49 protein-coding genes, 1 other RNA gene and 2 pseudogenes (1 of these 52 running past the window's edge) are annotated in these 57,006 nt (G+C 70.1%); 27 read left to right on the top strand and 25 right to left on the bottom strand.

Features of this window, described 5'->3' with window-relative positions:
* Nucleotides 1-182 carry the 5' portion of a TetR family transcriptional regulator gene (locus J2Z30_RS03235; protein ID WP_044576156.1) on the bottom strand. It extends 433 nt beyond the left edge of the window, so only the first 182 of its 615 coding nucleotides appear in the window; the start codon lies at nt 180-182; its stop codon lies off the left edge, out of view.
* A gap of 393 nt (nt 183-575) precedes the next feature.
* Here J2Z30_RS03235 and J2Z30_RS03230 point away from each other — a divergent pair, with 393 nt between their 5' ends.
* The 3 genes from J2Z30_RS03230 to J2Z30_RS03220 all read left to right on the top strand — a co-directional run bounded on the left by J2Z30_RS03230 (nt 576) and on the right by J2Z30_RS03220 (nt 3,847).
* Complete coding sequence (locus J2Z30_RS03230; protein ID WP_044576159.1) at nt 576-1,916, top strand: glycosyltransferase family 4 protein; 1,341 nt, start codon at nt 576-578, stop codon at nt 1,914-1,916.
* Nucleotides 1,917-2,015: 99 nt separating this feature from the next.
* Nucleotides 2,016-2,750 (top strand): class I SAM-dependent methyltransferase, encoded by a 735-nt coding sequence (locus J2Z30_RS03225; protein ID WP_044576161.1) that lies wholly within the window; start codon nt 2,016-2,018, stop codon nt 2,748-2,750.
* Nucleotides 2,747-3,847, top strand: coding sequence for a glycoside hydrolase family 15 protein (locus J2Z30_RS03220; protein ID WP_044576164.1), 1,101 nt, complete (start codon nt 2,747-2,749; stop codon nt 3,845-3,847). The genes J2Z30_RS03225 and J2Z30_RS03220 overlap by 4 nt, the downstream gene beginning before the upstream one ends.
* Before the next feature lie 292 nt (nt 3,848-4,139).
* On the opposite strand, the gene J2Z30_RS03215 is transcribed toward J2Z30_RS03220, so the two are convergent.
* The 5 genes from J2Z30_RS03215 to J2Z30_RS03195 all read right to left on the bottom strand — a co-directional run bounded on the left by J2Z30_RS03215 (nt 4,140) and on the right by J2Z30_RS03195 (nt 9,159).
* Nucleotides 4,140-4,433 carry a hypothetical protein gene (locus tag J2Z30_RS03215; RefSeq protein WP_043237004.1) on the bottom strand — a complete coding sequence of 98 codons (294 nt, stop codon included), beginning with the start codon at nt 4,431-4,433 and terminating at the stop codon, nt 4,140-4,142.
* Between the two features lie 101 nt (nt 4,434-4,534).
* Complete coding sequence (locus J2Z30_RS03210; RefSeq protein ID WP_044576170.1) at nt 4,535-5,545, bottom strand: LLM class F420-dependent oxidoreductase; 1,011 nt, start codon at nt 5,543-5,545, stop codon at nt 4,535-4,537.
* Nucleotides 5,546-5,732: 187 nt separating this feature from the next.
* Nucleotides 5,733-6,572 carry a DUF5336 domain-containing protein gene (locus tag J2Z30_RS03205; RefSeq protein WP_078956919.1) on the bottom strand — a complete coding sequence of 280 codons (840 nt, stop codon included), beginning with the start codon at nt 6,570-6,572 and terminating at the stop codon, nt 5,733-5,735.
* A 162-nt stretch (nt 6,573-6,734) separates the two neighbouring features.
* Nucleotides 6,735-7,679 (bottom strand): N-acetylmuramoyl-L-alanine amidase, encoded by a 945-nt coding sequence (locus J2Z30_RS03200; RefSeq protein ID WP_044576173.1) that lies wholly within the window; start codon nt 7,677-7,679, stop codon nt 6,735-6,737.
* Nucleotides 7,680-8,484: 805 nt separating this feature from the next.
* Nucleotides 8,485-9,159 carry a class I SAM-dependent methyltransferase gene (locus J2Z30_RS03195; RefSeq protein WP_044582014.1) on the bottom strand — a complete coding sequence of 225 codons (675 nt, stop codon included), beginning with the start codon at nt 9,157-9,159 and terminating at the stop codon, nt 8,485-8,487.
* Between the two features lie 344 nt (nt 9,160-9,503).
* Between J2Z30_RS03195 and J2Z30_RS03190 the strand changes: the two genes are divergently transcribed.
* Together J2Z30_RS03190 and J2Z30_RS03185 are read left to right on the top strand one after the other, a co-directional pair.
* On the top strand, nt 9,504-10,913 hold the full coding sequence (locus J2Z30_RS03190) for an aspartate aminotransferase family protein (protein ID WP_044576175.1): 1,410 nt from the start codon (nt 9,504-9,506) through the stop codon (nt 10,911-10,913).
* The gene (locus J2Z30_RS03185; RefSeq protein WP_044576178.1) at nt 10,913-11,977 is read left to right on the top strand and encodes a 3-hydroxyacyl-CoA dehydrogenase NAD-binding domain-containing protein; all 1,065 of its coding nucleotides are present in this window, start codon (nt 10,913-10,915) and stop codon (nt 11,975-11,977) included. Before J2Z30_RS03190 ends, J2Z30_RS03185 begins: the two co-directional genes overlap by 1 nt.
* Here J2Z30_RS03185 and J2Z30_RS03180 read toward each other — a convergent pair.
* Nucleotides 11,929-12,978, bottom strand: coding sequence for a hypothetical protein (locus J2Z30_RS03180; protein WP_044576181.1), 1,050 nt, complete (start codon nt 12,976-12,978; stop codon nt 11,929-11,931). The two genes, J2Z30_RS03185 and J2Z30_RS03180, sit on opposite strands and share 49 nt — an antisense overlap.
* Before the next feature lie 251 nt (nt 12,979-13,229).
* On the opposite strand from J2Z30_RS03180, the gene J2Z30_RS03175 reads away from it, so the two are divergent.
* Nucleotides 13,230-14,690, top strand: coding sequence for an MFS transporter (locus tag J2Z30_RS03175; RefSeq protein ID WP_044576184.1), 1,461 nt, complete (start codon nt 13,230-13,232; stop codon nt 14,688-14,690).
* Nucleotides 14,691-14,791: 101 nt separating this feature from the next.
* Here J2Z30_RS03175 and J2Z30_RS03170 read toward each other — a convergent pair whose 3' ends face one another.
* Complete coding sequence (locus J2Z30_RS03170) at nt 14,792-15,397, bottom strand: response regulator transcription factor (protein WP_044582015.1); 606 nt, start codon at nt 15,395-15,397, stop codon at nt 14,792-14,794.
* Between the two features lie 68 nt (nt 15,398-15,465).
* Nucleotides 15,466-16,773 (bottom strand): sensor histidine kinase, encoded by a 1,308-nt coding sequence (locus tag J2Z30_RS03165; RefSeq protein WP_209468530.1) that lies wholly within the window; start codon nt 16,771-16,773, stop codon nt 15,466-15,468.
* Between the two features lie 317 nt (nt 16,774-17,090).
* Between J2Z30_RS03165 and chsH3 the strand changes: the two genes are divergently transcribed.
* The 3 genes from chsH3 (at nt 17,091) to J2Z30_RS03150 (ending at nt 20,100) form a co-directional block, all read left to right on the top strand.
* A complete protein-coding gene (gene chsH3, locus J2Z30_RS03160; protein ID WP_044576191.1) occupies nt 17,091-17,945 on the top strand; it encodes an enoyl-CoA hydratase ChsH3 in 855 nt (284 codons plus the stop codon).
* A gap of 131 nt (nt 17,946-18,076) precedes the next feature.
* Nucleotides 18,077-19,162, top strand: coding sequence for a Zn-dependent alcohol dehydrogenase (locus J2Z30_RS03155; protein ID WP_044576194.1), 1,086 nt, complete (start codon nt 18,077-18,079; stop codon nt 19,160-19,162).
* A complete protein-coding gene (locus J2Z30_RS03150; RefSeq protein WP_044576197.1) occupies nt 19,147-20,100 on the top strand; it encodes a 3-oxoacyl-ACP reductase in 954 nt (317 codons plus the stop codon). The genes J2Z30_RS03155 and J2Z30_RS03150 overlap by 16 nt, the downstream gene beginning before the upstream one ends.
* A gap of 196 nt (nt 20,101-20,296) precedes the next feature.
* Here the strand turns inward: J2Z30_RS03150 and J2Z30_RS03145 are convergent, their stop codons facing one another.
* Nucleotides 20,297-20,458 carry a hypothetical protein gene (locus J2Z30_RS03145; RefSeq protein ID WP_209468529.1) on the bottom strand — a complete coding sequence of 54 codons (162 nt, stop codon included), beginning with the start codon at nt 20,456-20,458 and terminating at the stop codon, nt 20,297-20,299.
* Nucleotides 20,459-21,659: 1,201 nt separating this feature from the next.
* Nucleotides 21,660-22,865: pseudogene (locus J2Z30_RS03140) on the bottom strand (hypothetical protein); the annotation flags it as partial.
* A 227-nt stretch (nt 22,866-23,092) separates the two neighbouring features.
* Between J2Z30_RS03140 and J2Z30_RS03135 the strand changes: the two are divergent.
* The 6 genes from J2Z30_RS03135 (at nt 23,093) to J2Z30_RS03110 (ending at nt 27,777) form a co-directional block, all read left to right on the top strand.
* The gene (locus J2Z30_RS03135) at nt 23,093-24,127 is read left to right on the top strand and encodes an ABC transporter substrate-binding protein (protein ID WP_044576203.1); all 1,035 of its coding nucleotides are present in this window, start codon (nt 23,093-23,095) and stop codon (nt 24,125-24,127) included.
* Nucleotides 24,128-24,217: 90 nt separating this feature from the next.
* Nucleotides 24,218-25,066, top strand: coding sequence for a Nif3-like dinuclear metal center hexameric protein (locus tag J2Z30_RS03130; RefSeq protein WP_044576205.1), 849 nt, complete (start codon nt 24,218-24,220; stop codon nt 25,064-25,066).
* A gap of 39 nt (nt 25,067-25,105) precedes the next feature.
* Nucleotides 25,106-25,849 (top strand): zinc ribbon domain-containing protein, encoded by a 744-nt coding sequence (locus J2Z30_RS03125; RefSeq protein ID WP_078956921.1) that lies wholly within the window; start codon nt 25,106-25,108, stop codon nt 25,847-25,849.
* Nucleotides 25,850-25,853: 4 nt separating this feature from the next.
* Nucleotides 25,854-27,029 (top strand): bifunctional RNase H/acid phosphatase, encoded by a 1,176-nt coding sequence (locus tag J2Z30_RS03120; RefSeq protein ID WP_044576212.1) that lies wholly within the window; start codon nt 25,854-25,856, stop codon nt 27,027-27,029.
* 56 nt (nt 27,030-27,085) lie between these two features.
* Nucleotides 27,086-27,382, top strand: a complete 297-nt coding sequence (locus J2Z30_RS03115; RefSeq protein ID WP_044576216.1) for a hypothetical protein — start codon at nt 27,086-27,088, stop codon at nt 27,380-27,382.
* Nucleotides 27,364-27,777, top strand: a complete 414-nt coding sequence (locus J2Z30_RS03110) for a DNA-binding protein (protein ID WP_044576219.1) — start codon at nt 27,364-27,366, stop codon at nt 27,775-27,777. The genes J2Z30_RS03115 and J2Z30_RS03110 overlap by 19 nt, the downstream gene beginning before the upstream one ends.
* Nucleotides 27,778-27,827: 50 nt before the next feature.
* Here the strand turns inward: J2Z30_RS03110 and J2Z30_RS03105 are convergent, their stop codons facing one another.
* The 4 genes from J2Z30_RS03105 to yaaA form a co-directional block, all read right to left on the bottom strand.
* Nucleotides 27,828-28,259: a hypothetical protein gene (locus J2Z30_RS03105; RefSeq protein WP_209468528.1), complete on the bottom strand. Its 432-nt coding sequence runs from the start codon at nt 28,257-28,259 to the stop codon at nt 27,828-27,830.
* Nucleotides 28,260-28,499: 240 nt separating this feature from the next.
* Nucleotides 28,500-29,771 (bottom strand): DNA sulfur modification protein DndB, encoded by a 1,272-nt coding sequence (locus J2Z30_RS03100; RefSeq protein ID WP_044576226.1) that lies wholly within the window; start codon nt 29,769-29,771, stop codon nt 28,500-28,502.
* A 175-nt stretch (nt 29,772-29,946) separates the two neighbouring features.
* Nucleotides 29,947-30,606, bottom strand: a complete 660-nt coding sequence (gene eda / locus J2Z30_RS03095; RefSeq protein WP_044582016.1) for a bifunctional 4-hydroxy-2-oxoglutarate aldolase/2-dehydro-3-deoxy-phosphogluconate aldolase — start codon at nt 30,604-30,606, stop codon at nt 29,947-29,949.
* Between the two features lie 151 nt (nt 30,607-30,757).
* A complete protein-coding gene (gene yaaA, locus J2Z30_RS03090; protein WP_044576229.1) occupies nt 30,758-31,561 on the bottom strand; it encodes a peroxide stress protein YaaA in 804 nt (267 codons plus the stop codon).
* A 371-nt stretch (nt 31,562-31,932) separates the two neighbouring features.
* Here yaaA and rnpB point away from each other — a divergent pair.
* The 4 genes from rnpB (at nt 31,933) to gltX (ending at nt 37,018) form a co-directional block, all read left to right on the top strand.
* An RNA gene (rnpB, locus tag J2Z30_RS03085) (RNase P RNA component class A) lies at nt 31,933-32,338 on the top strand.
* A 578-nt stretch (nt 32,339-32,916) separates the two neighbouring features.
* Nucleotides 32,917-33,747 carry an NYN domain-containing protein gene (locus J2Z30_RS03080; protein WP_044576232.1) on the top strand — a complete coding sequence of 277 codons (831 nt, stop codon included), beginning with the start codon at nt 32,917-32,919 and terminating at the stop codon, nt 33,745-33,747.
* Nucleotides 33,748-34,033: 286 nt separating this feature from the next.
* On the top strand, nt 34,034-34,558 hold the full coding sequence (locus tag J2Z30_RS03075) for an ATP-binding protein (RefSeq protein WP_078956923.1): 525 nt from the start codon (nt 34,034-34,036) through the stop codon (nt 34,556-34,558).
* Nucleotides 34,559-35,650: 1,092 nt separating this feature from the next.
* Nucleotides 35,651-37,018: a glutamate--tRNA ligase gene (gene gltX / locus J2Z30_RS03070; protein ID WP_044576235.1), complete on the top strand. Its 1,368-nt coding sequence runs from the start codon at nt 35,651-35,653 to the stop codon at nt 37,016-37,018.
* An 11-nt stretch (nt 37,019-37,029) separates the two neighbouring features.
* On the opposite strand, the gene J2Z30_RS03065 is transcribed toward gltX, so the two are convergent.
* Genes J2Z30_RS03065 through J2Z30_RS03030 form a run of 8 tightly spaced genes read right to left on the bottom strand, consistent with a single transcriptional unit; the run spans nt 37,030 to nt 45,317 of the window.
* The gene (locus J2Z30_RS03065) at nt 37,030-38,022 is read right to left on the bottom strand and encodes a glycosyltransferase (protein WP_044576238.1); all 993 of its coding nucleotides are present in this window, start codon (nt 38,020-38,022) and stop codon (nt 37,030-37,032) included.
* Nucleotides 38,019-38,630 (bottom strand): HD domain-containing protein, encoded by a 612-nt coding sequence (locus J2Z30_RS03060; RefSeq protein WP_044576241.1) that lies wholly within the window; start codon nt 38,628-38,630, stop codon nt 38,019-38,021. Before J2Z30_RS03060 ends, J2Z30_RS03065 begins: the two co-directional genes overlap by 4 nt.
* Nucleotides 38,627-40,354 (bottom strand): carbamoyltransferase C-terminal domain-containing protein, encoded by a 1,728-nt coding sequence (locus J2Z30_RS03055; protein ID WP_044576244.1) that lies wholly within the window; start codon nt 40,352-40,354, stop codon nt 38,627-38,629. Before J2Z30_RS03055 ends, J2Z30_RS03060 begins: the two co-directional genes overlap by 4 nt.
* 23 nt (nt 40,355-40,377) lie before the next feature.
* The gene (locus J2Z30_RS03050; RefSeq protein ID WP_044576247.1) at nt 40,378-41,190 is read right to left on the bottom strand and encodes a radical SAM protein; all 813 of its coding nucleotides are present in this window, start codon (nt 41,188-41,190) and stop codon (nt 40,378-40,380) included.
* Nucleotides 41,191-41,205: 15 nt separating this feature from the next.
* Nucleotides 41,206-42,300 carry a hypothetical protein gene (locus J2Z30_RS03045; RefSeq protein ID WP_044576248.1) on the bottom strand — a complete coding sequence of 365 codons (1,095 nt, stop codon included), beginning with the start codon at nt 42,298-42,300 and terminating at the stop codon, nt 41,206-41,208.
* Nucleotides 42,297-43,418: a radical SAM protein gene (locus J2Z30_RS03040; protein ID WP_044576251.1), complete on the bottom strand. Its 1,122-nt coding sequence runs from the start codon at nt 43,416-43,418 to the stop codon at nt 42,297-42,299. Before J2Z30_RS03040 ends, J2Z30_RS03045 begins: the two co-directional genes overlap by 4 nt.
* Nucleotides 43,405-44,397 carry a D-2-hydroxyacid dehydrogenase gene (locus J2Z30_RS03035; RefSeq protein WP_044576252.1) on the bottom strand — a complete coding sequence of 331 codons (993 nt, stop codon included), beginning with the start codon at nt 44,395-44,397 and terminating at the stop codon, nt 43,405-43,407. The genes J2Z30_RS03040 and J2Z30_RS03035 overlap by 14 nt, the downstream gene beginning before the upstream one ends.
* On the bottom strand, nt 44,394-45,317 hold the full coding sequence (locus tag J2Z30_RS03030) for a glycosyltransferase family 4 protein (protein ID WP_245387442.1): 924 nt from the start codon (nt 45,315-45,317) through the stop codon (nt 44,394-44,396). The genes J2Z30_RS03035 and J2Z30_RS03030 overlap by 4 nt, the downstream gene beginning before the upstream one ends.
* 935 nt (nt 45,318-46,252) lie before the next feature.
* On the opposite strand from J2Z30_RS03030, the gene J2Z30_RS03025 reads away from it, so the two are divergent.
* Together J2Z30_RS03025 and J2Z30_RS03020 are read left to right on the top strand one after the other, a co-directional pair.
* Nucleotides 46,253-47,713, top strand: coding sequence for an NsdA family TPR-like regulatory protein (locus tag J2Z30_RS03025; RefSeq protein WP_044576255.1), 1,461 nt, complete (start codon nt 46,253-46,255; stop codon nt 47,711-47,713).
* Nucleotides 47,710-48,660, top strand: a complete 951-nt coding sequence (locus tag J2Z30_RS03020; RefSeq protein ID WP_044576258.1) for an FAD-dependent oxidoreductase — start codon at nt 47,710-47,712, stop codon at nt 48,658-48,660. The genes J2Z30_RS03025 and J2Z30_RS03020 overlap by 4 nt, the downstream gene beginning before the upstream one ends.
* Before the next feature lie 125 nt (nt 48,661-48,785).
* Here J2Z30_RS03020 and J2Z30_RS03015 read toward each other — a convergent pair whose 3' ends face one another.
* The gene (locus tag J2Z30_RS03015) at nt 48,786-49,430 is read right to left on the bottom strand and encodes a toll/interleukin-1 receptor domain-containing protein (protein WP_209468527.1); all 645 of its coding nucleotides are present in this window, start codon (nt 49,428-49,430) and stop codon (nt 48,786-48,788) included.
* A gap of 197 nt (nt 49,431-49,627) precedes the next feature.
* Nucleotides 49,628-49,743, bottom strand: a pseudogene (locus tag J2Z30_RS49295) (IS5/IS1182 family transposase); the annotation flags it as partial.
* A 132-nt stretch (nt 49,744-49,875) separates the two neighbouring features.
* Between J2Z30_RS49295 and J2Z30_RS03010 the strand changes: the two are divergent.
* From J2Z30_RS03010 to J2Z30_RS02985, 6 genes are all read left to right on the top strand, one after another.
* Nucleotides 49,876-50,538: a DUF6886 family protein gene (locus J2Z30_RS03010; protein ID WP_209468526.1), complete on the top strand. Its 663-nt coding sequence runs from the start codon at nt 49,876-49,878 to the stop codon at nt 50,536-50,538.
* Nucleotides 50,539-50,876: 338 nt separating this feature from the next.
* Nucleotides 50,877-52,115, top strand: a complete 1,239-nt coding sequence (locus tag J2Z30_RS03005; RefSeq protein WP_044576264.1) for a helix-turn-helix domain-containing protein — start codon at nt 50,877-50,879, stop codon at nt 52,113-52,115.
* 109 nt (nt 52,116-52,224) lie between these two features.
* Entirely contained in the window at nt 52,225-52,665 is a 441-nt protein-coding gene (locus tag J2Z30_RS03000; RefSeq protein ID WP_044576267.1) for a hypothetical protein, read from the top strand.
* Nucleotides 52,666-52,939: 274 nt separating this feature from the next.
* A complete protein-coding gene (locus J2Z30_RS02995; protein WP_044576269.1) occupies nt 52,940-53,944 on the top strand; it encodes a hypothetical protein in 1,005 nt (334 codons plus the stop codon).
* Between the two features lie 71 nt (nt 53,945-54,015).
* Entirely contained in the window at nt 54,016-55,548 is a 1,533-nt protein-coding gene (locus J2Z30_RS02990; RefSeq protein ID WP_044576271.1) for an amino acid permease, read from the top strand.
* Between the two features lie 38 nt (nt 55,549-55,586).
* On the top strand, nt 55,587-56,978 hold the full coding sequence (locus J2Z30_RS02985) for a glutamine synthetase family protein (protein WP_044582020.1): 1,392 nt from the start codon (nt 55,587-55,589) through the stop codon (nt 56,976-56,978).
* The last annotated feature ends 28 nt before the right edge of the window (nt 56,979-57,006 follow it).

The following is a 57,006-nucleotide window of genomic DNA, read 5'->3' as shown; positions in this document are numbered from 1 at the left end:
GAGGGGAAGTAGCGGTAGAGGGTGCCGAGCGCCACTCCGGAGTTCTCCGCGACCTCGCGCATCTGGACCGCGTCGAAGCCGCCTCGGCTGGCCAGCCGGGCGCTGGCGTGCAGGATGCGCCGGCGGCGCGCCTCCTGCCGCTCGGTCAGCTGCAGGGCGGCCGGCTTGACTTCTGCGGTCATTTGTCCCACTTCGAATGTGTTGCGTCTGCGGGTCGGCGACAAGCGGACATCGTGCATGATGACAGGACCGTCCTGGGCCTGCGAGTCACTGGAACTCGTTCTAGGCTAGCGCGGGTCCTCCCCGAAGCGCCCGGGTCCGCGCAGTTGAGGCAGGTTGCTGTTGAGCGGCGCTCGCGGTCGCGTCGGCGGGGGCCGCACCCGGCGCACACCCCCGTCGCCAACTTCTCCCGAACGTCCCGGCTACCGAGTGGTAGGGATCACCTGCCCCGGCCCTGGAGAGGTCACCCGGGGCAGGTATCTTCGTGACTCCTCAGGGGATGCGTTAGTGAAACTTGTTCTAGATAAACGGAAGCGGATACGCTCCCGCTGAACTGCACCAAGGAGGGGGCGCGAGTGACCGCAGAGGCCGCGCAGGAGACCGGGGCCGACCCGCTTCGAGCAGCACCCCCCACCGCCACCGATGAACGGCCACTGCGCATCGCGCTGCTCAGCTACAAGGGGAATCCGTTCTGCGGGGGCCAGGGCGTCTATGTGCGCCATCTCTCCCGCGAACTCGCCCGGCTCGGCCACACCGTCGAGGTCATCGGCGCCCAGCCGTACCCGGTGCTCGACACCGACGAGGGCGTCACCCTCACCGAACTCCCCAGCCTGGACCTCTACCGCCAGCCCGACCCGTTCCGCACCCCCCGGCGGGATGAGTACCGGGACTGGATCGACGCCCTGGAGGTCTCCACCATGTGGACCGGCGGCTTTCCCGAGCCGCTCACCTTCAGCCTGCGCGCCCGCCGTCATCTCGCCGCGCGCCCCGGCCGGTTCGACGTCGTCCACGACAACCAGACCCTGGGCTACGGGCTGCTGGGCCTGGAGAAGCTCGGCTTCCCGCTGGTGACCACCATCCACCACCCGATCACCGTCGACCGCCGGCTGGAGCTGGACGCCGCCGACGGCTGGAAGCGCCGGTTCTCCGTGCGCCGCTGGTACGGCTTCACCCGGATGCAGAAGCGGGTGGCCCGGCGGCTGCCCTCGGTGCTCACCGTCTCCGGCTCCTCCCGCCGGGAGATCGCGGAGGACCTCGGGGTGCGGCCGGACCGGATCCATGTGGTGCACATCGGCGCGGACACCGGCCTGTTCTCGCCCGACCCCGCCGTCCCGGAGACCCCCGGCCGCATCGTCACCACCTCCAGCGCGGACGTACCGCTCAAGGGCCTGGTGTATCTGATCGAGGCGCTCGCCAAGGTCCGCACCGAGAACCCCGAGGCGCATCTGGTCGTCGTCGGCAAGCGGCCGGAGGAGGGGCCGGTGGCCACCACCATGGCGCGCCACGGGCTCGAGGACGCCGTCGAGTTCGTCAAGGGCATCAGCGACGCCGAACTGGTGGACCTGGTGCGCGGCGCCCAGATCGCCTGCGTTCCATCGCTGTACGAGGGGTTCTCGCTGCCCGCCGCCGAGGCCATGGCCACCGGCACCCCGCTGGTCGCCACCACCGGCGGCGCGATACCCGAGGTCGCCGGGGCCGACGGCGAGACCTGTCTGGCCGTACCGCCCGGCGACGCCGACGCGCTCGCCGCGGCCCTGACCCGGCTGCTGGGCGACGCCGACCTCAGACGGCGGCTGGGCGCGGCCGGCCGGGAACGGGTACTGCGGCGCTTCACCTGGGAACAGGCCGCCCGCGGCACCGTCGAGCAGTACCGCCAGGCCATCGGCGCCGCCGCGCGGACCGCCGCCCGCCGCTGAGCCCCTGTCCTTCCCAGTTCCGACGCCTCCCGACCGCCCGACGCCTCCCGCCCCCGACCTCTCCCGCCTCACGAATCCGCCGGACGAAAGCAGACCCCCGTGCTGACCGTCGATTTCTCCCGCTTCCCCCTCGCCCCCGGCGATCGCGTCCTCGACCTCGGCTGTGGCGCCGGACGGCACGCCTTCGAGTGCTACCGGCGCGGCGCCCAGGTCGTGGCGCTCGACCGCAACGGCGAGGAGATACGCGAGGTGGCCAAGTGGTTCGCCGCCATGAAGGAGGCCGGTGAGGCCCCGGCGGGCGCCACGGCCACCGCCATGGAGGGCGACGCCCTCGCCCTGCCCTTCCCCGACGACAGCTTCGACGTGGTCGTCATCTCCGAGGTGATGGAGCACATACCCGACGACAAGGGCGTGCTCGCCGAGATGGTGCGGGTGCTCAGGCCCGGTGGCCGGATCGCCGTCACCGTGCCCCGCTACGGCCCGGAGAAGGTCTGCTGGGCGCTGTCGGACGCCTACCACGAGGTCGAGGGCGGCCACATCCGCATCTACCGCGCCGACGAGCTGCTGGAGAAGATGCGCGAGGCCGGGCTGCGGCCGTACGGCACCCACCACGCCCACGCGCTGCACAGCCCCTACTGGTGGCTCAAGTGCGCCTTCGGGGTGGACAACGACAAGGCGCTCCCGGTGCGCGCGTACCACCAGCTGCTGGTGTGGGACATCATGAAGAAGCCGCTGGCCACGCGGCTCGCCGAGCGCGCCCTGAACCCTGTCATCGGCAAGAGCTTCGTGGCGTACGCGACCAAGCCCCACACACCGCGTGAGGACCGGGCGTGACCGCGCTCGGACCGCGCCCCGGCCCCCGCACCGAACGGCTCGCGCTGCCCGGGGTGCTCAGCCCCGAGCAGGTGCTGCGCACGGTGGAGGGCATCGCCGCCGTCCAGCGCGCGGACGGCGCCATACCGTGGTTCCGCGGCCACCACCTCGACCCCTGGGACCACATCGAGTCCGCGATGGCGCTGGACGCGGCGGGCGAGCACGAGCGCGCCACGGCCGCCTACCGCTGGCTGGCCCGGCACCAGAACCCCGACGGCTCCTGGTACGCGGCCTACCCCGACACCCCGGACGGCGTGGCCGCCGCCGACCCCACCGACCGCGGCCGGGAGTCCAACTTCTGCGCCTACGTGGCGGTCGGCGCCTGGCACCACTACCTCTCCACGGGCGACGACACCTTCCTCGACCAGATCTGGCCCACCGTCTTCGCCGCCATCGAGTTCGTGCTCGGGCTGCAGCAGAGCGGCGGCCAGATCGGCTGGCGGCACCGCGCCGACGGCACCGTGGACCCCGACGCCCTGCTGACCGGCTCCTCCTCCGTCTACCAGGCGCTGCGCTGCGCCCTGGCCATCGCGGAGCACCGCGAGGAGCCCCAGCCCGACTGGGAGCTGTCGGCCGGGCTGCTCGGCCATGCCATACGCCACCACCCCGAGCGGTTCCTGGACAAGCACCGCTACTCGATGGACTGGTACTACCCGGTCCTCGGCGGCGCGGTCACCGGCGCCGCCGCCAAGGAGCGCATCGAGGAGGGCTGGGACCGCTTCGTGGTCCCTGGGCTCGGGGTGCGCTGTGTCTCGCCCAACCCCTGGGTCACCGGCGGCGAGAGCTGCGAACTGGCGCTCGCGCTCTGGGCGATGGGGGAGTCCGACCGCGCCGTGGACATCCTGCGGTGGATCCAGCCGACGCTGCGCGCCGAGGACGGCATGTACTGGACCGGCTACGTCTTCGAGGACGACGCGGTCTGGCCGGAGGAGCGCACCACCTGGACGGCCGGGTCGCTGCTGCTCGCCGTGGCGGCGCTGGGCGGCGACGAGGCGACCACGGCCGTCTTCGGCGGCGAGCGCCTGCCGCGAGGCTTGGACTCGGACTGCTGCGCCTAGGTTGTGCTGTCCGGGTGGGGTGACGCCTGCGGCGAGTTGTTCCCCTCCCCGCCCCTTCCCGACACCTGCCGATATGCGGCTCCGCCGCGTGGGGGGCTTCGCCCCAGACCCCGCTGGAAGTGCCTCGCCAAGCCGTCGATCATCCGCGGCGCCGTCGTGGCTGGTCGCGCAGTTCCCCGCGCCCCTTCGGGGCGCCACCAGGACCCCTGGGGTCTGGGGCGGAGCCCCAGTTTCGGGAAGGGGCGGGTAGGGGAATAGCTCGCCGCAGGCGCCATGAACCGCCGGATATCCCCTAGCCGCGGCGGAGCCGGCCGGCGATGGCGTGGCCGATGAAGAGGTACACCACGGCCGGGAGGCCGTAGTTGAGGACGGTCCGGAGCCAGTCCGTGTCCATCGTGAAGAGGTCATGGGACCAGCTCGCGAGCCAGCTCGCCGCATCATGGACCACCGTGACGAGGTCATTGGCCCGGTTGGCGTCGAGCAGGGCGAACAGGATCCAGAGGCCGAGGATGACGGCCATGACGTCCGCGACGACCGCCACGACGGTCGCCGCCTGGTTGCTTCCGTGGCGATAACTTCGTGACATGCCTCACGTGTTGCCCCGCGAAGCGAAGCCAAACCCAGCGCGGCCGCGCACCCGTACGACGCCCTTCAGACTGCGCTTCAGACCGCGTTTCAGACCGCGTTTCAGCCCGCCAACTCCGCAAGCACCCGCAGCGTCCGGAGGTCCGGCGCCAGCGCCAGCAGATCCGTGATCGGGCCCTTGCGCCACAGCTCCAGCCGCTCCGCGATCCGCTCACGCGGCCCGACCAGCGAGATCTCATCGGCGAAGGCGTCCGGCACGGCCTCGATCGCCTCTCCGCGCCGCCCCGCCAGGAACAGCTCCTGCACCCGGCGCGCCTCGGCCTCGTAGCCGAAGCGGGCCATCAGATCGGCGTGGAAGTTCCGGGCCGAGTGGCCCATTCCGCCGATGTAGAAGCCGAGCATCGCCTTGACCGGCTTCAGCCCCTCCGCCACATCGGTACACACCCGCACCTGTGTCATCGGCGCCACCATGAAGCCGTCCCGGGCGTCGGCCAGCGCCGCCTGGTAGAGCTCAGTCCGCGACGGCGACCAGTACAGCGGCAGCCAGCCGTCGGCGATGCGCACGGTCTGTGCGATGTTCTTGGGCCCTTCCGCCCCGAGCAGCACCGGGAGGTCGGCGCGCAGCGGATGGACGATGGGCTTGAGGGGTTTGCCGAGACCGGTGGCGTCCGGACCGGCGTAGGGGTGCGGGTGGTAGCGCCCGTCGAGCCGCACCGGTGCCTCGCGGTCCAGCACCTGCCGGATGACCTCGACATACTCCCGGGTCGCCGTCAGCGGGCTCTTGGGGAACGGGCGTCCGTACCAGCCCTCGACCACCTGCGGTCCGGACAGCCCCAGCCCCAGCATCATCCGGCCGCCGGAGAGATGGTCCAGGGTGAGCGCCTGCATCGCGGTGGCGGTGGGGGTGCGGGCGGCCATCTGCGCGACCGCCGTGCCGAGCGCGATCCGGGTGGTGTGGGCGGCGAGCCAGGTGAGCGGGGTGAAGGCGTCCGAGCCCCAGGACTCGGCGGTCCACACCGAGTGGTAGCCCAGCCGCTCCGCCTCCTGGGCGAGCTCCAGATGGCGGGGGTCGGGGCCGCGGCCCCAGTAGCCGAGCGCCAGACCGAGCCGCATGGAAGCCCCCTCGTTCCGCCGGACAGGGTGGAGAATGGCGGCTGACGGCACGTCAGCCGTACACCGGCCGGACTGTACGGGCCGGGGCCGCACATGGCAACGGCCCCTCGCCCGAGCGTTTCGGGCGAGGGGCCGTGGGTGCGTCATGCGACGCACCCATGCGTGTCATGCGATGCGCGCGGGTGTGTCAGCCGCGCTGGATCCCCGTGGTGTCCTGCAGCACACCGCGGCGGCCGTCCTGCGTCTGGGCGACCAGCGCCTGACCGCGCTGCTCCACCGCGAGGTACCAGGTGCCGGGCGCCAGTTCGGCGATGGTGCTCGACGAACCGTCCTCCGCGTACAGCGGGCGGGCCACCGGCACCGCGAACCAGAACGGGGCGAAGTCCCCGCCACCCGCGGCCGGCGGGGTGGGGGCCGGAGCCTGCTGACCGCCGAAGGGCTGGCCGGGCTGCGGCTGGCCGGGCTGGCCGGGCTGGGGGGCGCCGTACGGCGCGGGGGCGCCGGGCTGGGCACCGCCCGGACCCGGGTAGCCGTACCCCGGCTGCGGGCCCTGGGCGCCGTACGGGGACGGGGCCGGGCCGGAGGCGTTCATCAGCGGGGCCTTGAGAGCCGGGACGCGCTGGGTGAGCAGCGCGACGGCCGCCATCGCCAGGGTGGCGATCAGGCCGAGGATCTGCCCGACGCCCTTGTCGACTCCGTCCGGGCCACCGATGATCGTCCACAGCGAGCTCCAGGCCGCGAAGACCGCGAGCGCCGAGCCCCACTGCTCGAGTGAGAGACCGAAGAGGTTGCGGCCCGCGGGCTGGAAACGCGCGGAGACGATGAGCGCCGCGGCGATCAGGCCGGCAAGGAAGATCGACGGCAGTACGGGGAAGAAGGTGGACTTCCATCCGTTCACACCGGCGTCCTGGCAGAAGCTGCTGCCGCCGCAGTCGTTGGTGTAGAAGTCGAGGAAGGAGGCGATGAACAGCAACACCGCTGCTCCGATCACCACGCCGTCGCCTCGAGTGAGCGAGCGGATGTTCAACGTGAGGTCCTTTGTCGGTTTCGTCTGTACGAGCGCTGCCGCCAGGCGCGATAGCGCGAAGGCGTCGGGGGTGGGCCCCATCGTACGGGTGAATCCGCCTGCGGAGACCGGGGGTGTCCCATCGGTATCCCGGTCGTGACCTCCCGTTCGGTTGTGGGCGCGCTACTCGTTCAAGAAGTCCGTAATGCCCTGTGCGATACCATGCGCCGCGCGCTCGCGCCACGCCGTATCGGTCAATTCGGCGGCGTCCTGGGAGTCGCGCATATTGCCGCACTCGATGAACACCTTGGGGACGGTGGAGAGGTTGAGCCCGCCCAGGTCGCCCCGGACGTCCAACCCGCTGCCGTCGCCGATGTACCGCGCGGGCGCGCTGCCGGTGGCCTCGGCGAACTCGGCGCGCAGCCGCTCGCCGAGTCGGCGGGAGGGCGCGGTGATGGCGGAGGTGTCCGCGCCGCCGCCCCGTACGGACTTGGGCAGGATCACATGGAAGCCGCGCTCCCCGGCGGCCGCGCCGTCCGCGTGCACGGAGACCGCGGCGTCGGCGTGGGCCTTGTTGCCGATCTCCGCGCGCTCGTCGACGCACGGCCCGTACGGCCGGTCGCCGTCGTGGGTGAACCGCACGGTGGCGCCGCGCGCTTCGAGCAGGATGCGGGCGCGGCGCGCCACATCGAGGGTGAAGGAGGCCTCGGGGTAGCCGGAGTTGGTGGCCGTGCCCGTGGTGTCGCACTCCTTCTTCTCGGTGCCGATGTCCACGAGCCGGGCGATCTGTGAGGGATGTTCGCGGTTGTGCGAATTGTGGCCGGGGTCGATCACCACGACCTTGCCCTTGAGGGGCTTTCCGGGTGTCCCGGGCTTTCCGGACTTCCCGGATGGGGCGGGTGGTGCGGACGCGCCGGACGACGGGGGCGGTGGGGAGGACGTCGAGGAGGTCGTGGGCCCGCTCGCGCCGCTCGCCCCGCCCACCCCGTCCGCACCGTCGTCCTTCGAACCGCCCAGGGAACTCCACAGCAGCCAGCCGACGAAGCATGCCGGTATCAGCGTCACCAGGACGATAGCGAGGGTACCGCCGCGACGACCGGGCTCTGGAAAAAAGCTGCCGTTGGACACGCGGGCGATGGTAGCGGCCCGGCCGATACGCCTCGGGCGCCGGGCGGGTGGCGGCCCCGGCGGACCTGGCCCGCCCGCCCGGCGGACCTGGCCGCCCGGCCCCGGACGGCCGCGCCGCTTCGGCCGCGCCGCCTCGGCCGCGCCGCTTTGGCCGGGTCGCTTTGGTCGTGCCGCTTTGGTCGTGCCGCTTTGGTCGTGCCGCTTTGGCCGCGTCGCCTTGGCCGCGCCCCTTTGGCCGTGCCGCTTTGGCCGTGCCGCCTCGGCCGTGCCGCTTTGGCCGTGCCGCCTCGGCCGTGCCGCTTTGGCCGGGTCGCTTTGGCCGCGTCGCCTTGGCCGCGCCGCCTCGGCCGGGTCGCCTCGGCCGGGTCGCCTCGGCCGGGTCGCCTTGGCCCGCCTCGGCTGGGTCTCCTCGGCCGGGTCGGCCGCCGCACGCCGTCACCGGCCGCGGCGGCCGCCGCGGCTTCCGGCGGGCCCGGCCGCCTGGCCGCCCGGCCGCGCGGGCGCGCTCGCCGCGGATGCCTCAGCGGGGCGGGGGCGGGGGCGTCGGCCGCCGTCTGCTGCCGGGGGGCGGCTGTCTGTCGCCGGGTCGGGGGTGTCGTGTCGGCCGCTGTCCGTCGCCGGGAGCGGCGTATGCCCCCTCGGCGAGCGTCCGCGGGGCCGAGTTGGCGAGCGCGTACCCGGCCGACGCCCTCGCGGGGCTGGGTGTGGCCGCTGTCTGTCGCCGGAGGCGGGAGCGTCGGCCGCCATCCGCCACCGGGGCGGGTGGCGGTGGGGCAAGCCGGGCGCCCCGGTCATGTGCTCGCGATCAGGCGGGCGTGGCGGTCGCGGTGCGGCGCAGGACGCGAAGCGAGCGGGTGGCGGAGACCTCGGTGAACGCGCCGGAGGCGAGTGCGCGGCGGTAGATCCGGTACGGCGCCCGGCCGCCGTCGGCCGGGTCGGGGAAGACGTCGTGGATCACCAGCAGCCCGCCCGGCGCGACATGCGGCGCCCAGCCCTCGTAGTCGGCGCTCGCGTGCTCGTCGGTGTGCCCGCCGTCGATGAACACCAGCCCGACCGGCTTCCCCCACACCGCCGCGACCTGCGGGGACCGCCCGACCATGGCGATGACGTGGTCCTCGAGGCCCGCCCGGTGGAGGGTGCGGCGGAAGGCGGGCAGCGTGTCCATCCGCCCCACCTCGGGGTCCACCACCTCCGGGTCGTGGTACTCCCAACCCGGCTGCTGCTCCTCGGAGCCCCGGTGGTGGTCCACGGTCACGGCGACCGTCCCGGCCGCGCGGGCGGCGTCGGCCAGCAGGATCGTGGAGCGCCCGCAGTACGTGCCGACCTCCACCAGCGGCAGCCCCGGCGCCGCCGCCCGCATGGCCGCGGCGTACAGCGCGAGCCCCTCGTCCAGCGGCATGAAGCCCTTGGCCGCCTCGAAGGCGTCGAGCACGGTGCGGTCGGGGGCCGCGGGCGCGGCGGCGGCAGCAGACTGAGTCACCCGCTCATCCTGCCGCACCGCCACCGGCCCACGGTGCCCGGGGGCCACGACCTCCTGACGGGCCGTTCATTCGCATTTGAGCCGGTTCCGCCTAGGGAAATCACTTGACCTTCCCGGTGTGGGGCAGCGGTTCGACCGCGGTCCGGGTATCCAGCCTCCACTGCTTCCCGGTGCCGATGCGCCCTGGTGCTGTCCCTCACTCGACGTCGTGGCCCCGACGGGCCGTGACCGAGCGCGGCCTCGCCGGTCGGACGGCCGGCACGGGCCGGCACGGTGCCGACGATCCATAGTCCGATGTGGCCGTCCAGGCGCTCGGAGCGCCGTTGCTCCGTGAAAGGTGGATCATGACCAGTGCGCCAACCGCACGAGTGAAAGAGCGGGATCTCGCCCAGCTGGACAAGCTCATCGAGGCCTCGGAGAAGCGGCTCGCCGACCGGATGGGGCGGTCGTTCGAGCTGCGGGAGGCCGCGCGTGCCACCCTCGCCGGGGGCGTCGCCTCGTCCTGGCAGGACGCCGAGCCCGGTGCGATCTGGATCGAGCGGGGCGAGGGCGGGCGGGTCCGGGACGCCGACGGTACCGAGTACGTCGATCTGCACGGTGGTTTCGGGGCCAATCTGGCGGGCCACGCCCACCCGGCCATCGTCGGCGCGGTCGAGCGGCGGGTGCGTCTCGGCACCCACTTCGGTCTGCCGACCGAGGATCTGATCGCCGTCTCACGGCTGTTGGCGGAGCGCTTCGGCCTGCCGCTGTGGCGGTTCGGCAACTCCGGGACCGAGGCCACCATGGACGCCGTCCATCTGATGCGGGTGGCGACCGGCCGCAAGAAGATCATCAAGGTGGAGGGGGCCTACCACGGACACCACGACTCGGTTCAGGTGTCCACGTTTCCCCTCCCGGAGCGGGGTGACATCGGACCGGACCACCGGCCGTGCTCGGTGCCGTCCGGGCCGGCGTACTTACCGGAGTTCGCCGATCTGACGCTCGCCGTGCCGTTCGGCGACATCGACGCGGTGCGCACCGCACTGGAGGAGAACCCGGATTCCGTCGCCGGAATGATCGTCGAGCCCGTGATGCTGAACATCGGCGTGGTCCTCCCGCCCCCGGGCTACCTCGCCGCACTGCGCGACCTGCTGCACGCCCACGGTGCGTATCTCGCCTACGACGAGGTGAAGACGGGTCTGGCGGTGGCACCCGGCGGAGCCGCCGAGCTGCTCGGCGTCACCCCCGACCTCGTATGCCTGGCCAAGGCGCTCGGCGGCGGGCTCCCCTGCGGGGCCATCGGCGGCACCGCCGCCCTGATGGAACTGATCGCGGACAACACCTATCAGCAGGTCGGCACGTTCAACGGCAACCCGATGACCATGGCGGCGGCCCGCGCGATGCTGACCGAAGTCCTCACCCCCGGGGCATACGCGCATCTGGAGGCCCTGCGCACCACCATCGTGACCGGCGTGAGCGAGCTGATGGCGCGCTACGGCATCCCGGGCCATGTCGTCTCCGCCGGGGCCAAGGGCGCGGTCGTCTTCACCGACCGGCTGCGCGACTACCGCGACTTCCTCCGCTCCCCCGCCCCGTGGCGGCGCGCCCACTGGCTCTACCAGGTGGGCGGCGGGGTCCTGCTGCCGTCGTGGGGCAAGTCCGAGCAGTTCACCCTGTCGGTGCAGCACACCCGGGACGATGTGCGACGGTACGTGGCCAACTTCGAGCGGCTGTGCCGGGATGTGCGCAAGGGCCCCTCGGGCGGTGTCCGCTGATGGCCGCCGGGGAGTGGGAGAAGCCCGCGCAGGAGGGCATACGGGAGCCGGAGTCGGTCCGCACCGTCGCCGTCGTCGGCACCGGCCTCATCGGAGGCGGCTGGGCCGCGCACTTCCTGCGGATGGGCTATGACGTCATCGCCCATGACCCCGCGCCGGGCGCCCCCGACGGGCTGAACGCGCTCGTGGACCGCGCCTGGCCCGCCGTGGAGCGGCTCGGCCTCGCCGACGGGGCACGGCGGGACAGGCTGAGCTTCACCGGCTCCCTCTCCGAGGCGGTGTCCGTGGCCGACTTCGTCCAGGAATCCGTCCCCGAACGGCTGGATACGAAGGTCCGTGTGCTGGCCGCGATCGACGCGGCGGCACCCCGGGGCGTCGTGGTCGCCTCGAGCACATCCGGCTTCGCCATGACCGATATGCAGACGGCGTGCCGCACCCCCGGACGGTTCGTGGTCGGCCATCCGTTCAACCCGCCCTATCTCATCCCCCTGGTGGAGGTGGTCGGCGGCCGGGCCACCGACCCGGCCACGGTCGCCTGGGCCGACCGCTTCTACCGCCACACGGGGAAGACGCCCCTGACCCTGGACCGGGAGCTGCCCGGGTTCATCGCCAACCGCCTCCAGGAGGCGCTGTGGCGCGAGGTGCTGCACATGGTCGCCGCCGGTGAGGCCACCGTCGGCCAGGTGGATACCGCGATAGCCCACGGTCCCGGGCTGCGCTGGGCGCTGTTGGGGCCGTGCCTGACCTCCCATCTGGCGGGCGGCCCCGGCGGGATGGCCCATATGCTCGACCAGTTCGGCCCGGGGCTGCTCGATCCCCTGACCAGGCTCGACGCTCCCGAGCTGACGGACGAGCTGTACGAGCGGATGGTCACCGGAAGCGAGGAGGCGGCAGGGGGACGGTCCGTGGCCGAACTGGTCGAGGAACGGGACGCCTTTCTGATCGACCTGCTGCTGCTCCTGGAACGGCACACCCGGCGATGGGGCCGCCGCGCGGAGCCGTCCGCGCCGTCGCCCTACCCGGCGGATGCCCTGCCCGGAGACGCCTTCCCCAAGGAAGCCTGATAGCGGAGCTGTGGCAGCCGGTCGACGGTCACGAGCCCCGGTTCCGCCCGGACGACGTCCGGGATCCGGTTGATGAGCGTGGTGCAGGTGGTGTCCCGGGTCATCACCCGGTCGTTGCGCAGTCGCAGCGTCGGCCGCCCGGTGGCGCGCCACTCGTTGAAGTCCGCCTCGCCCGCCTCGTACACCTTGCCGGTCGAGCTGATGACCAGGTCCACGCCCTCCTCGGTGTGCAGGATGTCCGTGTCGGTGTAGCCGAGCAGCCTGCCTTGGGCGATGTCCTTGCCGAGCGCCGCACAGGGAATCGTCCTCGCGGCGACGAAGGGCGTGGTCCGGGTCTCCGGCCGTCCCGGTGTCAGCCCGATGGCGGCGGCCAGGGCGTGGAGCGCGGTCCGGCCGAACGTGGGTTTCCGGGCGGCGCCCGCGAGCCATTCGCCGAACTCCGCCACCGTGCTGTCGACATGCTGCTGCCGCGCCACGGCCGGCCCGAAGTCGTCCACGTTCCAGGACAGTTCGCCCTCCACCGTGTGCAGTGTCTGGGCCGAGCCCGCCAGGACGGAGACCAGGCCGACCCAGTAGCCGTCCTGGTGTCCGGTGCCGGTCACGGTGACCCCGTGCCGCTTGGCGAGCTCGTCCAGTCGCCGCGCCCGCGCCCCGGAGGTCGGGAACGGGTACAGCATCTCCTCGGCCAGCGTGAGCACATTGGCGCCCGCCCGGACGATCGTCGCGTAGATGTCGTACATGGCCTGGTTGAGATAGGTGTCGACGGCGACCGCCACGGCGTCCGGCGCGGTCTCCGCGAGCGTCTCCTCGGCGTCGCAGCGGACCGGGACCCCGAGCGGGGGAAGGCCCGCGAGGGTGCCCAGGTCCTTGCCCACCTTGTCGGAGCCGGGCCGGGTGATCGCGGCGACGATCGGCACTCCGCGCTCGTACAGCAGCCTGGTGATGTGCAGTCCCATGGCCCCTGGACCGTAGATGGCGACTCTGGTGGCGCTGTCGGTCATGCTCTCCTCCGGTGTTGCCGGCCTCGACGAGGGATTTCCTCGTAGGTCTCGTCGCGGAGGGCGATACGCTCCGCGTACGCTCCAACTCACCTGCTCACAACCTGACTTCGGCAACATCCACCGGTAACACACCGACCATCGCCTGACCACCGGGCATGCCGCGGATCGGAGAAGTACTAAGTCTTGCGCCCCACCCGAATGCGCGGAATTGCCGATGCGTATGACGGGTTCCGGATGCGAGCATCGCCGTTATGTCCACCCCGACGCCCCTCCCCTCGGAAACCGCAGCCGCAGCCCGGGTCCCGCGCGCCTCGCCCCCCATATGGGCGGTTCTGCTGGCCGCCTGCGCCGGACAGTTCCTGGTGGTGCTCGACATATCGGTGGTGAACGTCGCGCTGCCGTCGATGCGTACGGACCTGGGACTCGGTGGGACCGCGCTGCAATGGGTGGTGAACGCCTACGCGCTCACCTTCGCCGGGTTCCTGCTGCTCGGCGGGCGCGCGGCCGATCTCTTCGGGCGCAAACGGGTCTTCCTCGCCGGACTCGGGCTGTTCACCGCGGCCAGCCTCGCCGGTGGCGTCGCCCAGGAGCCCTGGCAGCTGATCGCCGCCCGCGCGCTGCAGGGCATCGGCGCGGCCGTGCTCTCCCCGGCCACCCTCACCATCCTCACCACCACCTTCCCGACCGGCTCGGCCCGCAACCGGGCCATCGGCACCTGGACCGCGGTCGGCGCCGGCGGGGGCGCGGCGGGCGCGCTGGTCGGCGGTGTGCTCACCGAGTACCTGTCCTGGCGCTGGGTGCTGCTGGTCAATGTGCCGGTGGGCATCGTGGTGCTGGTGGCCGCGGCGGTGTGGCTGACCGAGGGCCGCTCCGGGGCGGCGCGACGGCTCGACGCACCGGGCGCGGTGCTGGTCACGGCGGGCGTCGCGGCGCTCGCGTACGGCATCGTGCAGACCGAACCGCACGGCTGGACCGCCGCCGCCTCGCTCGGCCCCCTGCTCGCCGGGCTCGTGCTGCTCGCGGTCTTCCTGGCCGTCGAGGCACGGACCGAGGAGCCGCTGATGCCGCTGCGGCTGTTCCGCATCCGGGCGGTGTCGGCGGCGAACGCGGTGATGGTGGTGTGCGGCGGCGGCATGTTCGCCATGTGGTACTTCATGACGCTCTACCTGCAGAACGTGCTCCACTACAGCCCGGTCAAGGCCGGTCTCGCCTTCCTCCCGCACAGCCTGTCGATCGTCCTCGGCTCGAAGCTCGCGCCCCGGCTGATGGCCCGGGTGGACGGCAAGCTGCTGGCGATCGCGGGCGGTTCGCTGGCCGTCGTCGGCTACGCGTGGCAGAGCCGGATGGGCGCCGACGGCACCTATGTGGGGACGGTCCTGGGCCCCGCGATCATCATGTCGCTCGGGAGCGGGCTGCTGATGACCCCGCTCGCCGCCTCCGCCACCTCGGGCGCTGCCCCCTCCGAGGCGGGGCTGGTGTCCGGGCTGGTCAACACCTCACGGCAGATCGGCGGCGCGCTCGGCCTGACCGTGCTGGCCACGGTCGCGGCCGAGCGGATCACGGCGCACGGCGGGGCCGGACCGGAGGCGCTCGCGGCCGGGTACGGCCGCGCCTTCGTCGTGGCCACCGGGATCATCGCGGCGGCGGTGGTGCTGATGGCCGTGCTGCTGCCGCGGACGCCCGCGGTCGCGGTGACCCGCGGCTCCTCGTAGCTTCATGGCCTCAATGCTTCATGGCCTCAATGCTTCATGGTCTCAATGCTTCATGGCTTCGATGCCTCATGGTCTCAATTCCTCATGGTCTCGTGGCCGACTCACAGCCAGCCGTTCTGGCGGGCGGCGCGGACGGCCTCCATGCGGTTGCGGGTCTGGGTCTTGCCGATGGCCGAGGAGAGGTAGTTGCGCACGGTGGCGGGGGAGAGGTGCACCTTGGCCGCGATGTCCGCGACCGTCGCCCCGTCCACCGCCGCCGAGAGCACATCGCGCTCGCGCTGGGTCAGCGGGTTGGGGCCCGCGCTGAGGGCGGCGGCGGCCAGGCCCGGGTCGATCACGCGCTCACCGGCCAGCACCCGGCGGATCGCCACGGCCAGTTCCTCCACCGGGCCGTCCTTGACCAGGAACCCGGCCGCCCCCGCCTCCATCGCCCGGCGCAGATAGCCGGGGCGGCCGAAGGTGGTGAGGATCAGCACCTGGCACTCCGGCAGCGCCTCGCGCAGCGCGGCGGCCGCGTCCAGACCGCTGCGGCCGGGCAGCTCGATGTCGAGCAGCGCCACATCGGGCCGGGTCTCCAGGGCCCGGGGCACGATCTCGTCCCCGTTCCCGAGCTGCGCGACGATCTCGAAGTCGTCCTCGAGTCCGAGCAGCAGGGCGAGCGCGCCCCGCATCATCCCCTGGTCCTCGGCGAGCAGGAGCTTGATCACGTCCTTCGTGCCCTCCGCCTCGGCCACGCCCTCCACGCCCTCCACGCCCTCCGCGCCCTTCGCGTCGTTCACGCCGTCCGGGCCCCCTCGACCTCGGCCTCCACCGCATCCTCCATGTCCACCGGCAGTTCGGCGACGAGCCGGAAGCCCCGGCGTCCGCCGGGGCCGGACTCCAGCGAGCCGCCCGCCGCGGACAGCCGCTCGGCCAGGCCCTTGAGCCCCGTACCGCCGATCGCGCCGTCCGCGCCCGCCGTGTCCGCCCCGACAGTCGTGCCCATCGCGCCCATCGCGCCCATCGCGCCCATCGCGCCCATCGCGCCCATCGCGCCCATCGCGCCCATCGCGCCCATCGCTCGCGTCGCGCCCATCGCGCGCGTACCGGTGGTACGGGAGCCTACGCCGCCCCCGTCGTCCGTGATCTCCAGCCGTACCCGGTCCATGCCGCTCCGCACCTCGATCTCGCACCGGGACGCCCCGCTGTGCCGCACCACATTGGTGACCCCCTCGCGGACCACCCACCCCAGCAGCGCCTCGGTCTGCGGGGCCAGCGGCGGCCCCTCCCGGCGGACGACGGCCTCGACACCGGCGGCGTCCAGCGCCGAGCGGGCCCGGTCCAGCTCGGTGGCCAGGCTGCCCTCGCGATAGCCGGTGACGGCCTCGCGGATCTCGGTGAGCGCCTGCCGCCCCACCGCCTCGATGTCCGCGGCCTGCCCCAGCGCGGCCTCCAGGTTCTTCGGGGCGAGCCGGCGCACCGCCTCCGCCTTGACCACGACGACCGACATGGTGTGGCCCAGCAGGTCGTGCAGATCGCGGGAGAACCGCAGCCGCTCCTTCTCCACCGCCGTACGGGCCAGCTCCTGGCGGGTCGCGCGGAGCTGGGCCACGGTCTCGAAGAGCGACAGGATGGCCGCCGTCACCAGGCCGGACAGCAGGGTGCCGTAGGAGACCGTGAGCGAGTCCGAGGGGCCGCCGCGGAGCCCGGCGATCACTCCCGCTGAGGCGGACAGCACGAGGATGACGGGCCCCAGCTTCCGCCTCCCGCCGCGCAGCACGATCCCGGAGGCCAGTGACAGCAGCGGGAAGCACAGCAGCCAGTTCCCGGCGTAGCCGATGCCCAGCGCATAGGTGACCGCCGCCAGCCCGGCCAGCGCCAGCGGCGGGGTCCTGGTGTGGCGGCGGCGCTCGTCGAGGGCGGTGAAGACGGTGGTGAGGTAGAGCGCGATGAAGGCCGCCACCCCCGCGCCGCCGAGCCAGGGCAGCGGCGTCTTCCCCTTGAAGAGCGCCTGTACGTCCCCCGAGAGCATGAAGAGCCAGGGCACGAAGGCCCGGCGGCCCGGTGGCTTGAGGCGCTCGATGCGCGCGGCGGTGGCATACATGCCTCTGACCTTACGGATCCCCGTATGAGCTGGGCAGATGCGGATGTCGGGGGATGGCCGTGACATTTGTCCCAGGGCCTTCGGCACCCCGGCCGCCGCCACCTGACGGACCGTCAGCGCGGGTCGTCGGCACCCTTCCCCCTTCGGGGCGATTGGGCTATACAGGGTGCCATCGGCTAGAACGCGTTCTACATGTCCACGCGGACGACGCGACCCTGCCGACCAGCGACGACCCCGGCGCGGCCGACGGTGCGGACGGGCGGGCCGGGGTCTTCGGACCGTGGACCGGCGAGCGGACCAAGGAGTGGTGTCGCCCTATGCCCATCGATGTCGCGAAGGCCGTCTCGGCCGAACCCAGGAGCACGGCTCTCGTCTGGGGGCAGAAGGACATCCAGCTCTACCACCTGGGCATCGGCGCCGGAACCCCCGCCACCGACCCCCAGGAGCTCCGCTACACCCTGGAGAGCAAGCTCCATGTGCTCCCCAGCTTCGCGACCGTCGCGGGCGGCGGGATGGCGGTCGCCGGGGGCATGGCCGCACCCGGTATCGACGTGGACCTCGCCGCCGTCCTGCACGGCGGCCAGACCGTCGAACTGCACCGGCCCATCCCGCTCGGCGGGGACGCCACCCAGACCTCGAAGGTCGCCGCCGTCTACGACAAGGGCAAGGCGGCGGTCATCGTGCTGCGCTCCGACGTGGCCGACGCGGACGGCCCGCTGTGGACCTGCGACACCAGGATCTTCGTCCGGGGCGAGGGCGGCTTCGGCGGTGAGCGCGGCCCCTCCGACCGCCTGGAGGCCCCGGCCCGTGAGCCGGACCGCACCGTGGAGCGGGCCATCCGCGAGGACCAGGCGCTGCTCTACCGGCTCTCCGGGGACTGGAACCCGCTCCACGCCGACCCCGAGTTCGCCAAGGTGGCGGGGTTCGAGAAGCCCATCCTGCACGGACTGTGCTCGTACGGGATGGTGCTCAAGGCGGTCGTGGACACGGCGCTGGACGGGGAGGTGTCCCGGGTGCGCTCGTACACCACCCGCTTCGCCGGGGTGACCTACCCGGGGGAGACCCTGCGCGTCCGGATGTGGCAGGACGAGGGGCGCGTCCAGGTGACGGCGACCGCCGTCGAGCGGGACGACGCGCCGGTCCTCACCGACACCATCGTCGAACTCGCCTGAGACCACGCATGCCACGCACGCCTGAGACCACGCATGCCACGCACGTCTGAGACCACGCACGTGTGAGACCACGCACGTCTGAGACCACGCACGCCTGAGAACACGCACGCTCGAAATCACGAGGAGCCGCTGTGCGCGCAGCCGTACTTCACGAGACGGGACAGGACAAGCTCGAGGTCCTCGACGACATCGAGGCGGTGGGCTTCGGCCCCGGCAAGGTCCGGCTGCGGCTGAGGGCCACCGGGCTGTGCCACTCCGACCTCTCCGCGATGGCCGGGGTGCTGCCGCAGCCCGCGCCGTTCGTCCCCGGCCACGAGGGCGCGGGCGAGATCCTCGACGTCGGCGACGGGGTGACCGGGCTGAGCGCCGGCGACCGGGTACTGGTGTGCTGGCTGCCCGCTTGCGGCGGCTGTCCGTCCTGTCAGCGCGGTCAGACCGAGCTGTGCCTGACCGGTTTCATGAACGCCGGAACCCCCAACTTCCGGCGTCCGGGCGGCAGTCCGGAGGATGTCTTCGGGATGTCCGGGACGGGCACCTTCGCCGAGGAGATCGTCCTCCCCGCACCCTGCGCCGTGCCGATCCCCGACGACGTCCCGTACGACATCGCGGCCCTCATCGGCTGCGGGGTGACCACCGGGCTCGGGGCCGTCTTCAACACCGCCCGGGTGGAGGCCGGTTCGTCGGTCGCGGTCATCGGCTGCGGCGGGGTGGGCATCAGCGTCATCCAGGGGGCGAGGGCATCGGGCGCCGCGCAGATCGTCGCCGTCGACCCCGTGGAGTCGCGGCGCGAGGCCGCGCTGCGCTTCGGCGCCACCGAGGCGGTGGCCCCGGACGGTCTCGACACCGCCAAGAACAGCGTCACGGCGGGCGAGGGCTTCGACTACGTCTTCGAGGTCGTGGGCCGCTCCGCCACCGCCCGCCGGGCGTACGAGATCACCCGGCGCGGCGGCACGCTGTGCGTGGTCGGCGCCGGGGCGCTGGACGACTTCCTCCAGCTCAACATGTTCGAGCTGTTCTTCGACGAGAAGCGGATCCTGCCCTCGCTGTACGGCGGCGGCGATGTGCTCCGCTCCTACCGGCGCACCATCGACCTGTGGCGGGCGGGCCGGATCGACCTCGATGGGCTGATCACCCACCGGGTGCGGCTCGGCGAGATCAACGACGCGATAGGCCAGATGCGGACGGGGGAGGCGCTGCGCACATGCATCGAGATGTGACCGGCCCGCTGACCGGGAAGACCGCGATCGTCACCGGCGCCGGGCGCGGCCTCGGCCGCGCCGAGGCCCTGGAGCTGGCGCGGCTGGGGGCCAGTGTCGTCGTCAACGACTACGGACAGGGCGGCCGCGACGGCAGCGGCGAGGCATCAGCGGGACCCGCCGAACAGGTCGCCGAGGAGATCCGCGCGGCCGGTGGCCGGGCCACGGCCCACGTGGGCGATGTGGCCGACCACACGCGGGCGGGCGAGCTGGTCCGGCTCGCGATCGACACCTACGGCGCGCTGGACATCCTGGTCAACAACGCGGGCATCCTGCGCGACCGGATGGTCTTCTCGATGAGCGAGGACGAGTGGGACTCGGTGATCCGGGTCCATCTCAAGGGCCACTTCAACACCATCCGCTTCGCCGCCGCGCACTGGCGCGAGCGGTCCAAGGCGGCGGACGGCGGCCCGGTGCACGGCCGGATCGTCAACACCTCCTCCGAGGCGTTCCTCGCCGGTTCGCCGGGCCAGCCGAACTACGCGGCCGCGAAGGGCGGCATCGTCGGGCTCACCACCTCCACGGCGGCGGCCCTCGCCAAGTACGGGGTGATGGCCAACGCCATCTGCCCGCGCGCCCGCACCCGGATGACCGAGGACGTCTTCGCCGACTTCGAGCGCCCGGAGGACGGCCGCCTCGACGCCCTCGCCCCCGAACACGTCGCCCCGCTGGTCGGCTATCTCGCCTCACCGGCCGCGGCGAAGGTGAACGGCCAGGTGTTCGTGGTGCACGGCGGCATGCTGGCGATCCTGGAGCGGCCGAAGGTGGCGGCGAAGGTGGACGCGAAGGGGGACGCCTTCGGCTTCGAGGAGCTGGACGCGGCGCTGACGCCGTACTTCGCGGAGCGGGGCGGGGAGGGCTTCGCGGCGGTGGAGGTGCTGGGGCTCAAGCGGGGGTGAGGTGCCGTCGGCCGGGGCTGGCCGGGGGCAGGGGGGGCAGGGGCACCCCGCGATCGCCGGACGGGCCGGACTTCCGGGGGAAATCCAGCCCGTCCCGCGATCGGGGACGACCCTGAGGTGGCTCTACGACGGCCCCGAGGTGGCTCTACGGCCCCGAGGTGCCTACGGCCTTGAAGTGCCTACGGCCTTGAAGTTCTCAGGAGCCGCTCTCGTTCGGGCGACGATGGCGGCCGTGGGCCGGTGCCTGGGACTCCTCGGACGCGGCCTGCCCCCGGTGCTTGCCCTGAGCGGCATCGGCCTGGGCCCCGGCGGCGTCCCGCGGGCGCGCCTGGGTCGTGTCGATGTGGGTTTCGGACATGGTGGGTACGTCACCCCGTCAGATCGCTTTGTACTGTGCGAAAGGGGCTGACCACGATGTCGCACGACGTTCCATGCGCATCACCCGAGGCGTCCCACACGCACGGAACGCGGGAATGCGCAGCCCCTGCCCGAGTCTAACCAATCGGGTGATCCCGGACCCAGCGGGGTGGCCGGGGCTGGGGTGGCCGCGCGAGCGGCGCCTGCTGCAGCGGTACGGGCCGCAGGGCGGGGGTCAGACCGGTCCCCGGAGCGGGCTCCGGCTCGGGCCCCATCTCCTGCTCGACCCCGGCCCACGATCCGGTCCCACCCCACGGCTCGACCCCGGACCCGCACTCGGGCTCCGGCACCCGCGCGTGCACGGCCATCGGCGCGGGCTCGTGTACGGGCATCGGCACCGGCTGGTGTACGGCCATCGGCGCCCGCTCCCGCAGCGGCATCGGCCCGGGTGCCCGGGACGGCGTCGGTGTGGGCTCGGGCACCGGCCCGGACGCTCGCGCGGGGACGGATGCGCCGAGACCGCCGACCCGGGTCCACGGTGTGATCCTGGTCGCGATCCCGGCCGCGGGCGCCGCCGCCCGCGACGTCTGAACGACCCGCGCTTCGGCCGGAGCCGGGCCGGATGCCCGTGTCACTCCCGCGACCCGCCGCACCCCGGTCGCCTCGTCCGGCCCCCACGCCGCCGCCGCGTCATCGAGCCGCCACGCCGCCGCCGCGTCATCCGGCCGCCACGTCGCCGCCGCGTCGTCCGGCCGCCATAGCGCCTCCGCTGTCCCGGCCGTGGCTGGGCCGGACACGTCCGCCACCGGGCCCGGGTGCTCGGACGCCCGCGTCACCGGCGCGGTCCGCCGCGCCCCCGTCGTGTCGTCCCGTCGCCACAGCGCCTCCGCTGTCCCGGCCGTGGCCGGGCCGGACACGTCCGCCACCGGGCCTGAGTGCTCGGACACCCGCGCTACCGGCGCGGTCCGCCGCGCCCCCGTCGCGTCATCCCGTCGCCACAGCGCCTCCGCTGTCCCGGCCGTGGCCGGGCCGGACACGTCCGCCACCGGGCCTGAGTGCTCGGACACCCGCGTCACCGGCGCGGTCCGCCGCGCCCCCGTCGCGTCGTCCGGCTGCCACGGCGTCGCCGTGTCGCCCGGTCTCCAGGGCCCCGCCGTGTCGTCCCGTCGCCACGATCCCGCCGTGTCGTCGGGTCTCCACCGCGCATCCGCCGACCCGAACGACCCCGACCCGGACGGTTCCGCCGCGCTCGCGGTGCCGTGCGTGGAGTTGCTCGTGGCACCGCTCGTACCGGCCGTCGCCGCCGTCACCCACGAGCCCCCCGAAAGCCTCGGCGCCAACCCGGCGGCCCCCGCCCCCGCCGCCCCGGGTGGGCGGACCCTGGCCAGCCCGCAGGGCACCTGTGGGGTGACGTACGGCAGGCACAGCTCGCCGTCCCTCGTCCACAGGCCCGCGCCCGGGAGCCAGCCCTCCGGGGCCGGGAACTCGCGCAGCCGCCGCTCCGCCGGGCGCCATACGCCCACCCACGGCCGCCCGGCCCCGGCCCCGGTCCCGGATCCGCCCCGTCCGTCGATGCGGAAGGCGACCGCACACACCTCGGGCGTCAGCACCTGCCCCGGCTGTACCGCGAACGGCGTGGCCTCCGACCACCCCGCGGGACGCAGACAGTCCGGGAACCGCACCGGCCGGGTGCTGCCCAGCACGCCCCAGCCCAGCCGCTGCTCGCCGGGCGCGTCGGACCGTACGAGCAGCAGACCGCTGTCGGGGTCGGCGAGCAGCAGCCGGTCGTCGCTGCGCTCGGTGATCTGGAGCAGCGGGCTGGTCTCGCCGCCGCGCCGCAGATCGACGACCACGGTCTTGGTGCGGCCGTCGAGTTCGCGGTCGAGGGCCAGCAGCCGGCCCGTACGGTCCAGCCAACTGCCGCCCGTACAGCGGCCGGGCACCTCGGCCAGGTGCTGGGGGGCGAGGACGCCGCCGCCGAACAGCAGCCAGACGGAGGTGGACCGCGGCCCGCGCCCCAGCGCGAACGCGCACAGGCCGCCGGGCGCGGGCGGCAGCAGCGAGACCTCGGCGCGGTCGATGCCGCCGAGCGGGCGCTCGCCGGTGCCGGGGCCGGTCGGGTAGAGCAGCGAGAAGGCGTGGTGGCCGGCCACTTGGCGGTGGATGAGCACCTGCCCGTCGGCCAGTGGCAGCAACTCGCTGTCCGGCTCCTCGGGCTGGGCGGCGGGCAGCGGCACGGCGTAGGGCTCCGGGCCGTCCAGCGTCCAGCGCTCGGGGTACCAGCAGCCCGCCTCCCCGCTGAGCGCGAGCCGCGCGCCGTACGAGCGGTCCGAGGCGATGGTGAAACCCCGTCGTGGCCGGTCGCCGACGCCCCCGGTGAGGGCGGTGTCGAAGGCACAGGCAGTCATCGGTCAGTCACCTCCGGCCACTGAACGTAGTTTTCACACTCACCGCCGAAGGCCGTAATGGGTGTGCTCCACCCGTAAGTGTGGCTCTTGCCCGATTCGCGTGAGAGGTCGGGGGTGAATGTGCTGTAAGCGACGCGGGGATGGTTTGTGATTAAAGTAAGGCACACCTAAGTGCGATCGGCGCGCCCGTGGGAACGGGCGCGCCCAGCTATCCCTGGAGCTCCGTCATGTCCCTGCGCGCCCGCGGCAGTGCCGCCCTCGCCCTCGCCCTGGCCGGGGCGCTCTCCCTCACCGCCTGTGGATCCTCGGACGACGGCGCGGACGGCGGCAAGCGCAACGGCGGGGGCGGGAAGTCCGTCGCGCAGGGCGGCAAGGACTTCGGCAAGGCGGCCGAGGAGACCGCGAAGCTGGGCACGGACGCGCGGCCCGGCGCGTTCCCCCGCACCATCACCCACGCGATGGGCAGGACCGAGCTCAAGAGCAAGCCGAAGCGGGTCGTGGTGCTCGACGTCGGCGAGCTCGACAACGTGGTCTCGCTGGGGCTGAAGCCGGTCGGCTACGCCCCCTCCGAGGGCGACCAGGCCATACCGGACTACCTCAAGAAGGCCGCCGGGAACCCGAAGAACGTCGGCACCATCAACAACCTCAACCTCGAGGCCATCAACGCCCTGCACCCCGATCTGATCCTCGGCAGCAAGCTGCGCGCCGAGCCGCTCTACGACGAGCTGAAGCAAATCGCCCCGACCGTCTTCTCCATCCGCCCCGGCTTCACCTGGAAGGAGAACTACCGCCTCAACGCCGCGGCCCTGGACCGCACCGCCGAGGCCGAGCGCTCCCTCGACGCGTACGAGAAGAAGGCCGAGAAGCTGGGTGAGGACATCGGCGCCGGCAAGCCGACGATCACCATGCTCCGCTTCATGCCGCAGGCCACCCGGCTCTACGCCAAGGCGTCCTTCATCGGCACCATCCTCCAGGACGTCGGTCTGCCGCGCCCGAAGAACCAGCAGATCAACGATCTCGCCGCGGAGATCGGCCCGGAGCGGATCGACGAGGCCGACGCCGACTGGATCTTCACCGGTGTCTACGGCGACCCCAAGGCCACCAAGCGCGACCAGGCGCAGTCCAACCCGCTGTGGAAGAAGCTGAAGGCGGTCAAGGCGGGCCGGGCCCGATCCGTCGACGAGGAGACCTGGTACCTGGGCCTCGGCGTCACCGCCGCCGACCGGGTCCTGGACGACCTGCGCGGCTACCTCGTCCACTGATCCGCGACACGGCGACCGGGCATCGCGGTGGTCGCGCTGGGTGAAGGCCGGGGCAGGGCTCAGCCGTGATCCGGGAGGTAGCCTTGCCCCGTGCCCGCACTCAACGACGTCCTCGCCGCGCTCGACGCCCTCTGGCCGCCCGAGCGGGCGGAGCAGTGGGACGCCGTCGGCACGGTGTGCGGTGACCCCGACGCCGAGGTCACCCGCGTGCTGTTCGCCGTCGACCCGGTCCAGGAAGTGGCCGACGAGGCGGTGGGCCTCGGCGCCGATCTGCTGATCACCCACCATCCGCTCTATCTGCGGGGGACGACCACGGTTGCCGCCTCCACCTTCAAGGGCCGGGTGGTGCACACGCTGATCAGACGCGATATCGCCCTGCATGTCGCGCACACCAACGCCGACACCGCCGACCCTGGCGTCTCCGACGCCCTCGCCGGCGCGCTCGACCTGCGGATCGTCGGTCCGCTGGTGCCCGACGCCACCGACCCCGAGGGCCGCCGCGGGCTGGGCCGGATCTGCGAGCTCGACCACCCCGAGACGCTGCGGGAGTTCGCCGAGCGCGCCGCCGCCCGGCTGCCCGCCACCGCGCAGGGGATCCGCGCCGCGGGCGACCCGGACCATACCGTCCGCCGGGTGGCCGTCAGCGGCGGCTCCGGCGACAGCCTCTTCGACGCGGTGCGCGCGGCCGGGGTCGACGCGTTCCTCACCGCCGATCTGCGCCACCACCCGTCCTCGGAGGCGCGGGAGCACAGCGATCTCGCCCTGCTGGACGCCGCGCACTGGGCCACCGAATGGCCCTGGACCGAGCAGGCCGCGGCCCAGCTGGACGCGATTTCCGACCGGCACGGCTGGGGTCTGCGGACGCATGTCTCCCGTATCGTGACCGACCCCTGGACGGCCCACGCCGCGGCCCCCGCCGCCCCTCGCTCGACTCCCTGACCTCGTTTCCGTCCCACTCGACTCCCCTGGAGCCCCACGCTGAATGCCGCGCCCGCCGATCAGATCCGCCTTCTCGACGTCCAGGCGCTCGACGTCCGGCTGTCGCAGCTCGCGCACAAGCGCAAGACGCTGCCCGAGCACGCCGAGATCGAGAGGCTGAACGCCGATCACACCCAGCTGCGCGACCTGCTCATCGCCGCGCAGACCGAGGAGAGCGACACCACCCGCGAGCAGACCAAGGCGGAGCAGGACGTGGACCAGGTGCGCCAGCGCGCCGCCCGCGACCAGAAGCGCCTGGACTCCGGGGCTGTCACCTCGCCGAAGGACCTGGAGAACCTCCAGCACGAGATCGCTTCCCTCGCCAAGCGCCAGGGCAACCTGGAGGACATCGTCCTGGAGGTCATGGAGCGCCGGGAGTCCGTCCAGGAGCGGATCGCCGAGCTGACCGAGCGGGTGGAGTCCCTCCAGTCGAAGATCGGCGACGCCACCTCGCGCCGGGACGCGGCCGCCGAGGGGATCGACACCGAGATCGCGACCGCCACCAAGGAGCGCGAGGTGATCTCCGGGGCCGTCCCCGCCGATCTGCTGAAGCTCTACGACAAGCTGCGCCAGCAGCAGGGCGGCGTCGGCGCGGCCCGGCTCTACCAGCGGAGCTGCGACGGCTGCCGCCAGGAGCTCGCCATCACCGAGCTCAACGAGGTGCGCTCGGCGGCCCCCGACACGGTGCTGCGCTGCGAGAACTGCCGCCGGATCCTGGTCCGTACGCCCGAGTCGGGGCTGTAGGCCGATGGCGCGGCGCTTCATCGTCGAGGCGGACGGCGGGTCCCGGGGCAACCCCGGGCCGGCCGGCTACGGCGCCCTCGTGCGCGACGCCGAGACCGGTGAGACGCTCGCCGAGGTGGCCGAGTACCTGGGCACCGCGACCAACAACGTGGCCGAGTACAAGGGCCTGATCGCCGGGTTGCGGGCGGCGTACGCCCTGGACCCGGCGGCCGAGGTCCGGGTGCGGATGGACTCCAAGCTGGTCGTCGAGCAGATGTCGGGCCGCTGGAAGATCAAGCACCCCGACATGCGGCCGCTCGCCGCCGAGGCCAAGGGGATCGTCCCGCCCGGCCAGGTGAGTTACGAGTGGATCCCGCGCGAGAACAACAAGCACGCGGACCGGCTCGCCAACGAGGCGATGGACGCGGGCAAGCGGGGCGAGCCGTGGCAGCCGAAGGTGCCGCCCGGCGGCACGCTGGCGGCGGGCGCGCCGGAGGCCGCCGCACCCGCCGACGACGCCCTCGCCGAGCCCGCCGCCACGGGGGCCCCGGCGGTGGGCTGGGGCTCGGCGGATCTGGGCACCCCCGCCACGTTCGTCCTGCTCCGGCACGGGGAGACCGCGCTCACCCCCGAGAAGCGCTTCTCCGGCAGCGGCGGCACCGACCCCGCACTCTCCGACGTGGGCCGCCACCAGGCCGAGCGGGTGGCGGCGGCGCTCGCCGCACGCGGCACCATCCAGGCCGTCGTCGCCTCACCGCTGCGGCGCTGCCGGGAGACCGCCGAGGTGGTGGCCCGCCGACTGGGCCTGGACGTCCGCGTCGAAGAGGGGCTGCGGGAGACGGACTTCGGCGCCTGGGAGGGCCTGACCTTCGCGGAGGTCAAGGAGCGCTACCCGGACGACCTGGACGCATGGCTGGCCTCCACGGAGGTGGCCCCCACCGGCGGCGGCGAGAGCTTCGCGACGGTCACCCACCGGGTCGCGCTCGCCCGCGACAAGCTGATCGCCCGTTACCCGGGCCGTACGGTACTGCTGGTCACCCATGTGACCCCGATCAAGACCCTGGTCCGGCTGGCCCTGGGCGCCCCGCCGGAGTCCCTGTTCCGCATGGAACTCTCGGCGGCTTCGCTGACGGCGGTGGCGTACTACGGGGACGGGAACGCGTCCGTCCGCCTCCTGAACGACACGTCTCACCTGCGGTAGGCGCCCGCGCCTTCGCCGACGGCCCACTTTCCTACTCGTTTGATAAAGTGGGTCGTATGTCTGAGTATGAGGCTGAGGCGTCGTACAGCATCGGCGAGGGGCCGGCCACCCGGGTAAGCCTCTCCCTCCCCGAAGGGACCGCCGAGGCAATTCGCTTGCGCGTCGGCAAGCGGGAGTTCTCGGCGTTCATCACCGCAGCGGTGGAGCGTGAGCTGCGCGGTCAGATTCTGGACGAGTACCTGGCTGACTATGAACGGCGCAAGGGCCCGGTCTCGGCGAAGGCGCAGGAGCGGGCGCGTCGGGTCTTCGACGAGGTGTTCGCCGAGGACGGGCAGTGGCCCGCCGCAAGCTGAGCCACGACGGGACGCTCGTCCTGGACAGTGAGGGCCTCTCCAAGCTGCTGAACGATGACGAATCGGTTGTCGCCCTGGTTGCGGAGGCGCGGAGGCGGGGCATGGAAGCCGTGGTCTGCGCGCTCACCGTCATCGAGGCCGTGCATGCGCGCATCGACAAGGCCCGGCTGAGCTGGGTCCTTTCCGGTCTCCGCGTCCTCCCGGTGGGGGAGGAGGAGGCAAAGGCGGCCTCGGCGCTGCTGATGGGGGCCGCTCTGCACGGCCACAAGTACGCGATCGACGCGGCCGTGGCGGCGACCGCCCTCAAACAGCGGCATCCCGTCGTCATGCTGACTTCCGACGTGGACGACATGACCAAGCTCTGCGGCGACCGGGTGCGCCTGGTCGCCGTGTGACTCGGCTCCGGCCCCGGGGCACGGCGATGGGCCGGGGCCGAGTGATCTCTTCAGCGCCTGCAGCGGTAGAGGCGGATGGCGTCGCGGGCCGTGCTGATCGCTTTCCGAAGGTCCTCCGCCGCGCGCAGCGGCGGCGTCCCCTCCTGTACGGCCAGCGAACCGGAGCGCGGCGCGCTGCCCCATGACGACCTGTAAGAGTCCAGGCGGCCGCCCACCCGGGCCAGCGACGGCTGTACGTCCTCGGGGGCGTCGTCCTCGGTCTGCCGGAGGCGTCGCGAGAGCTGTGCCAGGTGCTCCGGGGTGGTGGCCGTGGGCGGTTCGTCGACCGTGTGCTGGATCTCGTTCAACAGGTCCAGCGCGCGCTGGGTGTCCTCCCGGCGCTCCTTACGGCGCTGCAACCGATAGTTGGCCCATGCGGTCAGCACTGCCCCGACGACCACCACCAGCACCCCAATGACGAGTTCCACCACTCTGCCGCTCACCGCAGTCCTCCCCCTGAATCAGTGTCTTGAAGGCAAGCTTCTGGCGCCGATGACGTATTACCTGCCGTGAAGGATGACAATAGCCGGAACTGCGGGGGGAGTTGTGCCGATCGACGGCTCGCCAGAGGCCGGACCTGCTGCTGCGGGGAGGTGACCTGCGGAAATTCCCTCTGAAAAAACTGCGGGGATCCCCGCAGTTCAACTGCGGGGACTCTGTGGTGGGGTGTTCGGTCTCGTAGTTCAGACTTCGTCGGGGCGGCCGTAGCGGATCCAGTCGAACCGAGGGGAGGCGGGATCTCCCAGTGCGGCCATCGTCTTGGAGCCGTTGTCCTTGACGCCCCCGGCCAGGGAGAACGCGCCGGTGGCCGTCTTCTTACCCGCCGTCCCCTCCCAATACTTGGCGTCCCGGTCCCATTTGACCTGGGACAGCAGGTTCATCAACTCATCGGGTGTCAGCGCGTCGCCCTCCACCTTGCTCTTGCTCCACGACGTGACGCGGTGTGCAACGGCACCCAGCGCCGCGAACACGGCAGGGGAGGCGATCACGGTGGAGTTCCGGGCCGTGAAGGCCGGGCCGAACGTCTCCAGGATCCGGGTCAGTACGGCATGGATCTCCGTGGTCGCGACCTCGCGCGTGCACCCCTCGGGGAGATCCGGAATCGGACCGCTGGTCTTCTCGAACCCGGCCTTGCCGAAGATCATCGTGATCACGAACGAGCGGAGCGTCGAAAGCGTCATCCACTCGGTGTCGGCCGCCTTCAACTGCCGCTGGCGGACGGAGACCACGCTTTCGAGCGGAACCCGGCCGTTCCCTGAGGGTGCAGCTACCTCGACCTCCTTGAGCAGCGTCAACGTGATGTTGGTCGCCAGGTTGGAGGAGTCCGAGGCGAGGGCGACGTTCTTGTTCGGAATGACGCCCAGCAGATTGCGGTCGTGGAAGATCTGGCGCGCCGCCACAAGATCGATGTCGTGGTAGACCTCGACGCCGACCAGCCGCGCGTTGATGGCGGCTTCGTCGGTGAGGCCGTAGAGGGCCGGATCTTCGCGTAGCAGGAAGTGTGCGAGATGCTGGGTCTCGGCGTCCATCAGTACGCCCGTGACGTCGAACGGCAGATAGGTGATCGCGTCCGGGCCGAAGGGGCTCGGCACACGGTCGATCCGTAGGCGCCTTCGGACCCATAGAGCGAAGGGCGGGGTGGCCCACCGTTCATCGCGCTCGCCCTGTAGTACCTCGGCCAGGTACCGGGCGTATGCCTTTGCGTTCTCGGCCTTCTTCGTCGACTTGATGTTGCGCTGGACCTCGTTACGGGTCTCCGCCTGCTCCTTACCCTTGCGGTCCAGGTAGCGCAGCGCCTGCGGGTTCTCCGCCTTCCTGGGGTCGGGGACGATCCGCGCCAACTGGCCCCATGGCATGGTCGTCATAAAGCGGGTCGGACTCAACTCCAGCACCCGCAGCGGATCGCCAAGCCGCCGATCGACCTCGTTCACAAACCCCGTCGTCTGGTCGGTCACCAAGACCCCCTGTTCCACCCCTGAGAACCCCCGGGAGGCTTTCGGCCCCGGGAGATGTACATCCCGGCGGGTTGTACATCCCATCGAGCATAACCAGGTGCGGGGATCGGTCAGGCGAGCTCGGCCGTCCCGTAGTTGCGTGCGGGCCTGTCTGCGGTGGCCGCCGCTGGCGTTGTCAGCCCCGCAGCGCCGCCGCCTCGCGGGCCAGGGACTCGACCCGGGTCCAGTCGCCCGCTTCCAGCGCGTCCGGCGGCAGCATCCAAGTGCCGCCCACGCAGCCGACGTTGGGGAGAGACAGATACCCGAGGGCGTTCGAGGCGTGGACCCCGCCCGTCGGGCAGAAGCGGGCCCGGGGGAGGGGCGAGGCGAGTGCCTTCAGATACGCGGTGCCGCCGGCCGCCTCCGCCGGGAAGAACTTCATCTCCTCGACCCCGCGTTCCAGCAGCGCCACGACCTCCGAGGTGGTCGAGACCCCCGGCAGATACGGCAGCCCGGACGCGTCCAGCGCCCCCAGCAGCCGGTCCGTCCAGCCGGGCGTGACCAGAAAGCGCGACCCGGCGGCGACGGCCGTCTCCACCTGCTCCTGGGTCAGGACCGTACCGGCGCCGACGACCGCGTCCGGGACCTCGTCGGCGATCGCCCGGATCGCGTCCGCGGCGGCGGGTGTCCGGAAGGTCACCTCGATCGCGGGCAGCCCGCCCGCCACCAGCGCACGGGCCATCGGAACCGCGTCGGCCACGTCATGGACGATGACCACGGGGATGACAGGGGCGAGGTCGAGCAGCGAGGAATCCGGTGAACCGGGGGAGGGCGCGGTGCTAGTCACGGCGCCCATCCTGCCCGCGCGGTGGCGCACTGCGCAATGGCGGTTGCGCATGTCGCAACGGGTGCGTACGGAACGGCGGCAGGGAACGGGTGCCCGGCCAGGAAACGGGCCCCCGGCCAGGGAACAGGCGGGCCGACCCACACCGCATTCGAGTACCCACCTACACCTCCGTCACCACCACATCCAGCCCCCACGCCCGCCCCGCCCGCTCCGGCGGCGCCGACTCCACCACGTACCCCAGCCCGCGCAGCGCGTCCACCAGCTCGCCGGGGCCGTCCGGTTCGGCGCCCGCGGTCAGCAGGTCCCGTACCATCCGGCCCTTCGTCGCCTTGTTGAAGTGGCTGACGACGGACCGCTTCTCGACCCCGTTCACGATCTTCGACTGGAGCACCCGTACTGTCGCCGTCCGCTCGGCCACCGTCCCCTTGGGCTTCCACGCCGCCGCGTACGCCGCCGAGCGCAGGTCCAGCACCAGCCCGTCCCCGGCGGCCTCCGGAAGCACCTCGGCCATCGCGGTCCGGGTCCGCCAATACGTGCCGAGTGCGCCGAGCCCCGGGAGCTTCACGCCCATCGAGCAGCGGTAGGAGGGGATACGGTCGTCGATCCGTACGGCGCCCCACAGCCCGGAGAAGACCAGCAGCGACCGCTCCGCCCGGCGGCGGGCGGGGGCAGACAGCGTGGCGAGCCCGAGAGCGTCGTACAGCACTCCGGTGTAGATCTCCCCGGCGGGCCGCGCCGCGGCCTCCCGCAGCGCCGCGTTCTTGGCGATCTCGCCGCGCAGCCCCTCGCTGAGGCCCAGCACCTCCGCGGCCTTCCCCTCGTCGCCCGAGCAGAGCGACACCAGCTCATCCAGCACCTCCGCCCGCGCCTCGCCCAGGCCCGGCAGCGACAGCGAACCCAGGTCCAGCGGGGACCCGGCGCCTCCTGTGGCCTTTCCCTCGGACGGGGGCAGCAGCACGAGCACGGTCTCTCCTCGAAGGTCGAATGGTCGTCGGCGACGGGGCGCGGGGCGGGCCCGGAAAACCCGGGCCCGCCCCGCCTCGCCTCGCAGCCTACGGCCAATCGCTATGGGGTGTCCGGCGGGTGGCAGGGCTCCGCCACCGGACCCCGAGCCCCAGTTGAGGAAGGAGCCTCGGTTGAGGGAAGGGGCGGGTAGAGCAAAGCGGCCCGCCGCAGGCGTCACGATCCGTTCGACAACCTCTGGCGCGGCCAGACCGTCGTCCGCGCGGGCACCCGGTCCCCGTCGAGCGGACCGCCGGCCAGCGCCACCTCCAGGGGTCGACCGGGCCCGACCGGGGTCGCCCGCCCGCCGGGTATCATGGTCAACACGGCGGACGAGCCGGCCGGGCGGTCGCGTCGGGGTCCTTCAGGGCCCCGCCGAGGAACGTCCGGGCTCCACACGGCAAGGTGGTGGGTAACGCCCACCCGGGGTGACCCGCGGGACAGTGCCACAGAAAACAGACCGCCGGACGTCGCGAGGCGACCGGTAAGGGTGAAACGGTGGTGTAAGAGACCACCAGCGTCCGAGGTGACTCGGACGGCTCGGTAAACCCCACCTGGAGCAAGGTCAAGAGGAGCCGCCGCACGGCGGCTCTGCGCGGACGATCGAGGGCTGCCCGCCCGAGTCCGCGGGTAGACCGCACGAGGCCGGCGGCAACGTCGGCCCTAGATGGATGGCCGCCTCCCCGAGGGCCGCGAGGCCCCCGGGAGACAGAACCCGGCGTACAGGCCGACTCGTCCGCCGCCACCTGCGCTTTTGCCTTGGAAAGGGCCTCTGACCTGCGACGGAGGCCCTTTCCGTGCTTTCACGGGCTTGCCGTCTTACGCGGCGGAAAGTCCCTCGGAAGTCCCTCGGACAGCGCTGAAAGTCCCTGAAAAGTCCCTGGAGCGGAGGGGCGCGCGAGGCATCTGGGCAGGGCGTTCACGACAGCCGCGCGCGCCTGGTCCCAGCGTGATCGCACGCCGCGGGTCACGGGTCAGCGCCGCGGGATCGGGACGGATCTCGATGGCCGGTCTGGTCTGCCGCAGCCCGGGCCGCCGTACCCGGCCCATCATCCGAATGCTGGCGCATCGCGGATGCAAGGACGAGAAGAAGGGCTCCTGGGAGAAGAACTTCGACGCATTGGCGACATGATCAAAATATTGGCCTAAGTTCAACATGGGTAGCATTCCGAGCCAGAACGCGCTGGAGCGGGCAGAATCTGGCAGGGCGTTCCAGGCGCACCCTCCGGGCCGTACGGCTGGTGGTATCTGATCCTGGAGTGCTGACGGCGAACCTCCGCTGGCGCGCGGCCCAGCCCTGACAACGACAGGAGTGGCATGGACGCCAGCGAGAACGCGGCCAAGCTGGCTGTGCTCATCGACGCCGACAACGCACAGCCCGCGATCGTCGAGAGCCTGCTGGCCGAGGTCGCCAAGTACGGGACCGCTCACGTCAAGCGGGCCTACGGCGACTGGACAGGGACGTCACTGAAGGGGTGGAAGGACCAGCTGCTCAAGCAGTCGATCCAGCCCATTCAGCAGTTCGCTTACACAACTGGCAAGAACGCCACCGACGCAGCTCTGGTGATCGACGCCATGGACCTGCTGTACACGGACCGTTTCCACGGGTTCTGCATCGTCTCCAGCGACAGTGACTTCACGCGCCTGGCTGCCCGGATCCGTGAATCCGGGCTGACCGTGTACGGGTTTGGCGAGCGGAAGACGCCCAAGCCCTTCGTCTCCGCCTGCGACAAGTTCATCTACACCGAAAACCTCGCTTACACGTCGGGTGGCCCTCAGTTCGCCGGCGCGGCTCCAAGGGCGGCTGTGCAGACAGCAGCAGATGGGCTGAGGGACGCCGGGCTCACGGACCTGCTGCGCAGCGTCGTGGAGGGGGCTTCAAACGACGATGGCTGGGCTCACCTCGGCGCTGTCGGCAGCATCATCAGAAAGCGTCAGCCCGACTTCGACTCCCGAAGCTACGGCTACCCCAAGCTCATGGGCCTCATGGAGGCAACCGGCCTGTTCGACCTGCAAAAGCGCGATCCCGGGGACGGGAATCCGCCCGTCATCTATGTACGCAGTCGAGTCGACAAGGACGGAACATCCGCCCTCGCACCCGGAGATGATCCGGTTTCGCGGACCGGGGCGGCTGGTCCCGCCTTGTAGCCAGGCTTTGGTGCCGCTGACCCTACCGAGCGGTTGTCGGACCAGCAGTCTCAGCGATCGGGAACGGTCTGCTGGTTCCCGACTGATCCACGAGCAGGCGGGAGATGGTTCGCTGCTGTTCAAATACCGCAACCCACCGGGAGGTCAAGGCATCTCGCATGAAATGCCTAGAGACAGACTGTCCTCCCACAGCCCTTGTCGGATGGAAGGCTTCCTTTCACTGAGGCCGCTACCGATGTGAGGTTGTCGTCATGGCACGCAGCGATCCCGAACTTCCGACGAACGGATTCACGGTTGCGGCTGCTGTCGATGTGTTCCGTTTGCACGTCGCCAAGTTGTCGCACTGTCCCGGCATTTGGGCGTGCCGGCGCAGGGCGAAACGGTGGAGACCGTTGAGCTGTTGGCGAGCGAGGTGATCGCAAATGCCGTCCTGCACTCATCCGGTCCGTGTGACGTCGTCGTGACGCGTAACGCCGAACGGCTTCGCGTCGAAGTCACGGACACCGACCCCACGTTGCCGAGCGCCGTCGCGGCCGGGCCGAACGACGAGAGCGGCCGAGGTCTCTGGCTCGTCGAGGCCTTGGCGGACGCCTGGGGCGTGCGGCTGGAGTCCGAGGGCAAGACCACGTGGTTCGAGATCAGGCTGGAGCCTTCGCACGAAGGTCTGGGCGATAACCCGGTGAAGGTGCCGACCTCACCCCATACGGTTGCCGTGCGACGAGCTGATCAGCAGGTCTGCCTGACGAGGCCGGTGAAATCGCGGGCATTGTCCGTCCCGGCAACCGCTGGGAAGCGGCACCAACCTGCCTGAGCAGAACGAGGGGCGTCCGACCGAGGCACGACACGGGTACGGTCACAACAGGCCCGTGGATGGTGCGGCCCTTCGATGAGCCTGGCGGCTGTACGAGGGGCGGACGCGTGGGGTGAGAGGTCGGCATGCCTGGGTTCAGGCAATGCGAGTGGGGAGTATTTACGTGTCGCCACATGCCTCAGAAGAGAATCTCGATGAGTCAGACCGGGGACGCCTCGGTGGCCGGAGAGTGCTCGCCGCCGAGGTTGTGCGTGACGCGCGGCGTAGGGTGCAGAACGGGGCGTCGGTAGATCAGCTCGCGCGTGCGATCGGTGTGACCAGCAGGGCGCTCTCCAAGGCGGTCTATGGCGCCACCTGGCGCTGGGTGGATGACCCGCCGCCGCTCAGTCGGCCCCAGCCCGCTGATCCTGACCAGCCGAGCCCCACTGTTCTGGACGAAGCGCACGTACGCAGGTTGAGGCGTGAACATGCCGACGGTGCTACGGTGCGCTACCTCGCGACGAGGTGCGGACTTCCTTACAACACTGTTCATGACGCGATCTGCGGCGTCACCTGGGCGCATGTCGATGAACAAGTGCCCGATGAGTCCTCCGGAGACCAGCGCCGCCCAGGCGTCCTTCTGAACGCGGCGTCCGTGGGGGAAATGCGGCGCGCGCATGCCGGCGGCGCTTCACTACGGTCGCTTGCTGACGGATTTTGTCTGGAGTACGCGACCGTCCGGGCGGCTGTGCAGGGGACGACCTGGCGCCACCTCACTGATCCGCCTCCTGTTCCTGCCTCCGGACGTGGCGGACGGCCCGCACTCACCAATGAGCAGGAAACAGACCTCGTGCGGATGCGAGAGCAGAGCGGGGCCACGTACGCCCAGCTCGGCGCCGCTTTCGGCGTCAGTGAGGCAACGGCTTGGCACGTCTGCCAACGCCAACGCAGCTCGGCGCAGGAAGCGGACTGAACGTGCATGCGCTCGCCGGGTACGAGAGAAACATGACGTCCGCCCCTGTGGGTGCGGGCGAGCACCCGCTGGGAATCGGTAGGCTTGCACGCATGTCTACTGCCTCCACACGCGTGCGTTTCGCCCCGTCTCCGACCGGTATGTTCCATGTTGGCGGAGCCCGGTCGGCCCTCTACAACTGGGCCGTCGCACGACAAGCGGGGGGCAAGTTCGTCCTGCGTATCGAGGACACCGACACGGCCCGTAACAAGCCCGAGTGGATCGACGGGATCATCAGCGCGCTCGCGTCCATCGGGATCTCCAAGGACGATCCCGCGTTCGAAGGCCCCTACTTCCAGTCACAGAACGCCGACCGGCACCGCGAGGCCGCCCAGCAGCTCTACGCACAGGGCCGCGCGTACTACTGCGACTGCACTCGTGAGCAGGTTCAGGAGCGGACCGGTTCGCAGCACCTCGGCTACGACGGTTTCTGCCGGGACCGGGGTCTTGAGCACGTGGAGGGCCGGGCGCTGCGGTTCCGTACACCCACCGAGGGCGAGACGGTCGTCGTGGACTTGATCCGTGGTGAGCCAGCCTTCCCGAACGCTTCGATCGAGGACTTCGTCATCGCTCGTGGCGACGGCTCTCCGGTCTTCGTGATCGCCAACGTGGTCGATGACCTCGACGAGGGGATCACCCTTGTCATCCGTGGCGACGAGCACCTGTCGAACACGCCCAAGCAGCAGCTGCTGTGGGAGGCGCTGGGCGCGAAGCCCCCGGTGTGGGCGCACCTGCCAGTGATCGTGAACGAGAAGCGACAGAAGCTTTCCAAGCGCCGCGACAAGGTCGCTCTTGAGGACTACCTCGCCGAGGGCTACCTGCCCGAGGCGATGACCAACTACCTGATGCTGCTCGGATGGGGGCCTGGCGACGACGTCGAGCTCCGCCCGTACGAGGAGCTGGAGCAGAAGTTCCGCGTCGAGGACGTGAACACCTCCCCCGCCTTCTTCGACCTCAAGAAGCTGACCGCGTTCAACGGCGAGTACATCCGCGCCCTGCCGCTGGAGAGGTTCATCGAGGCCTGCGAGCCGTGGCTCCGCGCCCCGTACGCCAACTGGGCGCCCGAGGACTTCGACCAGGCCGCCTGGGAAGCGATTGCCCCCCAGGCCCAGACCCGCCTGGCCGTCCTTTCGGACATCACCGCCAACGTCGACTTCCTGTTCCTGAAGGAGCCGGTGGAGGACGAGGCCTCTTGGTCCAAGGCGATGAAGGGCGACCCGTCGGCCCTCCTGACGACTGCCCGCGCCAAGCTGGAGACGGCCGACTGGACCAGCCCGGAGTCCCTCAAGGAGGCAGTCCTGGCGGCTGGCGAGGAGCACAGCCTGAAGCTGGGCAAGGCCCAGGCCCCAGTGCGCGTCGCCGTCACGGGCCGCACAGTTGGTCTGCCCCTCTTCGAGTCCTTGGAGGTCCTCGGCAAGGACCGCACGCTGGCCCGGATCGATGCGGCTCTCGCGAAGCTCGCTGGCTGATCACTTCCTGATCAGGGTCCCGTCCCGGCCGCGAGGAGGCGGGACCAAGCGTCGCGGAAGTACGTCGTGTCGAAGCGGGCCAGCGTCTCGTACACGGTCTTGGACTCGTCCGGTGGCGCATCCGCCTGCTCCCGTATCTGCTCGGCCAGCCGACGCGGCTCCGGGCTCGGTTGCCCGGTGAGGTTTGCGAGGTCACCGAGCCCAGCGATCGGCTTGATGAGGCACGGCATGCCGAGGAGCAGGGCCTCTGCGGCGCAACGGCTCCACCCTTCCCTCATGCGTGGCGTGAAGACTCCGACGTCGCAGGCCCGTAGCAGCTGGAGGTACTGAAGGCGGGGCAGGTCGAAGTGGTGTCCCGGGGAGCCGATGGTGTTGCTTCCTGTGGTCACGAGACACATTTCCGGTACGTCCCCGATGGCGGCGGCGACCGTGTCGATGCCCTTCCAGTGCACGGCCTTCCCCGCGTATACGGAGATCCCGTCCTTTGGAAGGCCGAACCTGGCTTTGCAGTCGGCCCGGTCCATGGCACGTGCCCCGTCGATCTCGGCGAGGTCGAAGGCGTTGTAGATCACCTGGACATTGCGCACGCCGCGGTCTCGGAGGAAGGCCGCCCAGTATGGGGCAACACATACGACCGCGCGACATTGGGCCAGGACCGCGAAGAGTCTGTGCCACAGCAGCGGTTCGAGTGGCCGGGAGTCGAACTGCAGCGGTTCGTAGTGGTGGAAGACGAAGACGGTCCGGGCCCGCATTTCCGGGGTGAACAGCAGGATGCTGAGGTCGTCCCACAGAAACGTGCCCGGCTGGGCCCTGAGGTCGCGGATGTGCGGTGTGAGGCGGGCGAGGTGACGCAGCTTCCGTCCCCGGCGGACGGCGTAGGTGCGTTTGTAGTCCGGCACCGTATGCCAGTCGATCTGGTCGGCTGTGGCGTTGTGGATCATGCGGAGATAGACGCGGCCTCCGGTGCGGCCCTGTGGCGACATGGAGTGGACGACCGGTTTCACTGGGCCGCCGTCTCCTGCGCGTGCCGCTGGTACTCGGCGGAGAGCAGTACAAACGCTGCCCGCAGCGGAGCACTCACCTCGCGGGACTCCTCGGCGAGCGGCAGGTAGGTACGCGTCAGGCTGCCAAGGAAGCGGGCTCGACGGCCCGAGTCCGGCGAGTGCCGCAGGTCGCGTAGGTTGTCGATGCGGTCGGCGAGGCGGACGAGTAGTTCGTCCTGGCCCAAGGCCTGGATCTTGTCGTGCCAGGTGTCAGCGTCCCCTGGCTGTTTGGGACGCTGCTCCAGACGGTGGTCGGGAATCATGGAGCGCAGCCGCTGTGCGAAGGCTCCGCCCAGGCCGGATTCGATCATGGGCTCGGCCGATGGGGAGATTTCCAGCGCGTCGTGAAGCAGGCCGAGGATGAGTAGGTCGGGTTCGGTGACGCCGAGTTCGTTCTTCAGGATGGCGACGACGCGCACCGGGTGGTTGATGTAGGGCGTGCCCTGGTCGCGGACATGGCCGGTGTAGATCGCCGTGGCCAGGGCGATGGCGTGTCGGCCTCGCTCGCGTGCGGGTTCCGGCCAGTCCATGAGGCCGAGTTCGTCTGTCACAGCGGGGGTGTTGCTCATGTGCGATCCCTTCCGGTGGAGGCTGACAGGACTGTGTCGATCTGCACGTGCGGGGCGAGGACCAGAGTGTCCTCGACGGCCAGGGCATCGAGACCGAGCCCGACAGCGGCGTCGACGGCCTGCTCGGCGGTGCGGAGGATGGGGGTTCCCTTGAAGTTCAGGGAGGTGTTGAGGAGCACGGGCACTCCGGTGAGACGGTAAAACTCCTCCAGGAGCGGGCGGACTCCTGAGTGGCCGCGGCTCACGGTCTGGAGGCGGGCGGTTCCGTCGTGGTGGACCACCGCGGGCATGCGACCAGACTTGCAGTGCCGGGCGCGCACGACACGGTTCATGAACGGGTCGGAATCCCCGAGGAACCACGCGTCGGCCTCCTCGGCGAGTGCCAGGGGCGCCAACGGACGGAAGTCGGCTCGCTGCTTGAGCGTGTTCAGGCGGGCCTTGGTGCTCTCCCTACCGGGGTGGGCGAGGATGGAGCGGTGGCCGAGAGCCCTCGGGCCGAACTCCATACCGCCCTGTACCCAGCCGACGACGTGGTGGTCCGCGAGGAGCGCGGCGACCGCGGGCACCAGTCGGTCACCGAGGTCGGAGACTCTTTGGTAGCCACCCGAGAGGGCCTTGTCGGGCAGAGAACCGGGAAGCGGGCCCCAGTCGGCGTCCTCGGGGGTCGGCAGGAGCGGTTGCCCGAGGACGTAGTTCCAGGCGTAGAGGGCGGCGCCGACCGCGGTGCCGGCGTCGTGCGGCGCTGGGGCGACGTACAGGTTCTCGAAGCCGGACTGCTCCGCGAGCGTTCCGTTGAGGTGGGAGTTCAGGGCGCAGCCGCCGGAGAAGACCAGCGTGCGGGCGGCCGTGAGATGGCGCAGGTGGCGGGCCACATGGATGACCGCTTCGGCGAAGACTCGCTGGGCAGCCGCAGCCAGGTCGGCGCGGGCGCCCAGCGGCTTCGCGTCGGCGGCCCGTGCGGTCCAGACGGCGCCTTCGACGCGGAGCGGGGTGTCGGGATCGTACGAGCCCCACGGTGCTGCGAGGTGTACGTGCCCGTCGTCGCCGAGATGGACGAGGCCGCGAAGTTCCTTGTAGTAGCGGTCGGGATCGCCGAACGCGGCCAGCGCCATCATGCTGCCCTCGGCTTCGTCGCCTGGCGGGATCACTCGCAGCGCGAGGTTGCGGTAGAAGTGGCCGAGCGAGGGATGGGTGCGCGCGGGTCCGGACGGACCCGGGGCGATGGCCGGCATGACCTGGTGGACGCGGTCGATGCTGTCTGGGCTCAGGTCGTAGCCGGTGATCCGTTCGCGCCCGGTCGCGATGTCCATGCCCAGAGCGGAGCCACCCGCGTCGATGACCAGCCCGGCCGCGTGCTCCTCGCCGGAGAGCAGGTAACCGGAGAGGACGTGTGCGGTGTGGTGGGAGATGAGCTTCAGCCGCCTCCCGAGCGGCTCCGGGAGCATGGCGGCGAGTTCGGCCTGCTCTGTGGATGCCCACGATCCGTGTTGGGGGCCGGGGCGCATGGACGGGGTCCACACGTGGTCGATGTCGTCGACGGTGATGCCGGCGGACCGCAGGCACCAGTCGAGGGCATGGGTGGGAGCGGTGAGGATGCCCTTGCGTGTGGTGCGGTTGTGCTTGATACCGCTCCACCGCTCCTCCTCGGCAGCGTGGATATGGCCGTCGACGATCAGGCAGGCCGAGGTGTCGTGGTGGAAGTTCAGGCCGAGTACTGCGGGCATGGGGACCTCCGGGCAAGGGGCGGTCAGACGGAAGTCGTGCGGCGGGTGGGGGCAGGGACGACTTGGAGACCCGAGTCCTTGTACTCGTGGCACTTCCGGCAGAAGTCGTAGTGCTTGCGGCGTGGCATGAAGACCTTGGTGGCGAAGTCGTCGTCCCAGACTGTGAACTCGCTGTCGTTCTTGGCCATGGCGTTGAAGCAGCGGTAGCAGTCGCCGTCGACTTCGATCATGAGGTGCTGGTCCACGTTGCGGTCGCAGAGTCCACCGAGGTCGTTGGCAGGCTGGCCGACGTCGATGTGGTGGACGTGGTTTGTGACGTGGATGGCTCCGTGCTCGTCGCACAGGGCGGCCAGCTGCCTGAGGCGGTCCGGGGCGATGGCCTCCAGCACGCTGTTGATGACGACGGTCTTGTCGGCCTCCCGGAGTACGGGGATGACGGTGCGGACCTCGTCGTAGTTGTCGTGTTCCTCGTCGCAGCCGATGAGGACCTGGTCGTAGTGCGCGAGGGTCGCATCGAGGAGGCGTTCGTTGCGGGCCAGGGTGATGGCGTTGGAGCCGAGCACCATGACCTGGTCCGGGAAACGGTCACGGGCCAGGCCGCTGAGCTCGCCGAAGTCGCGGTGGACGGTGGGTTCCCCGCCGTTGATGTGGAGCTGCCGGAAAGGGATCTGTCCAAGGCGGTCGAGGACCTGCTTGAACGTGTCCAGCGGCATGTTCTCGCCTTGGCCGCCTTCGGCGAAGATGCAGAAGTCGCAGTGTCGGTTGCACTTGGTCGTGATCTTGATCTTCGCGGTCTTGAGAGTCCTTTGGGCACCGAACAACACGGAGGACGTCATGGAGAGCCCCTTCGGTCACGTGGAGTGGGTGGAGAGGAAGTCTTCGACGACGGAGCGGTGACGACTCCACAGGGCGAGGAGGTCACGAAGGGTGGTTGCCGTGGTCGGACCTGGCGGCAACAGTCCCGTCATGGCCTTCACGAGCAGCGCGTCGTCGCCGGAGGTTCGGTCGGTGAGGCGGGTCAAGGTGTTCCGGGCGGAACGCAGCTCCTTCTCCTCGCGAGCGATCAAGTAGCCGGTCGCGGTCTCCGGCGGGGGATCCAGGTAGTAGATCCAGCGCGCGACCCGTACGCGGAGCATGCCGGCGGTCGTGGTCCAGGCCGCCGCCATCGACTCCTCCGGCAGCGCCGCGGGGGGCGGTGTGCGGCGCAATACGGCGTCCACGGTGGCCTGGGCCGAGCGCAGTAGCCGCGTGAGAGAAGGCCCCGGATCCGAGGCGGTGGTGGACAGGCGGAGGACCTCCTCGAAAACGGCTTCGAGTTCGCCGGGGTGCCACTGGTTGAGGGCCGCGGTCTTCCCGGGGCAGCGGGTTCGCGTGGCGAGGGCCGCCGACGCGAACCAGCACGGGGCCACGTAGTGCCAGGCGATGCAGTGCCTTCGGTAGGCGTCGAGGTCGTGGTGGACGTTGTCGGTACTGTCCTTGTCCAGTTGGTAGCGGCCTTCGATCCGAGCATCGAGGATCCCGCGGTAGAACCTCTCGTCCGCGCGACTCCACGGCATCATCTGCGCACGGGACTGCCACCGTCGGAGAGTGGCCGCGTTGCCCGTGGCCAGGCTCCAAGTGGATGTCTCGGCCGCCGACACATGGCCCCGGTCGAGCTCGCCGACGGTGAACGCGAACCCCGGCGGATGTTCGAGCAGCCGGCTGTGGGCCGGGTCCAGGAGCACCGCCTGGTGATGGGCGGTGCCCAGCCGCTCGTTCCACTCCCACCATGAGCCGGGGGTCTGGTCGAGAATGACGCGGATGTCGAGGTCCGAGTGCGGTGCTATGAGGTCGCCGGCCTGCCACTTGTGCGTGAGCATGCTCGCGGTGACGCCCTGGGCGGCCAGCTGCTCGGCGTAGACGACGCAGAGCCGCGCGTACGACGCGGTGGAACGGGCCGTGGTCACTCGGCCTCTCCTTCGGGCCGACGAAGCGAGCAGCCCCCACCCGTACCGTCGGCCACGGGCAGCAGGGGAAGCACGGGCACACCCTGCGGCCGCTCCAGACGGTCCCAGCGCAAGTCGTAGTCGACGTAGTGGAAGCCCTGCCAGGCCTCGTTGCTGTCGCGGTCGAGCATGGCGCGGAAGAGGTGGGCGTAGGCGTCGGCCATGGTGCCGTCGGCGAGGTGCGGCTTCAGAGGGATGTCGCGGTTGTGGAGGATGCACGGCCGGGCGATGCCGGTGGGCGTGATCTTGATGCGGTTGGCGTCCGAGCAGGTGGCGCAGGAGGAGTTGGAGATGAACCCGATGGAGCCCGCCCAGCCGGGCGGCTGGAGGTAGCGTCCCGGGCTTCGCACGCCCAACTCGGTACGGGAGATCTCGCCGGCCTTCTCGAACCACGTGTGGAGGAGTTCGCGGACCTCCGCCTCGGGCACGAACTCGGTGGAAAACAGCGCCTCCGCCGGTCCGATGCGCTGCAGCTCGATCAGCCGTACGGCGACAGGGAGTCGTTTGGCGAGCTCTGCGACACCGAAGGCGTCGTCCAGGTACGACCGCTGGAGCACACAGTTGATCTTGACCTTGAGGCCGAGTTCGAGTGCTCGGTCGATCGTGGCACGGGAGACACGCGGATCGCCGCCTCCCATGATCTCGGAGGATCGTGTGGGATCGAGGCTGTGCAGGCTGATGTTCAGGTACGTGAGCCCGGCGTCGTGCAGCGCGTCCACGGTCAGGCCGCGACGCAAGTTGCCGTGGCTGGTCATGCCGATGGCTGCCTTGTTGCCGAGTCCGCTGGAGAGCGCCCCGATGAGGTCGAGGATGTCGGCACGCAGCGTCGGTTCACCGCCCGAGCAGTGCGCCTTGCGGATGCCCCAGAGCCCGGCCTCGTTCGCGATGCCCGCGTAGTCGGAGACCGTGAGCGTCTTGTCCTTGTGCCCGTAGTCGGGCATGCACCGCGGCTTGCAGAAGACGCAGTCGAGATTGCAGATCGAGTTCAACGTGAACGCCAGGTAGGGGTGGTTCCGGCCCGTCTCGGCGAACTGCCGCACCAGGTTGGTCCTGGACAGCTTCTGTTCAGTGGGAGTCATGCGGCCCTCCATGAGTTGGGGTGACAGCACCGTTGAGGGGCTGACCGGCGAGGAAACGCCGAAGGTTGTCGCGGAAGAAGGCGACGGCCTGATCCATGTAGGCGTCGCTGAAGACCGCGCTCTTGGGCGTGAGCACGATCCGTGGATGGTGCCGGAGCGGATCGTCGAGTGGAGGTGGCTTGCTCGGCTGTACGTCGAGGCCGGCCCCGACCAGCGGTCCCGTGTCCAGTGCGTCGAGGAGCGCGCCGTGGTCGACGGTGCTGGCCCGGCCCAGATTGATGAAGATCGCTCCCGGACCGCAGGCGCGGAAGGCGGTCTGATCAAAGAACCCGCGTGTCTGGTCCGTCGCGGGGAGCAGGTTGACGACGGCGCGTGAGCGCGTGAGCGCTTCACGAACGCGATCCGCCGGTACCCATTCGATCCCGCCGGGTTCGGAACGAGGTGGTCTGCGCCTTACGCCGATGACGTGCATGCCAAAGGCCTGGGCCACCTCGGCGAGGTGGATGCCGACAGAACCGCACCCGACGATCGTGAGGGTCTGTCCGTACAGGTCGAAGAAACTGCTGGCGAGGTCGTCCTTCCACCAGACGGAGCGGGTCTGGAGTCCGCTGCTTTCGAACAGGCCACGCGAGAAGCCGAGGAGCAGCCCCATCGCGTGCTCCGCCATCGGCTGACCGTGGTAGCCGTACCCACGGGTGAGCGTGATGCCCGCGGCATCCAGCGCGGCGACCGGCCAGTGATCGACGCCCGCGGACGGAGTGGCCGTCCACCGCAGCCGTGTCGGGGCCTTCACCCAGGCGGCGTCGAAGGCCCAGCCGAAGTAGACGTCAGCGGTACCGATCTCGACGGGGACGTCGTCCTCCTGGGCAAGGCGTAAGCGGACGTCCGGGAAAGCGGACCGAAGCTGTTCGGCATGCCGGTCGGAGAACTGCCAGAAGGTGTACGGCGAGTTGAGAGAGACCAACGCTGTGGTTGTCATGCCCCGCCCCTGACAGCGCCACCGAGCGTCATCGCCCAAGGGGTGTACTGGCGCAGGTAGGTGCGGATCGTGGACTCGTAGTCGTGCCGGGCCGTGAGCAACGCCCGGCTCCGGGCACGCATCTGCTCACGCTCTCGGTCACTGATATGCAGCGCCCGCCTGATCGCACGGGAGAGGTCCATGGGGTCACGGGCTTCTGCCGTGAATCCGGTCACCCCGTCGACGACCGTCTCCGTCAGTCCGCCCACCCGCGTCGCGACCACCGGGGCTGCCCCCGAGGCGAACGCTTCGAGAGGGATTCTCCCGAACGGCTCGGCCCGGGAGGGCACCACCACTCCACGGAGAGCTGAGCTTCGCAGCCACGTGCGGTACCGGGACGAAAACCGTGGCAGGAACGTCGCGTCGATCGCGTAATCACGGGCCATCGCCTGGAGCTGACGCTGGTGGTCAGTGAGGTTCTCCGTATGCGTTGTGGGCGCGAGCACGAGGTGCGGCACCCGTTCACCTCGCGCATCAAGGATGCGGAGGGCCTCCAGCAGGTCCTCGAACCCCTTGCTCTCCACCGCCCGGCCCATGGCCAGCAGGAAGCCTGCTCCGGCTCGCGGCGGCAGCGGAGCGGGAGGTACGTCCTCGTGGTCGCTCAGGAGCAGGCCGTTGGGAAGGTCGACAACTGCGTGCCGCGGAACCCTGTAGACCTGCTCCAGGTGGCCGCGCATGTGGTGCGAAATGGCGGCGACGCGTGCCCCGCCGCTCACGGCGGCTGTCAGCGCCTTGTGCTCCCAGTGGACACGCCGCCAGTCCTCCGGCGAGGCGAGTTCGCTCGTCGAGCGGGGCACGAGCAGGAGACTGAACGGATCTCCGGCGCGCAAGTGCGACCCCAGACCGAGGAAGGGGATGTCGAGGCCGATGAGCTGAGCCATGGGTGCATCGGAGAGATGCTGCCGTGCGACTTCCGCCACGCGCGCACACAGGCCTTCGCAGCCCGCGACGGCAGCGGTCGCCGCGCGACCGCCCGGAACGGGAACGACCTCAGCCCCAGCTCGTCGGAGGACCCTCTCCGTCTCCGCCACCCATACTGGGTCGTGGCTGGGGTCGGAGCGCGGGATGTGGACGGGTATGACCAGGAGGCGTTCTGGGGGCAGCGCCCGCGTGAGTACGTCTAGGAACGCCCGGTTGCTGAAGCCTGTGCCCGACGTGCAGCCGTAGTAGCCATCATGCAGCGCGACGGCGATCTTCGATGGGGGCTCTGTCGAGAGCGGCTCGACAGAGCCCCCTGCACTTCTCTGCCGTGGCAGGGGGACCGAGTCGCTGGCCGGAACATGGGTCACGCCCTGTGAACTGTGCTTGCGAGCTGCCATGGGCAGACTCCTCCAGTGCGGGATCGGCGGGGAGAACGGTGGCGTAGGCAGGGGGACACCCGGGTTGAGGTGCGGGGGTGGGGTCTATCGGAGACTCCGTGCAACGGAGCGTGAAGAGACGATTTCACTAGGCGAGCGCGCCGAGCGGACAAAGTGTCCGTAGGAATTCGCTGACAGCCCATTGACATCAACAAGCGTGCCGATCACGGCCAGTTGGCGACGGTTGGCGCTCTGGGCGGTCGGCTCGTGTATCGGCTGCTTCCGCTTCGCTTTCATTCCTGTGCCCCAAGTCGTCACGACACGCTCCTTCTGTCTCGGGCCCTCCAACGTCGCTCCGCCCGACTTCCAGCACACCGGAGGCACCGGTGACCTGAGGAGGCGATGAAGCGGTCAACTTGGTCAACCTGCCGGGCGAGTTGCGCAAACGCGGCGAAAGTTGGGAATGCCTGAGCGCGAGACGCAGCCCACGAGTTGGACAGTCCGGGGAGAGGTGCGCCATGCCGAACGCACGGGACAGGCGTAACGAGGTGGTGTCGGGCTGTCTGGAAGAACTCGACTGGAGCCCCAAGGTGTTGGCCCGAAAGCTGAACCGCGTTTTCGGAGTGGGGACCGTCGCCGAGTCCGCGCCCTACCACTGGCGGGACTCGGGGGCCGTACCTCGTTCTCCGCTGCCTGCGATGACTGCGTACGTCCTCTCCCAGGAACTGGGGCGCGTCGTCTCGATCGAACAGCTCTGGCAGGGGAGAGCAGCGGATTCGCCCATGTTGGTAGCTGCGGACGCAGGCTTTGGGCACGCTTGGAACGTCCAGGGGCTCGGTCACATCGTGGAGGACTGGGTGCTCGGTGGGTTGCTCGACCGGCGGCGCTTCCTGGCCATCTCGGGGTCCGGGCTGCTTGCCGCTGTATCCCATTACCTGGACGGGACGGCCGGCCGCGGGGCGCTAGGCCCGAGGGCCGCCGTTGAAGGATGTATGGACCCGCTCGTTACCCAGGTTGAGCAGAACCTCCCCCTGCTGCAACTCCTCGACGACGCGAACGGCGGGGCTCGTCATCTGCCGTATGTCGGAGCGCAGTTCCGAGCAGTCGGACTCCTTCTGCACGAAGGTGCTCACTCGGACGCGATCACCACACGACTTGTCCGGGCGTTGGCCGAGATCGGACAGCTCGGTGGCTGGATGGCCTTCGACGCGGCAGACCACGGTCTCGCCCAGCGGTACTTCGTCACCGCACTCCGTGCCGCGCACCAGGTCAACGACCGTGCGCTGTGTGCCCACATCCTGGCCGACATGTCCTTCCAGGCCGCTGCTCGTCAGCATCCGGCTGACGCGATCCACTTAGGCGAGGCCGCTCGTCGTGCGAGCGAGGGAGGGACAGCGGGCGTGCGCGCCTCGGTGCTCTCCCGCCTTGCCCACGGGTATGCGACGGCCGGCCGCAGCGTGGACTTCGAGCGGACAAGCGAACTGGCCCGTGAGCTGATCGAGCAGCGGTCGGATGCCGGACTCGAGCCCCGGTGGATGTACTTCCTGACACCCAACCACCTGGAGTGCCAGGCCGGATACTCCTTGATCGGCTTGGGCCGCTCTACCCTGCGCCAAGGAGGTCGCTCTGCCGGACGGGGTTTCGTACGCCGCGGGGAGGCACTCCTGGAGACGGGAGCACATGGAGTGGAGAGGGGAGATCCGAGCCAGCGCAGGGCGCTCTTCGAAGGGGCGTGGCTCGCCCTGGGGTACAGCGCCTCAGGCGAACTGGAGCGGGCTTGCGACATCGCCAGAACGGCTGCCTCCAGGCTGGCGACCGTGCGCTCGCCCCGAAGTACCGCGCTTCTTCGACAACTGGCCGTCGAACTGCGTCGCAAGCAGAGAAACCCACACGTCGGCACTCTCCTGCCCGATCTCGAGGAGCAACTGGCGAAATACGCGGGTTCGGCAGCGGGGCCCCCGGATACGGTCGGAGCATGACCACAACCGGCAAGATCGTCATTGTTGGCGGAGGCGTCACAGGGTTGACCACAGGCGTGGCACTCCTCGAAGCAGGCCTGCCCGTGCACCTGGTGGCAGCGGAGGTCCCGGGCCCGACGTCGGTCGCCGCGGGCGCGATGTGGGGCCCTTACCTGGTTGAACCGTGGTCGAAGGTACGGCCATGGAGCCTTGTCTCCCTCGACACCTTTCGAGGGCTGTCAGGCGACCCCGCGACGGGCGTTCGGATGGTCAGCGGCGTCGAAGCTGCTCGAAGCGCAGTGTCCGCCCCGGAGTGGAGCACCTTGCTGCCCGACTTCCGTGAGTGCTCCCCCGGAGAACTGCCGGCCGGGTTCGAGGGAGGCTATCGCTCCACGGTTCCTCTCATCGACATGCCCGTCTACCTCCAGTACCTACTACGACGGTTCCGGGAGGCCGGAGGAACGGTGCAGCAGCAGTTCGTCAGTTCGCTCGACGAGATCGACGACGGGTCCGTGATCGTCAACTGCGCGGGGCTGGGAGCGGGCGAGCTCGCCGCGGATGGGAGCATGCGGCCGATTCGTGGCCAGCACGTGGTCGTGAAGAACCCAGGCATCACGGAGTTCTTCTCCGAGGACACGGGTCTGTCGCCCGATCTCGTCTGCATATACCCCCACGGCGAGACGGTGGTTCTCGGGGGCACGGCGATCGACGGCGAGCCGAGTCTCCGGGAGGATCCGGTCGCGGCGAGAGCGATCGTCGAGCGATGCGCGGAGATCGATCCTCGGTTGGCGAAGGCTGCCATCGTTGCGCACCGAGTAGGAGCGCGGCCAACGCGCTCCGAGGTGCGTGTCGAGGCAGATGTCCGCGAAGACGGCGTCCCGCTGATCCACAACTACGGCCATGGAGGGAGCGGCGTCACCCTGTCATGGGGCTGCGCGCGCGAGATCGTCGGGCTGCTTCCGTCCTGAAGTTGGCCCCGCTGTCGAACAGGGCGGCGGGGTGTCTTGGTCGGGCTCGGTCAGGGGGCGCTGACTTGTCGTTGGGACGCTCGGTCTCAAGAGCACTCGACGGCGTGGATAGCCACCAGCCTCACCTACTCCTCATCGAGCAGTACAGCTTCGGCGATCTTCTGCGCGATGTCCTCCACGGAGTCGTACTCGGTACTGAAGCCCGCCTGGTCACCGAGGAAGCTGCTGAACTTCCCGACATCCCCGAAGCTCACGCCGTGGAGTACGGGGATCACTGTGTCCTTGTGCAGCAGGGCACCGAGCTCGCGCTCGGTCCAGAAGCGTCGGCCCAGGTACGCCTTGGTAAGCAGTGTCACACCCGCTCGCGCTCGGGTAAGTCCGTCATCCATCTGACGGGACAGACTCCTTCCGGCGCGGATGGCCACCTCGTCGAACCAGACTGTGATGCCGAGGGAATCAAGCTCGCTACGCAGCTGTTCGGCCACATCGGCTCCGTCGACACGCGCGTAACTGAGGAAGACGTCGTACTCGCGCTCGTCCTGCTCAGCTACGGCACTCTGCACTCGGTCGACGAGGTGCTGCTCTTCCACCGTAAACGAGACCGACGAGCCGCTGCTTCGCCTTAGCTTGGCGAGCTGCTGACGGTTGTGTCGTTCAGCTGCGCGGTTGTAGTCCGTCACGGCCTTCTCGACCTGACTCTCAAACTGGCGCTGGGCCCTCTTGGCGTCCTGCTCTGCCTTGCGCTGGGCGCTTCTGAGCTGCTGGCGCATGGAGCTTGCGCTGATCCTCTTGACCACTGGTCCTCCGAAACGACTGAGCGTCCGCCTCCTCATGAGGCTCCGCTGGACCACGCTAGATGATGGGTCCGACAGTGGAACCAAGCGTCCACAATGCTGCTATTACGGTTCTTTCCCGGTTAAGGCAACGAGCTGACCGTCGGTGGGTGATCAGGGCGTAGTCGCGATCGGGCAAAGAGGAAGACCGGTTTGCGGCGGGGCTGTCCGCCCCGGACGCGGACCGGGGGACCGCGTCGAGCAGGGGGAGCAGCTGGGTGATGTCGTTGCGCATGCCGCCGGTAAGCAGGTCCACGGCTCATCCGGCACGATTCACGGCGACGTGCTTACACCGGGCCGAACGGCCAACTCCTACTTCCGATACATGGCCGACAGCGAGGATCCATCACATGGCGTCAGCCGTTGTAAGTACCATGCTCTGATGCGGCCAGAACCTGGACAGGTACTGCACTTCTCCGAGGATCCCACGATCGCCCGCTTCGTCCCGCGCGTTTCCCCGACGTCGAAAGACCGGGGGGCCTTCGTCTGGGCCGTGGACGCAGTCCGCTCCCCCGACTACTGGTTCCCCAAGCAGTGTCCCCGGGCAATGGCATGGGTGACACCCGACACGTCCCCGTCAGACCGTGAGCGGATCATCGGCCCGGGCGGGGGTGATCGAGTGCACGCGATCGAGTACGACTGGTTGGAGGAGATCCGGAGCGTTCGCCTCTACGCCTACCGGTTCGACTCCACGCCGTTCCGCCCCATAGGAGAGCCCGTCTCGCGCGCCCACGTCGCGGAGGAACCCATCGAGCCGCTGGGTCCACCCGAGCCCGTCGGCGATCTCCTTGCCCTGCACGCCGAAGCCGGCATCCAGCTGCGGGTTCTGAACATCCTGTGGCCGTACTGGGAGACCATCACCTCTAGCACCTGCGGTTTCAGCGGCATCCGGCTGCGCAACTCGCTCGGGCACCCCGCACACCGGCCCGAGGCCCGACCGCGAACGCTCCTCGGCCAGGTGGGCTCCGGTGGAGCGCCCGCGGAGCGGCAAAACCAGAGGAGGGCGCAGGACAGTCCGGGGGAGTCGCCCTCTTTGGATCGATAGGTGTCGCCTTTGGCAGAAGAGCGCATTCACTGACGCGGGTTTCCGGCATGTGCAGGATTCGCGCGGACAATCTGTCCGTAGGTAATTCGACGCCTGCCTCTTGACTGGGAGGCGACAATCCCACTCACTCTGTGCCCGCTTCCTCATGATATGCCCTTCTTTCCCCGTGCGGTCGGAGATCTAAGGCAGAGCCTCAAGGTGCCTCGGGCTTGTTCCGCGGATCCACGTCGTGGGCGGGAGACCTTCGGCTTTGTTAACGGTTGGCGACCAAGGGCGCAGGCTTGGGCATTATCCGTACTCTGATCTAAGTGCTTCATCGCGAAGGGACAGGTCCACCGATGAGTGAAAACCTGACGCTGGGAGACCGTCTCCGTATCGCTCGCAGGACACGGAAACTGTCTGCCGCTCAACTGGCGCAGAAGGTCGCCGTCTCCCCGAGCTACGTGCAGAAGTTGGAATCTGGTGCGCGTAAGGCTTCACCGTCGCTCGTGCTGGCGCTCGCGAAGGCGCTGCGTTTCGGCCCCGAGGTTCTGACCGGCCAGCCGTACTACGGTGAGCCGGAGGCGGAGGACGGCGTCCACGCTGTCATCCCTGAGCTGCGCCGACTCCTGCTCTGCTACGACACTCCCGACGACCTGGAGATCGCTCCCCGGGCACTTCCCGTGCTCGCCTCGGAGGTTGACCAGGTGGCGGCCCTGCGTCGTGATGCCCGGTACGCTCCGATGGGCCCCCTGCTACCGTCGATCATCGCCGAGCTGACGCACGTGGCCCTGGGCGGTGGCAACGGTGATCCGGGCAAGGCGTTCTGGCACCTGGCGCGCGCCTACCGTGCCGTGAACTCCCTGGCCCACAAGATGGGCCACCACGACCTGTCGAACACAGCCCTGGAACGAGTCCGTTGGGCGGCCGACCGCTCCGGCGACCCCCTGATGCAGTTGACGGCCGGCTACCTCGTCGCAGGGGCGATGCTCCGGCAGGGCGCGTACTCGTCGGCACGCCGCAAGCTCCTCGCGCTGCGGACCGAGCTGGAGCGATTCCAGCCGGAATACTCCTTCACGGAGGAGGCGCTCGCTGTCGACGGTGCGCTTCTGCTGAAGCTGGCCGTTCTCGAAGCTCGCGAGAACAACTCCGATCGTGCCGACGCGTACCTGCGGGAGGCGGAGCAGGTCGCGGGCATGGCAGGCAACCGCGACTCCCTGGCATACGAGATGTCGTTCGGCCCGACAAACATCCGCATCCATGAGGTGCACGCGATGATCGACATGGGCGACACCGAGCAGGCTCTCGCCCGTCTTACTGAATGGTCTCCGGTCTCCGGCGGCGAGTGGTCGCCGCCCAGTACGACCGTCGGCGAGCGGTCGAGTCACCACTTCATCGATGTGGCCTCCGCGAAGCTCGCCTTGGGCGATCGGGATGGCGCCTTCGTGGATCTCAAGCGCGCGCGGAAGGTCGCGCCAAACCACACGCGGTTCCACCCGTCGGTTCGCGAGACCACTGCGGCCCTGCTCAGGATGGATGCGCATCCCTGCAATGAGTTGTCAGCATTCGGCAGTTGGACGGGCATTAACACAACCTGAGGTCGTGTCAAGGACTTTGGCGAGCGGACCCCACGGACAGACTGTCCGCGCAGGGTAGCTTGCTGAATGGAATGGTCTCCTCACACGCAGTGGTGAGGAGGCCTTTTCCATGTCCGACGACAATCCCGCGGCTCGCGCAACTCCGCCGCGCTGGATGCCCATCGGCCAGGAGCCCGAGCTGTGCTCGGCGGGGGAGTGGTGGGATGCCGTACGCGCCGTGGAGGCCATGGGCCGCCGCGCGATCGAGATACTCAACGAGGGTGACGAACCGGTCGGCCCGGTGATTCTGGACCACGGGGGCCCGGAGCCCCGGCTGTACTTCCTGGTTCCCGTGGGTACCGCGGTCCGCTGGGAGGAGCCGGGGACCGTCGCTCTGGGACAGAAGTGCCATGTTGTCGTGCCGTCAGCCGAGAGCAGGACGCCTCCGGGGATGCACTGGCACGTCTTCCCCCAAGGCCCGCGATCGCTGACGCGGCCCGATGCTCTGCGCCGCGCGCTGAGCCAGGCCCGCCGGGAGCGTCAAGGGCCCGCAGAAGAAGCGGCCTCCTGATGGCTCTGAGTATCAACCGGCTCATGACCGGCATCGTCGGCATGATCGGCCAGATTCGCTTCTAGGGGCCAGCTTGGCTTCCGAGTCCCCTCTACCGGCTCGGCCGACGGTTCGCCCCAACCACTTCGCGGCCCTTGCCCTCCAACCTGCCTGAGGCGCCCATGACATTCACGTCCAGCTCGGAGCGCACGTCCCCTTACGTAGTCCGCACGCATCGGATGCACGGGCCCGATGCCGGTTGTCAGCGGCGTTTCGTCCGTGCCGAGGGGCTCTGATGGGTCTCGTCTATCACCCGGCCGGCCATGACGACGACCTTCGCGTGGCCTTGGTCGAGCTGCACGCGGGACGCTGGAGACCGGCGCGGGAGCTGCTGTGGAAGACGGGCACGCACTGGGCTCTGCGAACATCACGCACTCAGTTGCTGGCCGTGGCAGCCGCCCGATCGGACGTGGTCGACGTCTGGCTTGCCGAGGAGCCTGGCAGCTACGACGCGCAGGTGATGGGTGTTCGTGTCGCCGTCGAGAGGGCGCTCCGTGCTCACCGGCAACGACACCCTCGTACCGCTGAGTTCGAGATGAAAGCGCGAGGCGCTGCGCTGCTGGCGGTTCGTCGGGCGTTACGTGATCCAGTCCCGTGGGTGTGTCTCGTGGCGCTGGCGCAGATCGATACGCGCCAGTGGCGTCAGGAACACCGGGTGAGGCCTGATGAGCCCATGCTGCCCAGTGGCCCGTGGGGGTTGTTGTACGAGGTCAACCGGCGTGATCCGTACAACCGAGAGGCCTACCACCGAGTGCTGCAGTTCATGCTTGGCCTTGAGGGTCCGTGGGGTGCTTCCTTGGCCGCGGTCTTCGACTTCGGCCGATCCGTGGCCTCACAGCGGCCCGTCGGATCGCCGCTGCTGCTTCTGCCGGCTTACGCGCAGATCGAGCAGCGTCGGCGATCGCGCGCGGATCCGCTGTGGAGGCGGCAGTGGGCGCAGAAGTCGACGCTCGACTACACGCTGACCGCCTTTCACGACTGGTTCCACAAGGCGCCGGCCGTGCAGCTCTCGGTAGCCGACCTGAACCTCCTGGCCTACGCGTTGTGGGCAGGCCACCAGTACCTGGAGGCCGCCGAGGTGTTCGAGGCGATGGGCTGGTACGCCGCCCGCGAGCCGTGGGCGTCGGTACACGAAGGGGTCACAGGGCCGGACCCCGGCGAGGCGCTGCTCCTGCGAGCGCGCGCCGAGTCCCTCGCGTACGCCCGTACCCGTAGGCCGCGCGCTGGGCCGCATCCGTGATCGACATCTGCTCCGACCAGCCCGCATTGGCATGAACCTATTCAGAATCCCCGAGTTTTGGAGGCTGACCCGTGTCTCGCTTGAGCCCAATCCACCGTGCGACCTCTCGGAAGTCCGATGACGCATACCTGCGGGAGCTGGGCTACGAGCCCGTGCTGACCCGGCGCATGGGGCCCTTCGGAAACTTCGCGATCTCCTTCAGCGTCATCAGCGTCCTGTCTGGTTGCATGACGTTGTACGGCTTCGGTCTGAACACCGGCGGCCCGTCGGTGATGCTGTGGGGCTGGCTGGTCGTCGGAGCCATGGTGATGTTTATCGGCGCCGCACTCGCCGAGGTGACCTCCGCCTATCCGACCTCGGGGGCCCTGTACTACCAGGCAGAGCAGCTCGGTGGGCGGAAGTGGGGCTGGTACACGGGCTGGCTGAACCTGCTGGGTCTGCTCGGGGCGATCGCCGGCATCGACTACGGAGCCGCGCTGTTCACAGGCGCTCTGTTCAATCTGCAGTGGGGGCTCGAACCGACGCCGGGCAGGATCATGGTGATCTTCCTGTGCGTCCTCGTCCTGCACCTCACCCTGAACCTGTTCGGGGTCCGGCTGGTCAGCATCCTCAACAGCATCAGCGTTTGGTGGCACCTCGGCGGCGTCACGGCGATCGCCGGTGCACTCGCGATCGTGCCGTCCCATCACCGTTCCACCGACTTCGTGTTCGGCGAGTTCGTCAACAACACCGGCTGGTCCAGCCCTCTGTACGTGGCGGTTCTCGGTCTGCTGCTTGCCCAGTACACGTTCTGCGGTTACGACGCCTCCGCGCACCTGTCGGAGGAGACGACGGACGCCCAGCTGTCCGCGTCCCGGGGGATCATCCACGCGATCGGCTGGTCGTGGCTGGCCGGCTTCGTTCTGCTGACCGGGCTCACCTTTGCAATCCAGGACTACACGGGCACGGTGGGGACGGCGACGGGAGTGCCGCCGGCACAGATCTTCCTGGATGCTCTGGGGGTGGCGGGCGCGAAGGCGCTTCTCTTGGTGGTGATCGTCGCGCAGTTGTGCTGTGGCAACGCCGAGACCGCCGCGGCCAGCCGGATGGTGTTCGCGTTCTCGCGTGACGGGGCGCTGCCCGGCTCTCACCTGTGGCGGCAGGTTGACCGCCGCACGGGCACGCCACGCATGGCTGTGCTGCTGTCCGTCGTGTGCGCCGCTGTGCTGGCCCTGCCGAGCCTGTACAGCCCGGTCGCGTACGCGGCGATCACCAGCATCAACGTGGTCGGCATCACCCCTGCCTACGCGATCCCGATCTACCTGCGTATCAAGAACCGCCACCGGTTCCGGCCTGGACCGTGGAACCTCGGTACTTGGGGCGTGACCGTCGGCACGATCGCGGTCATCTGGGTGGTGTTCGTGACGGTGCTGTTCTGCCTACCGCAGACGCGCCCCGCTGGCGGCGGCCTGGTGTCCGTGGAGACCTTCAACTACGCGCCGGTCGCTCTGTTCGTCGTGCTGGCCCTGGCCTGGGGCTGGTGGCGGGCGAAGGGCAGCTCGTACGAAGTCCCGGCCCAGCACTTCGACCGATCGGCCACCGATTATGAGGACGAGGTTGTCTGATGACGAGCACTGTTACCGGCAACAGCACTGTCGCGCGCATGGCCGCCACGTCCGCACCCGAGCGGGGTGAGCGCTCCGACAACGCGTTTCCCCTGTCTGACCTGCGCAATCTCGTCAAGGCGGGGGCAATCGACACGGTACTACTCGCGGTCCCCGATCTGCAGGGAAGGCTGAAGGGGAAGCGCTACGACGCCAACCACTTCCTCAGGCGCGTCGCGCATCACGGCGCCGAGGCGTGCGCGTACATCCTGGCCACCGATGTCGACATGAGCCCGGCGGACGGCTTCGCGCTGACCTCGTGGGAGTTGGGCTACCAGGATCTGTACGTACAGCCTGCCCTTGGGACCCTGTGCGTTGTGCCGTGGCTGTCACGCACCGTCATCGTGCTCGGTGACGCCGCGCACCACGACGGAACCCCCATCGACGTCGCGCCCCGCCATATCCTCCACGAGCAACTGACCCGGCTGTCCAGGCATGGCCTCCAGCCCAAGACGGGAATCGAGACCGAGTTCACTGTCTACCAGGGCACGTACTCGGAAGCGGAACAAGCCAGGTATCAAGGCCTGCGCCCCGTGACGACAGAGAATCTGGACTACTCCCTAGATCACAATCCGGCCTGCGACCGGTTCTTCCGCCGGCTCCAGCGTGCGCTTGGTGGAGCCGGCATGCCCGTGGAAGCGATCAAGACCGAGGCCGGCCCGGGCCAGGTCGAGGTGACCTTCCCGTATGGACCCGCGCTCACGGCCTGCGACCGGCACTTGCTGTTCAAGCACGCGGTACGCACCCTGGGCGCGGGCGCCGGGCTGGCGCCCACCTTCATGGCAGCCCCGGAGACCGGGCGGGCCAACGGCCTGCACCTGCACGTCTCACTGTGGTCGAAGGGTCTCAGTCAACTCCACGCCCATGACAACGAATACGAGCTGTCCCAGATCGGTCGGAACGCCATCGCGGGGCTGCTCGCGGGGTTGCCGGAACTGAGCCCGTTCTATGCCCCGAACGTCAACTCCTACAAGCGGTTCACGCCCGGCTCGTTCGCGCCGACCATGCTCCACTGGGGCCACGACAACCGCACGTGCGCTGTCCGCGTCGTCGGCCACGGAGAGGGCCTCCGTCTGGAAGTCCGTGTACCGGGCGCGGATGCCAACCCGTATTTGGCCCTGTCCGCGGTACTGGCGGCGATCGACCACGGCATCGAGCAGCGGCTCGCCCTCGGCCCTGAAGCGGCGGGCAACGCCTACAGCGGGGGCGGGACCCCAGTGCCGCCCACCCTCACCGACGCCCTGGCCGCCTTCCGGAACAGCGTCCTGGCCCAGAAGGCCTTCGGCGCCCAGGTGGTCCAGCACTACGCCCATCTCGCGCAGATGGAAGTCGACCATGCCCAGCGCCACGTCACTGATGTCGAGCGCCAGCGATGGCTCTCGCGCGCCTGATGAACCCTCCCTCCAGAAAGGACCGGCG

The sequence above is a fragment of the Streptomyces iranensis genome, from assembly GCF_017874715.1.
Taxonomy (GTDB): domain Bacteria; phylum Actinomycetota; class Actinomycetes; order Streptomycetales; family Streptomycetaceae; genus Streptomyces; species Streptomyces iranensis.
The sequence above is the reverse complement of the archived record's forward strand: the minus strand, read 5'-3'. Positions and strand labels throughout refer to the sequence as shown.

Coding starts and splice junctions, on each gene's coding strand:
- J2Z30_RS03055 (WP_044576244.1), bottom strand. CDS start 40,354: ATGCCCGCAGTACTCGGCCTGAACTTCCACCACGACACCTCGGCCTGC.
- J2Z30_RS03050 (WP_044576247.1), bottom strand. CDS start 41,190: ATGACGTCCTCCGTGTTGTTCGGTGCCCAAAGGACTCTCAAGACCGCG.
- J2Z30_RS03145 (WP_209468529.1), bottom strand. CDS start 20,458: ATGTCCGAAACCCACATCGACACGACCCAGGCGCGCCCGCGGGACGCC.
- J2Z30_RS03060 (WP_044576241.1), bottom strand. CDS start 38,630: ATGAGCAACACCCCCGCTGTGACAGACGAACTCGGCCTCATGGACTGG.
- J2Z30_RS02985 (WP_044582020.1), top strand. CDS start 55,587: ATGGCCGCCACGTCCGCACCCGAGCGGGGTGAGCGCTCCGACAACGCG.
- J2Z30_RS03190 (WP_044576175.1), top strand. CDS start 9,504: ATGACCAGTGCGCCAACCGCACGAGTGAAAGAGCGGGATCTCGCCCAG.
- J2Z30_RS03185 (WP_044576178.1), top strand. CDS start 10,913: ATGGCCGCCGGGGAGTGGGAGAAGCCCGCGCAGGAGGGCATACGGGAG.
- J2Z30_RS03210 (WP_044576170.1), bottom strand. CDS start 5,545: ATGCGGCTCGGTCTGGCGCTCGGCTACTGGGGCCGCGGCCCCGACCCC.
- J2Z30_RS02995 (WP_044576269.1), top strand. CDS start 52,940: ATGGGTCTCGTCTATCACCCGGCCGGCCATGACGACGACCTTCGCGTG.
- J2Z30_RS03020 (WP_044576258.1), top strand. CDS start 47,710: ATGACCACAACCGGCAAGATCGTCATTGTTGGCGGAGGCGTCACAGGG.
- J2Z30_RS03215 (WP_043237004.1), bottom strand. CDS start 4,433: ATGTCACGAAGTTATCGCCACGGAAGCAACCAGGCGGCGACCGTCGTG.
- J2Z30_RS03180 (WP_044576181.1), bottom strand. CDS start 12,978: ATGACCGACAGCGCCACCAGAGTCGCCATCTACGGTCCAGGGGCCATG.
- J2Z30_RS03010 (WP_209468526.1), top strand. CDS start 49,876: ATGCGGCCAGAACCTGGACAGGTACTGCACTTCTCCGAGGATCCCACG.
- gltX (WP_044576235.1), top strand. CDS start 35,651: ATGTTCCATGTTGGCGGAGCCCGGTCGGCCCTCTACAACTGGGCCGTC.
- J2Z30_RS03025 (WP_044576255.1), top strand. CDS start 46,253: ATGCCGAACGCACGGGACAGGCGTAACGAGGTGGTGTCGGGCTGTCTG.
- J2Z30_RS03000 (WP_044576267.1), top strand. CDS start 52,225: ATGTCCGACGACAATCCCGCGGCTCGCGCAACTCCGCCGCGCTGGATG.
- J2Z30_RS03005 (WP_044576264.1), top strand. CDS start 50,877: ATGAGTGAAAACCTGACGCTGGGAGACCGTCTCCGTATCGCTCGCAGG.
- J2Z30_RS03120 (WP_044576212.1), top strand. CDS start 25,854: ATGGCGCGGCGCTTCATCGTCGAGGCGGACGGCGGGTCCCGGGGCAAC.
- J2Z30_RS03135 (WP_044576203.1), top strand. CDS start 23,093: ATGTCCCTGCGCGCCCGCGGCAGTGCCGCCCTCGCCCTCGCCCTGGCC.
- J2Z30_RS03175 (WP_044576184.1), top strand. CDS start 13,230: ATGTCCACCCCGACGCCCCTCCCCTCGGAAACCGCAGCCGCAGCCCGG.
- J2Z30_RS03030 (WP_245387442.1), bottom strand. CDS start 45,317: ATGGCTCAGCTCATCGGCCTCGACATCCCCTTCCTCGGTCTGGGGTCG.
- J2Z30_RS03115 (WP_044576216.1), top strand. CDS start 27,086: ATGTCTGAGTATGAGGCTGAGGCGTCGTACAGCATCGGCGAGGGGCCG.
- J2Z30_RS03040 (WP_044576251.1), bottom strand. CDS start 43,418: ATGACTCCCACTGAACAGAAGCTGTCCAGGACCAACCTGGTGCGGCAG.
- J2Z30_RS03080 (WP_044576232.1), top strand. CDS start 32,917: ATGGACGCCAGCGAGAACGCGGCCAAGCTGGCTGTGCTCATCGACGCC.
- J2Z30_RS03150 (WP_044576197.1), top strand. CDS start 19,147: ATGCATCGAGATGTGACCGGCCCGCTGACCGGGAAGACCGCGATCGTC.
- J2Z30_RS03015 (WP_209468527.1), bottom strand. CDS start 49,430: ATGCGCCAGCAGCTCAGAAGCGCCCAGCGCAAGGCAGAGCAGGACGCC.
- J2Z30_RS03035 (WP_044576252.1), bottom strand. CDS start 44,397: ATGACAACCACAGCGTTGGTCTCTCTCAACTCGCCGTACACCTTCTGG.
- J2Z30_RS03165 (WP_209468530.1), bottom strand. CDS start 16,773: ATGTATGCCACCGCCGCGCGCATCGAGCGCCTCAAGCCACCGGGCCGC.
- eda (WP_044582016.1), bottom strand. CDS start 30,606: ATGGGCGCCGTGACTAGCACCGCGCCCTCCCCCGGTTCACCGGATTCC.
- chsH3 (WP_044576191.1), top strand. CDS start 17,091: ATGCCCATCGATGTCGCGAAGGCCGTCTCGGCCGAACCCAGGAGCACG.